58 protein-coding genes and 3 pseudogenes (2 of these 61 only partly in view) are annotated in these 55,771 nt (G+C 63.5%); 19 read left to right on the top strand and 42 right to left on the bottom strand.

Annotated features, from left to right (window positions below):
• The 5 genes and pseudogenes from EDF46_RS16875 to EDF46_RS16895 all read left to right on the top strand — a co-directional run.
• Positions 1 to 107 carry the 3' portion of a sulfite oxidase gene (locus tag EDF46_RS16875; protein ID WP_233580089.1) on the top strand. 946 nt of this gene lie to the left of the window's left edge, so 107 of the gene's 1,053 nt are visible here — the last part of the coding sequence; the start codon falls outside the window, past its left edge; its stop codon occupies positions 105 to 107.
• Between the two features lie 113 nt (positions 108 to 220).
• Positions 221 to 781 (top strand): uracil-DNA glycosylase family protein, encoded by a 561-nt coding sequence (locus EDF46_RS16880; protein WP_123507666.1) that lies wholly within the window; start codon positions 221 to 223, stop codon positions 779 to 781.
• A 251-nt stretch (positions 782 to 1,032) separates the two neighbouring features.
• Positions 1,033 to 1,305, top strand: a pseudogene (locus tag EDF46_RS18970) (transposase); the annotation flags it as partial.
• A gap of 99 nt (positions 1,306 to 1,404) precedes the next feature.
• Entirely contained in the window at positions 1,405 to 2,451 is a 1,047-nt protein-coding gene (locus EDF46_RS16890; protein ID WP_233580090.1) for a YeiH family protein, read from the top strand.
• Positions 2,452 to 2,523: 72 nt separating this feature from the next.
• The gene (locus EDF46_RS16895) at positions 2,524 to 3,426 is read left to right on the top strand and encodes a LysR family transcriptional regulator (RefSeq protein ID WP_158614294.1); all 903 of its coding nucleotides are present in this window, start codon (positions 2,524 to 2,526) and stop codon (positions 3,424 to 3,426) included.
• Between the two features lie 312 nt (positions 3,427 to 3,738).
• On the opposite strand, the gene EDF46_RS16900 is transcribed toward EDF46_RS16895, so the two are convergent.
• Positions 3,739 to 4,986, bottom strand: a complete 1,248-nt coding sequence (locus EDF46_RS16900; protein WP_123507674.1) for an IS256 family transposase — start codon at positions 4,984 to 4,986, stop codon at positions 3,739 to 3,741.
• A 190-nt stretch (positions 4,987 to 5,176) separates the two neighbouring features.
• On the opposite strand from EDF46_RS16900, the gene EDF46_RS16905 reads away from it, so the two are divergent.
• On the top strand, positions 5,177 to 6,784 hold the full coding sequence (locus EDF46_RS16905; RefSeq protein WP_233580091.1) for a phospholipase D-like domain-containing protein: 1,608 nt from the start codon (positions 5,177 to 5,179) through the stop codon (positions 6,782 to 6,784).
• A 48-nt stretch (positions 6,785 to 6,832) separates the two neighbouring features.
• Positions 6,833 to 8,107, top strand: coding sequence for a phosphatidylserine decarboxylase family protein (locus EDF46_RS16910; RefSeq protein WP_123507676.1), 1,275 nt, complete (start codon positions 6,833 to 6,835; stop codon positions 8,105 to 8,107).
• Between the two features lie 51 nt (positions 8,108 to 8,158).
• Here EDF46_RS16910 and EDF46_RS18975 read toward each other — a convergent pair whose 3' ends face one another.
• The 6 genes and pseudogenes from EDF46_RS18975 to EDF46_RS16925 form a co-directional block, all read right to left on the bottom strand.
• On the bottom strand, positions 8,159 to 8,551 hold the full coding sequence (locus tag EDF46_RS18975) for a catalase-related domain-containing protein (protein WP_370454137.1): 393 nt from the start codon (positions 8,549 to 8,551) through the stop codon (positions 8,159 to 8,161).
• Between the two features lie 3 nt (positions 8,552 to 8,554).
• A pseudogene (locus EDF46_RS16915) lies at positions 8,555 to 9,650 on the bottom strand (catalase); the annotation flags it as partial.
• 600 nt (positions 9,651 to 10,250) lie between these two features.
• Positions 10,251 to 10,772: a MarR family winged helix-turn-helix transcriptional regulator gene (locus EDF46_RS16920; protein ID WP_123507678.1), complete on the bottom strand. Its 522-nt coding sequence runs from the start codon at positions 10,770 to 10,772 to the stop codon at positions 10,251 to 10,253.
• Positions 10,773 to 10,920: 148 nt separating this feature from the next.
• Complete coding sequence (locus EDF46_RS18860; protein WP_255410984.1) at positions 10,921 to 11,049, bottom strand: hypothetical protein; 129 nt, start codon at positions 11,047 to 11,049, stop codon at positions 10,921 to 10,923.
• A 112-nt stretch (positions 11,050 to 11,161) separates the two neighbouring features.
• Complete coding sequence (locus EDF46_RS18430) at positions 11,162 to 11,359, bottom strand: hypothetical protein (RefSeq protein WP_158614295.1); 198 nt, start codon at positions 11,357 to 11,359, stop codon at positions 11,162 to 11,164.
• Positions 11,356 to 11,724 carry a hypothetical protein gene (locus EDF46_RS16925; protein ID WP_123507680.1) on the bottom strand — a complete coding sequence of 123 codons (369 nt, stop codon included), beginning with the start codon at positions 11,722 to 11,724 and terminating at the stop codon, positions 11,356 to 11,358. The genes EDF46_RS18430 and EDF46_RS16925 overlap by 4 nt, the downstream gene beginning before the upstream one ends.
• A gap of 376 nt (positions 11,725 to 12,100) precedes the next feature.
• Between EDF46_RS16925 and sigK the strand changes: the two genes are divergently transcribed.
• Positions 12,101 to 12,676: an ECF RNA polymerase sigma factor SigK gene (gene sigK / locus EDF46_RS16930; RefSeq protein WP_233580092.1), complete on the top strand. Its 576-nt coding sequence runs from the start codon at positions 12,101 to 12,103 to the stop codon at positions 12,674 to 12,676.
• A gap of 10 nt (positions 12,677 to 12,686) precedes the next feature.
• Here the strand turns inward: sigK and EDF46_RS16935 are convergent, their stop codons facing one another.
• Together EDF46_RS16935 and EDF46_RS16940 are read right to left on the bottom strand one after the other, a co-directional pair.
• Positions 12,687 to 13,643, bottom strand: a complete 957-nt coding sequence (locus EDF46_RS16935) for a helix-turn-helix transcriptional regulator (RefSeq protein ID WP_158614296.1) — start codon at positions 13,641 to 13,643, stop codon at positions 12,687 to 12,689.
• A gap of 88 nt (positions 13,644 to 13,731) precedes the next feature.
• Positions 13,732 to 14,334 (bottom strand): TetR/AcrR family transcriptional regulator, encoded by a 603-nt coding sequence (locus EDF46_RS16940; protein WP_148061264.1) that lies wholly within the window; start codon positions 14,332 to 14,334, stop codon positions 13,732 to 13,734.
• Between the two features lie 257 nt (positions 14,335 to 14,591).
• Here EDF46_RS16940 and EDF46_RS16945 point away from each other — a divergent pair, with 257 nt between their 5' ends.
• The 5 genes from EDF46_RS16945 to EDF46_RS16965 all read left to right on the top strand — a co-directional run bounded on the left by EDF46_RS16945 (position 14,592) and on the right by EDF46_RS16965 (position 19,734).
• Positions 14,592 to 15,506 (top strand): bacteriorhodopsin, encoded by a 915-nt coding sequence (locus EDF46_RS16945; protein ID WP_158614297.1) that lies wholly within the window; start codon positions 14,592 to 14,594, stop codon positions 15,504 to 15,506.
• A gap of 63 nt (positions 15,507 to 15,569) precedes the next feature.
• On the top strand, positions 15,570 to 16,226 hold the full coding sequence (locus EDF46_RS16950; RefSeq protein ID WP_233580093.1) for a haloacid dehalogenase type II: 657 nt from the start codon (positions 15,570 to 15,572) through the stop codon (positions 16,224 to 16,226).
• A gap of 48 nt (positions 16,227 to 16,274) precedes the next feature.
• On the top strand, positions 16,275 to 17,330 hold the full coding sequence (locus EDF46_RS16955; protein WP_123507692.1) for a sodium:calcium antiporter: 1,056 nt from the start codon (positions 16,275 to 16,277) through the stop codon (positions 17,328 to 17,330).
• A gap of 570 nt (positions 17,331 to 17,900) precedes the next feature.
• Positions 17,901 to 19,184, top strand: a complete 1,284-nt coding sequence (locus EDF46_RS16960) for a sensor histidine kinase (protein WP_148061265.1) — start codon at positions 17,901 to 17,903, stop codon at positions 19,182 to 19,184.
• Positions 19,185 to 19,266: 82 nt separating this feature from the next.
• A complete protein-coding gene (locus EDF46_RS16965; protein ID WP_123507696.1) occupies positions 19,267 to 19,734 on the top strand; it encodes a MarR family winged helix-turn-helix transcriptional regulator in 468 nt (155 codons plus the stop codon).
• 830 nt (positions 19,735 to 20,564) lie between these two features.
• On the opposite strand, the gene EDF46_RS16970 is transcribed toward EDF46_RS16965, so the two are convergent.
• The 4 genes from EDF46_RS16970 to EDF46_RS16985 all read right to left on the bottom strand — a co-directional run bounded on the left by EDF46_RS16970 (position 20,565) and on the right by EDF46_RS16985 (position 23,538).
• On the bottom strand, positions 20,565 to 21,245 hold the full coding sequence (locus EDF46_RS16970) for a TetR/AcrR family transcriptional regulator (protein ID WP_123507697.1): 681 nt from the start codon (positions 21,243 to 21,245) through the stop codon (positions 20,565 to 20,567).
• Positions 21,246 to 21,369: 124 nt separating this feature from the next.
• Positions 21,370 to 22,263 carry a helicase associated domain-containing protein gene (locus tag EDF46_RS16975; protein ID WP_123507699.1) on the bottom strand — a complete coding sequence of 298 codons (894 nt, stop codon included), beginning with the start codon at positions 22,261 to 22,263 and terminating at the stop codon, positions 21,370 to 21,372.
• 403 nt (positions 22,264 to 22,666) lie between these two features.
• Entirely contained in the window at positions 22,667 to 22,927 is a 261-nt protein-coding gene (locus EDF46_RS16980; protein ID WP_123507701.1) for a hypothetical protein, read from the bottom strand.
• A 119-nt stretch (positions 22,928 to 23,046) separates the two neighbouring features.
• Complete coding sequence (locus tag EDF46_RS16985) at positions 23,047 to 23,538, bottom strand: MarR family winged helix-turn-helix transcriptional regulator (protein WP_123507703.1); 492 nt, start codon at positions 23,536 to 23,538, stop codon at positions 23,047 to 23,049.
• A 244-nt stretch (positions 23,539 to 23,782) separates the two neighbouring features.
• On the opposite strand from EDF46_RS16985, the gene EDF46_RS16990 reads away from it, so the two are divergent.
• The 4 genes from EDF46_RS16990 (at position 23,783) to EDF46_RS17005 (ending at position 26,876) form a co-directional block, all read left to right on the top strand.
• Positions 23,783 to 24,430 carry a hypothetical protein gene (locus EDF46_RS16990; protein ID WP_123507705.1) on the top strand — a complete coding sequence of 216 codons (648 nt, stop codon included), beginning with the start codon at positions 23,783 to 23,785 and terminating at the stop codon, positions 24,428 to 24,430.
• 82 nt (positions 24,431 to 24,512) lie between these two features.
• Positions 24,513 to 25,463: a signal peptidase I gene (locus tag EDF46_RS16995; protein WP_158614298.1), complete on the top strand. Its 951-nt coding sequence runs from the start codon at positions 24,513 to 24,515 to the stop codon at positions 25,461 to 25,463.
• On the top strand, positions 25,460 to 26,353 hold the full coding sequence (locus EDF46_RS17000) for a LamG domain-containing protein (protein WP_233580094.1): 894 nt from the start codon (positions 25,460 to 25,462) through the stop codon (positions 26,351 to 26,353). Before EDF46_RS16995 ends, EDF46_RS17000 begins: the two co-directional genes overlap by 4 nt.
• 43 nt (positions 26,354 to 26,396) lie before the next feature.
• On the top strand, positions 26,397 to 26,876 hold the full coding sequence (locus EDF46_RS17005) for a MarR family winged helix-turn-helix transcriptional regulator (protein WP_199738317.1): 480 nt from the start codon (positions 26,397 to 26,399) through the stop codon (positions 26,874 to 26,876).
• Positions 26,877 to 27,175: 299 nt separating this feature from the next.
• Here EDF46_RS17005 and EDF46_RS17010 read toward each other — a convergent pair whose 3' ends face one another.
• From EDF46_RS17010 to EDF46_RS18100, 11 genes and pseudogenes are all read right to left on the bottom strand, one after another.
• The gene (locus EDF46_RS17010) at positions 27,176 to 28,390 is read right to left on the bottom strand and encodes a GAF domain-containing protein (RefSeq protein WP_123507711.1); all 1,215 of its coding nucleotides are present in this window, start codon (positions 28,388 to 28,390) and stop codon (positions 27,176 to 27,178) included.
• A 524-nt stretch (positions 28,391 to 28,914) separates the two neighbouring features.
• Positions 28,915 to 29,274 (bottom strand): hypothetical protein, encoded by a 360-nt coding sequence (locus tag EDF46_RS17015; RefSeq protein ID WP_123507713.1) that lies wholly within the window; start codon positions 29,272 to 29,274, stop codon positions 28,915 to 28,917.
• A gap of 92 nt (positions 29,275 to 29,366) precedes the next feature.
• Positions 29,367 to 30,563 carry a DUF2142 domain-containing protein gene (locus EDF46_RS17020; protein ID WP_158614299.1) on the bottom strand — a complete coding sequence of 399 codons (1,197 nt, stop codon included), beginning with the start codon at positions 30,561 to 30,563 and terminating at the stop codon, positions 29,367 to 29,369.
• Entirely contained in the window at positions 30,560 to 30,745 is a 186-nt protein-coding gene (locus EDF46_RS18435; protein ID WP_158614300.1) for a hypothetical protein, read from the bottom strand. The genes EDF46_RS17020 and EDF46_RS18435 overlap by 4 nt, the downstream gene beginning before the upstream one ends.
• Positions 30,746 to 31,219: 474 nt before the next feature.
• Positions 31,220 to 32,203 carry a prohibitin family protein gene (locus EDF46_RS17025; protein ID WP_123507717.1) on the bottom strand — a complete coding sequence of 328 codons (984 nt, stop codon included), beginning with the start codon at positions 32,201 to 32,203 and terminating at the stop codon, positions 31,220 to 31,222.
• A gap of 368 nt (positions 32,204 to 32,571) precedes the next feature.
• On the bottom strand, positions 32,572 to 32,994 hold the full coding sequence (locus tag EDF46_RS18800) for a hypothetical protein (RefSeq protein ID WP_233580095.1): 423 nt from the start codon (positions 32,992 to 32,994) through the stop codon (positions 32,572 to 32,574).
• 90 nt (positions 32,995 to 33,084) lie between these two features.
• Positions 33,085 to 33,204, bottom strand: a pseudogene (locus EDF46_RS18980) (DUF2510 domain-containing protein); the annotation flags it as partial.
• Positions 33,205 to 33,484: 280 nt separating this feature from the next.
• Positions 33,485 to 35,218, bottom strand: coding sequence for a glycosyltransferase (locus tag EDF46_RS17040; RefSeq protein ID WP_123507723.1), 1,734 nt, complete (start codon positions 35,216 to 35,218; stop codon positions 33,485 to 33,487).
• A gap of 1 nt (position 35,219) precedes the next feature.
• On the bottom strand, positions 35,220 to 36,401 hold the full coding sequence (locus tag EDF46_RS17045) for a hypothetical protein (protein WP_233580096.1): 1,182 nt from the start codon (positions 36,399 to 36,401) through the stop codon (positions 35,220 to 35,222).
• Positions 36,398 to 36,859: a MarR family winged helix-turn-helix transcriptional regulator gene (locus EDF46_RS18985; protein WP_370454138.1), complete on the bottom strand. Its 462-nt coding sequence runs from the start codon at positions 36,857 to 36,859 to the stop codon at positions 36,398 to 36,400. The genes EDF46_RS17045 and EDF46_RS18985 overlap by 4 nt, the downstream gene beginning before the upstream one ends.
• 1,380 nt (positions 36,860 to 38,239) lie before the next feature.
• Positions 38,240 to 38,431, bottom strand: a complete 192-nt coding sequence (locus tag EDF46_RS18100) for a hypothetical protein (RefSeq protein ID WP_148061267.1) — start codon at positions 38,429 to 38,431, stop codon at positions 38,240 to 38,242.
• Positions 38,432 to 38,457: 26 nt separating this feature from the next.
• On the opposite strand from EDF46_RS18100, the gene EDF46_RS18105 reads away from it, so the two are divergent.
• The gene (locus EDF46_RS18105) at positions 38,458 to 38,985 is read left to right on the top strand and encodes a hypothetical protein (RefSeq protein ID WP_148061268.1); all 528 of its coding nucleotides are present in this window, start codon (positions 38,458 to 38,460) and stop codon (positions 38,983 to 38,985) included.
• Here the strand turns inward: EDF46_RS18105 and EDF46_RS18110 are convergent.
• The 7 genes from EDF46_RS18110 to EDF46_RS17085 form a co-directional block, all read right to left on the bottom strand.
• Positions 38,973 to 39,614 (bottom strand): hypothetical protein, encoded by a 642-nt coding sequence (locus tag EDF46_RS18110; RefSeq protein ID WP_148061269.1) that lies wholly within the window; start codon positions 39,612 to 39,614, stop codon positions 38,973 to 38,975. The genes EDF46_RS18105 and EDF46_RS18110 overlap by 13 nt on opposite strands.
• 378 nt (positions 39,615 to 39,992) lie before the next feature.
• Complete coding sequence (locus tag EDF46_RS17065; protein ID WP_123507727.1) at positions 39,993 to 40,286, bottom strand: DUF4193 family protein; 294 nt, start codon at positions 40,284 to 40,286, stop codon at positions 39,993 to 39,995.
• Between the two features lie 269 nt (positions 40,287 to 40,555).
• Positions 40,556 to 42,874 carry a sensor histidine kinase gene (locus EDF46_RS17070; protein ID WP_158614302.1) on the bottom strand — a complete coding sequence of 773 codons (2,319 nt, stop codon included), beginning with the start codon at positions 42,872 to 42,874 and terminating at the stop codon, positions 40,556 to 40,558.
• Between the two features lie 819 nt (positions 42,875 to 43,693).
• Positions 43,694 to 43,855: a hypothetical protein gene (locus tag EDF46_RS18440; protein ID WP_158614303.1), complete on the bottom strand. Its 162-nt coding sequence runs from the start codon at positions 43,853 to 43,855 to the stop codon at positions 43,694 to 43,696.
• A gap of 301 nt (positions 43,856 to 44,156) precedes the next feature.
• A complete protein-coding gene (locus EDF46_RS17075; protein WP_123507730.1) occupies positions 44,157 to 44,699 on the bottom strand; it encodes a hypothetical protein in 543 nt (180 codons plus the stop codon).
• Positions 44,696 to 45,313, bottom strand: a complete 618-nt coding sequence (locus EDF46_RS17080; RefSeq protein ID WP_123507918.1) for a recombinase family protein — start codon at positions 45,311 to 45,313, stop codon at positions 44,696 to 44,698. The genes EDF46_RS17075 and EDF46_RS17080 overlap by 4 nt, the downstream gene beginning before the upstream one ends.
• Positions 45,314 to 45,671: 358 nt before the next feature.
• Positions 45,672 to 46,253 (bottom strand): hypothetical protein, encoded by a 582-nt coding sequence (locus EDF46_RS17085; RefSeq protein ID WP_123507731.1) that lies wholly within the window; start codon positions 46,251 to 46,253, stop codon positions 45,672 to 45,674.
• A gap of 516 nt (positions 46,254 to 46,769) precedes the next feature.
• Here EDF46_RS17085 and EDF46_RS17090 point away from each other — a divergent pair.
• Entirely contained in the window at positions 46,770 to 47,435 is a 666-nt protein-coding gene (locus tag EDF46_RS17090; RefSeq protein WP_148061270.1) for a TetR/AcrR family transcriptional regulator, read from the top strand.
• Between the two features lie 1,401 nt (positions 47,436 to 48,836).
• On the opposite strand, the gene EDF46_RS17095 is transcribed toward EDF46_RS17090, so the two are convergent.
• The 11 genes from EDF46_RS17095 to EDF46_RS17145 all read right to left on the bottom strand — a co-directional run.
• Positions 48,837 to 49,022: a hypothetical protein gene (locus EDF46_RS17095; RefSeq protein WP_123507735.1), complete on the bottom strand. Its 186-nt coding sequence runs from the start codon at positions 49,020 to 49,022 to the stop codon at positions 48,837 to 48,839.
• A gap of 38 nt (positions 49,023 to 49,060) precedes the next feature.
• Positions 49,061 to 49,603: a hypothetical protein gene (locus EDF46_RS17100; protein ID WP_123507737.1), complete on the bottom strand. Its 543-nt coding sequence runs from the start codon at positions 49,601 to 49,603 to the stop codon at positions 49,061 to 49,063.
• Positions 49,604 to 49,639: 36 nt separating this feature from the next.
• Entirely contained in the window at positions 49,640 to 49,942 is a 303-nt protein-coding gene (locus EDF46_RS17105) for a rhodanese-like domain-containing protein (RefSeq protein WP_123507739.1), read from the bottom strand.
• Between the two features lie 12 nt (positions 49,943 to 49,954).
• Positions 49,955 to 50,743 (bottom strand): aquaporin Z, encoded by a 789-nt coding sequence (gene aqpZ / locus EDF46_RS17110; RefSeq protein ID WP_370454134.1) that lies wholly within the window; start codon positions 50,741 to 50,743, stop codon positions 49,955 to 49,957.
• Between the two features lie 50 nt (positions 50,744 to 50,793).
• Positions 50,794 to 51,522, bottom strand: a complete 729-nt coding sequence (locus tag EDF46_RS17115) for a PRC and DUF2382 domain-containing protein (protein ID WP_123507741.1) — start codon at positions 51,520 to 51,522, stop codon at positions 50,794 to 50,796.
• Positions 51,523 to 51,647: 125 nt separating this feature from the next.
• A complete protein-coding gene (locus tag EDF46_RS17120; protein ID WP_123507743.1) occupies positions 51,648 to 51,956 on the bottom strand; it encodes a hypothetical protein in 309 nt (102 codons plus the stop codon).
• Positions 51,957 to 52,088: 132 nt separating this feature from the next.
• Positions 52,089 to 52,751, bottom strand: a complete 663-nt coding sequence (locus EDF46_RS17125; protein ID WP_123507745.1) for a hypothetical protein — start codon at positions 52,749 to 52,751, stop codon at positions 52,089 to 52,091.
• Between the two features lie 27 nt (positions 52,752 to 52,778).
• A complete protein-coding gene (locus tag EDF46_RS17130) occupies positions 52,779 to 53,633 on the bottom strand; it encodes a YsnF/AvaK domain-containing protein (protein ID WP_123507747.1) in 855 nt (284 codons plus the stop codon).
• 584 nt (positions 53,634 to 54,217) lie between these two features.
• The gene (locus EDF46_RS17135) at positions 54,218 to 54,823 is read right to left on the bottom strand and encodes a hypothetical protein (RefSeq protein ID WP_123507749.1); all 606 of its coding nucleotides are present in this window, start codon (positions 54,821 to 54,823) and stop codon (positions 54,218 to 54,220) included.
• Complete coding sequence (locus tag EDF46_RS17140) at positions 54,820 to 55,398, bottom strand: DUF6286 domain-containing protein (protein ID WP_123507751.1); 579 nt, start codon at positions 55,396 to 55,398, stop codon at positions 54,820 to 54,822. The genes EDF46_RS17135 and EDF46_RS17140 overlap by 4 nt, the downstream gene beginning before the upstream one ends.
• A protein-coding gene (locus tag EDF46_RS17145) for a hypothetical protein (protein ID WP_233580097.1) crosses the window boundary here: on the bottom strand, positions 55,395 to 55,771 show its 3' portion. Its footprint extends 22 nt past the window's final position; 377 of the gene's 399 nt are visible here — the last part of the coding sequence; the start codon falls outside the window, past its right edge; the stop codon is at positions 55,395 to 55,397. The genes EDF46_RS17140 and EDF46_RS17145 overlap by 4 nt, the downstream gene beginning before the upstream one ends.

Below are 55,771 nucleotides of genomic sequence, written 5' to 3' on the forward strand. Positions count from 1 at the left end.
CCTGGGACTCCACCGGGGCGCTCCAGCCCTCGGACCCGGAAGACGTCTGGAACCCTAAGGGGTACGTGAACAACTCCTGGAAAAGAATCATCATCACCGCCCGCTAACCCAGACCCTGGAAGCGGCCTTGCCGAGACGCGAAGGCATCCTTGCTGAGGGTTCGTGCTCGCCTAGACGCGGCGCGCTTCTGAGGTAAAAACCACACACTGAAGATGACGTCATGAAAATGCAGACACCTTCGCACTTGGTGAAGCTGAACCAGTTGGCAACGTCCTGGCGTCAGCCAGCAAATGCCCCGGATCGTTTTGTCCCCGGATTCGACCCGAACTCCGGGGGCGAAGCATCCACTGTGTTGGTGCTGATGGAATCGCCCGGACCGGCGACCATCGCACAGGGCGCCGCCGCGATCAGCAGCGAGGACAACCCTGGACCCACAGCACGGGCCTTTCGGACTGCACGGATCGAATCGGGTCTTGCTCGCCACCAGTATCTGCGCTGGAACGTGATCCCGTGGGCTGTACCGCGGTCCCCGACCGTGACTGATCTCGAGGACGCACGAGCGGCTCTGGAGCAATTGCTCGGCGTGCTCGTGGATGTGCGGGCGATCGTGACGTTCGGCACCCCGGCTCTGACCGGGGTGATGCGGCATTTCACTCTCTCCGCTGACGTCCGTGTCGTACCGGTTCTGGCCGCCCCGCACCCGTCGCCAGCAAACGCCACGAGGTTCGAGGAAAAGCACCGCCGCGCCGTGTCAGCGCTCCGCCTCGCCGCGGCGCTGTAAACCTGCGCGGTTTTCAGACGGTTACCGGGAAGTCCTCGACGGGGAGTCCGGCTTCTCGTTCCAGGTCGGCGTCGACCATGTCGGTGACCAGCAGCTGGAATCCGACGGTTGGTGTTCAACCGACGACTCGGCGGGCCTTGGCAGAATCGCCAATGAAGAATCTCGTCATCACCGACGCTCACACCGGGTTGAAGAAAGCCATAAGCACCGTGTTCCACGGCTCGAGCTAACAGTTTCACTGGGTCCATTTCCAGCGCAACATCCTGGGTGTGATCCCGAAGAACAACGGGGCGGTAGTCGCCTCGGTCATTCGCACGATATTCGCTCAGTCCGACCGAGAACACGTAATCAACCAGTTCGACGAGGTCGCCGGATGCTGCATCGCTCCCACCCGAAGGTCGCTGCGATGCTCGACGACGCCCGCTCTGACATCCTCGCGTTCGCGGATTTCCCGCAACGGCATTCGACGAAGATCGTGGTCCACGAACCCCTTAGCCCAGCGGGGTGACAACGTTTGGTTGTGACGTGACAGCAGGTTGCGTCTTCCTGAGGTGTCGGGTGTGGCCCAGCATGGGGGAGTGTCCACTTCTAGCGAGTCACTCGCAGCTACACCTTCCACCGCTTTGGCGGCAAAGATCCCTGGTCTTGTTCTCTCCGTCGGTATCGCCATCGTCGCGACGGTCGCAGCGCGGTTCATTCCGTTGATTGGTGCGCCGGTGACGGCGATCATCATCGGGGTGCTGATTTCGACGTTCCGTCGTCCGAGTGCCCGATTCATTCCGGGGGTGAAGACGGCGAGCAAGTTCGTGTTGCAGTTGTCGGTGGTGGTGTTGGGGTCGCAGCTGTCTTTGGCGGAGATTGCGCAGGTGGGGTTGGAGTCCCTCCCTGTCATGATCGGCACCCTCCTCGTCTGCCTGGTGGCGGCCTATCTGGTTGGTCGGGCGCTGGGGATCGTGGGGGATCTCCGAACGCTGATTGGTGTGGGGACCGGGATCTGTGGGGCGTCGGCGATCGCTGCGGTGACTCCGGTGATTGGGGCGGTGAGTATCGATGTGGCGTACGCGATCTCGACCATTTTCCTGTTCAACGTCGCTGCAGTGCTTCTCTTTCCGGTCCTGGGGCATGTGTTGGGTCTCAGTCAGCATGCGTTTGGCCTGTTCGCGGGGACGGCGGTCAATGACATGTCGTCGGTGGTGGCGACGGCGACAACGTACGGGCCGGCGGCGACACAGTTCGCGGTGGTGGTGAAGCTGGTGCGGACGTTGATGATCATTCCGATCAGCCTTGTCCTGTCCTGGTGGGCGGGCCGGACACTTATCGCTCGCGACGCGTCGGCAGGTGCAGCGCCTGACGGAATGCCTGGTCCGCAGTCCTCGGTCGTGGTGCCGAGGCGCCGGGTGAACGTGTTCAAGTTGGTGCCGTGGTTTTTGATCGGCTTCATCGTCGTTGCTGCCGCCAACTCTGTCGGCCTCATCCCCACGGTCACACACCCGACCCTCAGCGCAGTGTCGGTGTTCCTGATCACAGTCGCGTTAGCAGCGATCGGGTTGTCGACGGATGTGGCAGGTTTCCGGAAAGCAGGCCCACGCCCTCTGATCCTTGGCGGGGTGTTGTGGGTCATCGTGTCCGCGACCAGCCTCGGGCTCCAGTTCGCCTTCGGCCTCAACTAAACGCCTGGACCTACCTGCTGCCGTTCAGCCGTTACGCTCCGAAGCATCCACAAATGGATGGAGGAGCGGTTCATGAGCGAGGTGCTCCCTGATGTGACGACGTTGCGGATCGTCCGGGCCATCGGCACCACCGGGAGTTTCCGGCAGGCCGCGATCGCGGCCGGACTGTCGCAGCAGGCGGCGTCTGCTCGGGTCGCCGCTACCGAAACCCTCCTCGGATTCAGCCTGGTGGACCGCACCCGGCAGGGCTCAACACTGACCGCCGCAGGTCATCTTGTCGTCGAATGGTCCGCCGGATTCCTCGAGCAGGCCGACCAGCTGACCAAAGCCCTCCGTACTCTTCGCACGGGCCCCGCCACGCACCTCACAGTCGCCGCCAGTCAGACGATCGCCGAATCGTTCATCCCGCAATGGATGGGGGAGTTTCGTCGAAGGACCGGCGGGGAGCAGTCGTTCCGGTTGACGTCGGGAAACAGCACATTCGTCATCGACGAAGTCCGCCACGGCCGTGCCGTCGTCGGTCTCATCGAAACCCCCGACATTCCCGACGACCTCGACTCCGCCCTCATCCGGCACGACGAGCTGACCGTCGTCGTGGCGCCCGAGCACCCCTGGGCAAAGGGCCGCCCCGTGTCGGTAGGCGAGTTGGCGGTGACACCATTGATTACCCGAGAAGCCGGTTCAGGGACCAGACGCACCCTCGAACTCGCCCTCCAGGTTCACTACCCGCAGTTGGTTCTCGCGGAACCGGCCGCAGTGCTGTCGACGGCTGGCGCGATTCGTGCTGCTGTGGCCTCGGGGGTGGGGCCTGCCGTGTTGAGCATCGCGGCGGTCCACGACGACATCGAGCGCGGCACCCTGGTAGCAGTCCGAATCAACGACCTTGTCCTCTCCCGGCCGTTGACTGCCCTCTGGGCACGCGACGCCATGCTGCCAGCTACCACGGAAACCCTCTTCACGATCCTGCGCGAATAGGCAGCATTTGTGTCGGTGCTGCGGGTGCAGATCCAGTCGATTTCGTCAGGGAGTAGCTGGAAACCACGGGATGTTTCTGCGTGAAGAAGAGGACGGAGTCAAGGGCCCCGCCCACACAGTGATTGCGGGCCGCCAAGTCCGGACTGAGTTGCAAATTCGGACTTACAGCGATCACAACCCGGGGAGGTACGTCGAGGGGAAAGCATCACTCTTCGATCGGGACCTTGTCTCGGGTCAGCCGTCTCCGTTTGCCACGCGATAGTTGGCCGTGGGTAAAGTCCCATCGTGTGGTGTAACGGGTGATCCTCCGGTTTAGGCGCTGAGGGCCATGATCGTGTCGGTGCCCACCTCGCTTCCGGTGTCGGTGACGGGCCGCATTCGGGAGCGGGCGAGGATGTCGAGGCCGAGGTAGCGGCGCCCCTCAGCCCATTCGTCGGTCTGCTCGGCGAGGACCCCTCCGACGAGGCGGATGATCGCGTCGCGGTTGGGGAAGATCCCGACGGAGTCGGTGCGGCGGCGGATCTCCCGGTTGAGTCTCTCGTTGGGATTGTTGGACCAGATCTGCTGCCAGAGGTCCTTCGGGAACGTCGTGAAGGCGAGGATGTCGGCGCGGGCGGTGTCGAGGTGCTCGGCGACCTTGGGGAGCTTCTCGGTGACGTAGTCCAAAGTGCGGTCGAACTGGGCATTCACCGCAGCGGCTTCGGGCTGGTCGTAAACACTGTGGAGCATCGCTTTCACCGCCGGCCACATGCTCTTCGGCGTGACGCTCATCAGGTTCGCGGCGTAGTGGGTGCGGCAGCGCTGCCAGGCAGCGCCTGGCAGGTTCGCTGTGATCGCGTCTTTCAGGCCAGCGTGCGCGTCGGAGGTGACGAGCTGCACTCCGGTGAGGCCGCGGGCGACGAGGTCGGCGAAGAACGCGTTCCACGCGGGCCCAGTCTCGCTCGTGGCGACTTGCAGGCCGAGGACTTCTCGTCGGCCGTCGCCATTGACTCCGGTCGCGACGAGCACGACAGTGTTGATGACTCGGCCGCCCTCTCGGACCTTCATCGTCAACGCGTCGGCGGCGACAAAGGTGAACGGGCCCGCGTCCGCCAGGGAGCGGTGCCGGAACTCGTTCACGTGCGTATCAAGGTCGGCAGCCATCCGAGAAACCTGCGATTTCGACGGCGAATGGATACCGAGCTGTTTCACCAACTTGTTTATCCGACGGGTCGAAACCCCGGCGAGGTAGCAGTCCGCGATCACCGTAATCAGTGCCGCTTCGGACCGCTTCCGGCGCTCGAGCAGCCACTCCGGGAAGTAGGTTCCGGAGCGCAGTTTCGGGACGGCGACATCGATCGTTCCGGCTCTGGTGTCGAGGTCCCGGTGTCGATAACCGTTGCAGTGAGTCGTGCGGTCGGGGCTTCGTTCGCCCCATTCGGCGCCGACGACAGCGTCCGCGTCGGCGGAGAGGAGGGCATTGATCATCGTCTGCAGCAGGTGCCGCATCAGATCCGGGGACGCGTCGGTCAGGGCTTCGCCGAGCAGGCCAGCGGGGTCGACAATATGGGGAGCGGTCATCGTGTTGATGCCTTTCGAGAGGGTTGTAGGAGATTCCTCGAAGGATCACACGGTGGCCGCGTCCACGTCAGCAACGACGCTCACGACCACCGATCAGTTACACCACTATGCGGGACTCAACTACCCGTCGGGGGTCCTTGCCTGGGGTAGCGCTGCGGTACACGGGGCGGGATGTCGTAGTGTTCGGCGGGTGAGCGCTGATGCCGGTAGTTGGTTCCTTGACCGCGACGAATGGGGCCCGTCGGTGTCTGACGTCCATAACGGTGGCGCTGGTCCCTGGTCGGAGGGGAACCATGTTCGTCCGCTGGTGCATGGTGCTGTGTATTTCGCCAGGCTTCATGAGGAACTGACGGCGTTGGTGGCGGGGGACCGGGTCTGGTTCACGGATTGGCGGGGCGACGCCGACGAACGCCTCCTCCCGGAGGGGCCAACGGTGGGTGAGGTGTTGGCGGGCCTGGCGCGCCGGGGTGTTGAGGTGCGCGGGCTGGTCTGGCGCTCACACGGGGAACGGATCTCGGGGCCCATCAGCGGCCGATCGAACCAGCTCCTTGGCGAAGAAATCAACGAGGCGGGTGGGGAAGTTTTGCTGGATCAACGGGTCCGCCTGTTCGGGTCGCACCACCAGAAGTTTTTTGTCATCCGTCGGCGAGACGACCCGGCCAAAGATGTCGCGTTCGTCGGCGGCATCGATTTGTCGCACACCCGGAGAGACGACGCCGACCACCGAGGCGACCCGCAAGCGCTCACGATGGACTCCCGGTACGGGAAGACCCCGCCGTGGCACGATGCCGCCCTGGAGCTGCGCGGCCCGGTCATCGCGGATCTTCTGGCGATTTTTGCAGAGCGTTGGGATGACCCGCACCCGCTGGATAGACGGACCCCGTACCGGATGCTGATGCAGCGCCTGGCTCGGATGCCCCGGCACCCGGAACCTCTTCCCGAGGCCGCGCCCCCGCCACCGGTCGCGGGCCGCCACGCAGTGCAGCTGCTGCGCACCTACGGGCACAAAAGACCACCGTTCCCCTTTGCTCCTGGAGGCGAGAGGAGTATCGCCCGCGGGTACGCGAAAGCCTTCGCGAGAGCGCAGCGGCTCATCTACATCGAGGATCAGTACTTGTGGTCCTTTGAGGTTGCCGCCGGCATCGCCGACGCCCTGCGGAACAATACGCATCTGCAGGTCATCGTCGTTGTTCCCCGCTACCCCAACTCGGACACTGCCTTGTCGGGCCCACCGTCTCGGATCGGGCAGATCGATGCCATCCGGCTCCTCAAGCAGGCCGCGCCTGGTCGGGTGGGCGTCTTCGACCTAGAGAACGCTGCCGGGACCCCCATCTACATTCACGCCAAGGTCTGCATTGTCGACGACGTCTGGATGACGTGCGGGTCGGACAACTTCAACCGGCGTTCCTGGACCACCGACAGCGAATTGACGTGCGCCGTCCTCGACATCACCCCCGCCGAACCCGACGCGGATGAGAAAAGTCTTCAAGACGACAGCCCCCGGAAGCTGACCCGTGACCTCCGGATGCAGCTGTGGGCGGAACACCTCGGCCTCGACACCGCCGACCCGCGCCTGCTGGATCCTGCGAACGGCTTGACATTATGGAAAGACACAGCCGATGTGCTCGATCACTGGCATGACACCGGGCGGAATCAGCCACGCCCGCCCGGCCAGATCCGACACCACACCACCGAACCCGTCACGCGGTTCCAGCGGTTGTGGGCACGCCCCATCAATCGGCTCGCCGTTGACCCGGATGGGCGGCCGCGTCGACTTCGCGGCACAACCCAGTTTTAGGAAGGCCGAAACGTCGCTCTTCCAAGCGCACCTGAGTAGCTTTCGGTCATGAGCACACAGGATGCACCGTCGGATCACAAACGCCGCAACGGGTGGCTGCCCGCCAACCAGGATGACCTAGAGACCTGGTTGGAGGGCCATCAAACGCGAGTGGACGCGCGACCCGCTGACAAGGCGATGCAGCTGGTGGTGACTGAGTTTCGCGAGCTAATCGATACGGAGCCGGTGGTGCGGCTTTACCTAACCGAGATGATCGATCAGGTTCCCCGAAATAGTGCCTACCGGAAGCGACACCTGAAAAACGTTGACCAGCTGCTGCTGATGATCGATGAAGTGTTGACAACGGCACCGGAGTTCAGCGACGGCGGCATGGTGACGACTCCGCTGACAGCCATCTTGGACTGGACGATGGGAACCCCGGCCGGGTTCGCCGCATACCGTGACCCGCGCATCAACGGCATGTTCCAAAAGATCCTCCAGACGTGGGGGGAGTTCCTCAGCAGCCCCGACTCCCGCTACGTGCTCAACGATTCCCCTCAGGGGTGGAAGTCCGAAGCCGCAAAGCAGATCGTCGGGATCGATGATTACCGGCACGACCCGGCAAAGCAGTACTGGGGTTTCACGTCTTGGAATGACTTTTTCACCCGCCGCCTCACGGCCACTTCCCGTCCGGTCGCATCGCCGGAAGATGATTCGGTGATCCTCAGCTCGTGTGAGTCGACACCGTACAAAATCAGCACCGGGGTGCAACGCCGAGACCGGTTCTGGGTGAAAAGCCAGCCGTACTCCCTCGAGGACATGCTCGCGAACGACCCGTCGGTGGATAAGTTCGTCGGCGGAACCGTCTATCAAGCGTTCTTGAGCGCGCTGAACTACCACCGCTGGCACAGCCCCGTCTCCGGCACCGTGCTGCGCGCCTTCGTGCAGCCAGGCACCTACTTCTCCGAGGCAGACTCCGAAGGCACTGACGCGACCGAGCCCAAGAACTCCGAAGGGTACCTTCCCCATGTCTCCGCCCGCGCAATCCTGATCATCCGGGCCGACAACCCCAACATCGGACTCGTCGCCGTCATCGCCGTCGGAATGATCGAGGTGTCTTCCTGCATCATCGACCCCGAAGTCACGCCAGGCCATCACCTGAACAAGGGTGATGAGCTGGGATACTTCCAATTCGGCGGTTCCACGGAGTGCCTGGTCTTCCAACCCGGCGCAATCCATTCCTTCACCCTCTGCGCTCTCCCGCAGCCAGAGAATCCGGAGGCAAAAGCCGTGAAAGTTCGCTCCCATCTGGCCACCGCCCAAACCCCCGCACCCATTTCCTGATGAGGACCGACCTAGTAGGCAGACAGCTACGCGTCCTGTGCGCGGGTGGTGTCAGTCCTTGATGCTGACGGTGTCGATGTCCATCCCGGATCCGGGAGCTGAGGGTTCCAGACCTGCGTTGACCTTGCCGCCGGTGTCAGGGTCGATTCTCGTCCAGTACTCCACGATGCGTTCCATCAGTCCGGGGAGGGTGATCTTCCCGGCGTGCCCGATGATGTTCGCGACAAGGCGTTCACGTTCTGGTGCGGTCATGACGTCCCGAATGAGGGTGCCGGCCTGCCCGAAGTCGTCGTCTTCTGAGTGCAGGGCGGATGCGGCACGGATGAGGACCCCGTCGCTTTCCCATCCGGGCCCTTCTGCGGCAAGGACAGGGTCGGCCGCGGGTCCGCCCAGGGAGTTCGGGGCGTAGACGGGGACGGTGGGCGAGTTGAAACCGTGCCGCATGGGGCCGTCTTTGGAGTAGCTGTTCACCGGCACATTGGGCTGGTTCACGGGGATCTCGGCGTAGTTCGTCCCGATCCGGTACCGCTGCGCGTCTGCATAGGCAAAGATCCGCGCAAGAAGCATCTTGTCGGGGGAGGCGTCGATGCCGGGGACGAAGTTCGAAACGTCGAAAGCTGCTTGTTCGATTTGCGCGACGTAGTTCTCCGGGTTCCGGTCAAGCGTCATCGTGCCGACCTTGATCAGCGGGTAGTCCTCGTGCGGCCACACCTTGGTGACGTCGAACGGGTTGAACCGGTACGCGGCGGCGTCCTCATACGGCATCACCTGCACGAACAGCGTCCAAGTCGGAAGTTGCCGGCCTTGATTGATTCGGACAGGTCCCGGAGGTGGAAGTCCGGGTCAATGCCTGCGAGGGTTTCCCCGTCGGCTTGGGCGATGTTCGACACGCCCTGGTCGGTTTTGAAGTGGTACTTGACCCAGGAGCGGACCCCGTCTTTGTTGATCCACTGGAAGGTGTGGGATCCGAAGCCGTCCATCATCCGCCACGACGCCGGGATTCCCCGGTCGCTCATCAGGATGGTGACTTGGTGCGCGGATTCGGGGGAGAGGGTCCAGAAGTCCCATTGCATGTCGTGGTTTCGGAGGTGTTCCCCGGGGAGGCGTTTTTGGGAGCGGATGAAGTCGGGGAACTTGATTCCGTCGCGGATGAAGAACACGGGGGTGTTGTTGGCGACGAGGTCGTAGTTGCCCTCGTCGGTGTAGAACATCAGCGCGAACCCGCGCGGGTCACGGTTCGTGTCGGCGCTGCCTTGTTCGCCGGCGACGGTGGAGAACCGGGCGAGCATGTCGACCTTCGCCCCGGGCTGGAAGAGGCTGGCCCGGGTGTATTGGGAGACGTCTTCGGTGGTTTCGAAGGTCCCGAATGCCCCGCCGCCTTTGGCGTGGACGACTCGTTCGGGGAGCGTTCCCGGTTGAACTGGGCATTCTTCTCCACCAGGTACCGGTCGTGAAGGGGGATGACGCCGTCGTTGCCGACGGTCTGGGAATGCTCGTCACTGGCGACAGCGGCGCCGGAATTGAAAGTGGTCGGGTCAGCCATAGGCAGTACTCGAAATCAGTCACGGTTCACCGGCAGCAGCGCCGGTTGAACCCATTACGTGCACGGATGGTGTCGAGTGGGCCGGAACGTCCAGAAGAAGAGCAGTCCTTTTGGCCGTTCCGGTTCCGGGCCTTCCCGTCGTGAGGTCGGTCGGGGCTCGGGTCGGCCTCGCCGCCCGCAGGCCGTTCACCTGCCCGATCGCAGCGGAGTACTGGCCGCGATAGCGAGGCCGTTGTCACCAGTCCGGTCGGAGTGAACACATGCTGGCAGAGTTGCGCCGACTTTGTCCGATGGTCAGGTGGGTTAGGCGATGAGGCGGAGGGCTCGTTTGTCGTCTGGGCCTAACGCGAGGCCTACTACGTGAGCGTCGGCGGGGACGGCGCCTTCTAGTGCACGGATGAGACCTCTGCGGGTGGGATTTTCTGTGGTGTGTTCTTCTAAGGGCATGCCGGGTTTTTGGAAAAGGATTTAGCCGTGCATGAGGGCCTATCCGTTGGCGGATATATATCCGCCCGCGGATGGAATCTGACCTGGCGCACAGTACGCCCACCCGCCGCGGCCACGCGCCGCCGTCCCCACCGCATGGGCACGCAGATCTATCTATGCGGGCGCGCCATGGTTAACGGCGGCGGTGATGTCGGTGAGGAGGGTGTTAGCGCGTATGGTTTCGCGGCGGCTGAGTGCACCGAGAATGGCGCCGAGTTCGTCCCTGGTGGGTTCGGTCGCGGTGTCGAGGATGGCTTTGGTCTCGGCGCTGAGGTGCAGGGTGTGTGCACGCTTGTCGGTCGGATCTGGTTCCCGAGAGAGGTGTCCGGCCTTCAGGAGCCGGCTGACAAGGAAGGTGGTGGCGGCGGAGGTGATGCCAAGCAGGGCGGACACGTCGGCGGCACGGATGGGAGCGTTCTCGTCGTTGCGGGTGTTGATGTGTTGCAGGGCGGCGAGGTCGGTTGGGCCAAGCTTCAGGAGGTCTTCGAGGCGCCGGGTGAGTCTTGTGTCGGCGTCTCGAAGTACCCGGATTCTGTGCAGCAGCTCTTCTATGCCAAAGGAAACGGGGGCTGCGATGGTTCGCAGTTCGGTGGGCTGTGTCTGATCCGGGTTGTTGTTGAGGGTAGGGCCGGTCATGATGGTGCCTTTCGGCCGGCCGTGGGTTGGCCGGCCGGGAGTGGTGCAGTGTCACCGTATCGGCAGCAGGTGTGGTGTTAGTCGTCGTCTTCCGTGGTGTCGACGTCGAGGTTGTAGTAACTCCGGTACTCGGTCAGGGAGTCGTCGTTCATGCGAGGAAAGGTTCGGTCCAGCCGGTTGCGAGGTCGCGGTTGATGATGAGGGGATCGATGCCGAACCGGTGGTTGACGTGGGAGTCGAGGTCAGGGTGCACCATCACCGCAAAGCTGGTCTTCACGCCATCTCGCCTTTCTGGGTGGGTTCGGCTGTGAACAGGGCCGACATGTCGAGTGCCTCTGTGACGGGCAGAGCCGAGTCGGACCACGTTGATCCGGGCAGTACTGAGGCGCTTACGCGGTTTTCTGCATGGGCTCGGAGGTGAAGAAGTCCGCGTAGCAGGCGTCCGGGTTAGGGGTGATCCGATTGGTGGCGGGAGCTGTTTCGGTTGACTTCCAAAAAAGGGGCAGTTCGGGCTGCTTCCTTCTTCTTCTCGGGTAGACGCCAACACGCATCGGGGGAATATCGGGGTGGGAGATGTAGAGGCTCATGAATGCAGCGCTCCGGTCATCAGGGACATCGCCGCCGCGGTCGTTGCGGCAATACCGGCGGCGAGGGCGGTGAACCGCCCTGCAGGGGTGATGTGAAGGCGCGGAAAGAGGGTGCCGACACGCTGGTTCAGGTAGGCGCGGCCTGTGGGGTGCAGCACTTGCGTTTGGGCGTCGTCGAGGGTGTCAAAGGTGCCGATAACGGAGCCGACCTGGTCACAGGCGGTGAACCGGTAGTCAGCGTATTCAACAGTTCCATGGAACTCAGTGCCCTGCACCGCGGACCAGAGGGTGGGGGCGACCTGGGTCCACGTAGGGGCGGCGGAGAGGGTGGTGAAGGTGAACGGGCTGGGTGCGGTGAGAGTCATCGGGGCCACTTTTCTCAAGCCGGTGAGGGCTTGGTGTTGTTCGGGTTCCTGCTTCGCTGCCCGGGTGTTCCCCAGGGTCTGGGGGTGCTCCCTACGGGGGTGAAGCTGTGCGGAAAAGAACCGTTGACCAGAATGTATTGGGGCCCGGTTTGGCTAAGCAACTGAGGTAGACGCAAAGCGCGGGTAGGGCTATGTGGGCCGCGTTTTTTGATTGGATTCTGTAGCGAGGTCAGGAAATACCGGGCTTGCGGGGCTGTCTACCCCCGGAGTGGGGGTTCCTGGTTTGATGCGTGCTCATAGAGTTCAGATGCCGCGTTGGGATCAAGCCCCGTGGCGCGTCCCGGCTGCGACAACGAGCCAAAAAGGAAATCTCCCTGTGTCTCTTGCCCCTGCCCCCGATGCCGATATCGACCGCACCAACGAAGACCTCCTCGTCCTCACCGCCGAAGGAAACCAGGACGCGTTCGCGGTCTTCTATGACCGGATCGGCGGCCGTGTCCTCGGTCTCGTGCAGCGGGTTCTCATTGATTCGGCGCAGTCCGAGGAAGTGACTCAGGACGTGTTTGTGGAAATTTGGCAGAACGCCACCAAGTTTGATCCGTCGCGCGGGAAGGCGGCGTCGTGGGCGTTGACGATCGCGCACCGCAGGGCGATTGACCGGGTGCGGTCTTCGCAATCCAGCCGGGATCGAGACTACATGGTCGGTATTCGTGATCTTGAGGCGCCCCGGGATGACGTTGCTGAATCTGTGGAAGTGCGCCTGGAACATGAACGCGTCAGCCGCGCCATGGCCCGACTCACGGACATCCAACGCGCCGCGCTGGAGCTGACCTATTTCCAAGGCCTGACGAACACGGAAGCTGCCCTACGCGCAGGCATTCCAGCCAACACGATGAAGACTCGGCTTCGCGACAGCCTGGCCGCCCTACGGAGGCTGGTGAACGCCGCCTAACGACGTGATGTTAGGGGCGGGTGTTGTGGGGGTGTTCCGCGAATCGTTTTGCGTAGGCGGCGGTGAACCGTCCTGGGTGTCCGAATCCCCATGCTCGGGCGGTGTCGGCCACGTTGTTGCTCGAGCCTGATTGCAGTTCTTGTCGTACCCGGTCAAGACGCACGTCACGTAGATACCCGTTCGGGGTGACGTCAAGAAGCCGTTGGAAGCCCTCCTGAAGAGCACGCAGGCTGAGGTCGGCGGCTGCCGCGATCATGGTGGTGCTGATCGGGAGGTGGCAGTTCGCGTGGATGTACTCCACGGCTGCCCTGATGCGGGCGTTCCCGGGTTGCAGGAGACCTGCCGGGAGGTCGAGGGTTTGTGGGGGGAACATGCCGAGGGTAGCGAGAGCTGCGATGCGGCCCATTTCGGCTTGGAGGATGGGGCTTGCGTCTGGGTCGGCCACCATTCGGGACACGAGTGCGAGGGTGTTCCGCCACGACCTGATCGCCGCGTCGGCGGGTGTCCGGGTGGTGTCGAGGTGCAAGGTGCCAGGGGCGGCGCCGTGGTGCTCGGCGGCGATGCGTTCGAGGAACGGTTTGTGGAAGTGGACGAGTTTCTGTTCCACGTCAGCCATGTCGAACGACACCGGCCGGTCGGTGGGGAACATGAACGGCTGTCCGAGAACCAGCGTGGTGCTGCTTCGGGCGGTGTCGAAACCTCCGTGGCCTCCGGTGATCCACGACAAGACGTAGTCGTCTTCCGGGTTCATTTCCCCGGCGATCTGGCCAAGGAACCGGGTGTTCCGCAGGGTCATGTCGCCGTCGCCCAGGGCGGTGTGCCGAAAGGAGAAGTCTTGGTCGGTGGTGGACACCTCCCAGGGGGCGCCCCCGTTGTAGGTGGCCCGGAAAAGATGCACAGCTTGATCGATGCTGGTGCCTTCGGCCTCCACCCGGACCCGGGGGTTTGTGAGGTCGGAAGCGGGCACGACGAAATTGTGGCACAGCAACCGGAGGCGGCGGGATTACGTACCGGGGGAGTGCATTTCGGGCTCTCATTTGCGAGGCATGTACCGGCTAGAAGTGGATGACGTCGAGGTCGGTTTGATAGACGGCGATCAGCATTGCGGCTGCGGTCCGTGCTTCCCGGGCAGGGGAGGGGTCGGTGGTCAGGGCGGCGGTGACTTGGGCGCCTTCGGCGAGGATCGCGATGCTGGTCCCCAGTGACCGGGGGAGTCCCCCTGACACGGCCAGATCTTCCACCATGGTGGTGAACGCTTTCACGTGTCGGGCGGCCATCTGCAACACCCAGGGGTTGTCGATCCCGAGAGAGGTGTAGACGGTGGAGAACACCGTAGTTTTGTAGGCCTCTTCGGCAAACCATCTTTCCAGGAACCCGAAGATGGATAGGACTTTGTCGTGTGATGCGTCGAATTTGTCGCAGCAGTCCTGCACCCGCCCCATCCAGACAAGGTGGCGCCTATCGACGACGGCTTCGGTGAGCAGATCCAGAGAGGCAAACACGGAAAAGATTTCTTCCTCGCTGGCCCCGCAGTCGGCAGTCGCCTGGGACATCGTTGTAGGACGGAACCCATGGAGGGTGAAGTAGGCGTCGGCACCGTCGAGGATCTGCTGTCGCCGACCCTCCATCAGAAGGGGAACGGTGGACGGGTTATTCACGGGGATCACAATCGGTTACGAGGCCAAGCTTCGACAGTAGGCGACCTCGCACCTGTTGGCGGCTTTCAATGGAGTGATCCGCGTATCCCGACACAGCAATGCCAGGTGCCGCGTAAACCGACCCCGAGCTTTCGCCTTGGTATGGCCGGCTGAGGTCCGCAACCCCTCGAATGTCGGTGGTCGTTTCTGGTGCCTGAGGGCTACTACTGAAACGGCTCGATGCCACTGCTGGCTCGACCCCTACCGGAAGGCTTGTCGTGGTTGCTGTGATCGCCCCGTGGAAAGACACCCTCACCTCAGGGGAGCATTCCCTGATCTTCTACAGCCTCGTCATCGCCGGGCTTGCCCTGTTGGGCTACCTGCTAAAAACGGCACTGTCGTTGTCCGAGGTGGGGACGAAGTACCGTCCGGCGGTCCTTGCCAGCATTGGCATCACCGGGATCGCATTCGTGTCCTACGTGGTCCTCGTCATCAAGTTCGACATCGGCTACGACCCGAAAGGGTCCAACTGGGTGCCGAACTCTGACGCGCTATTGTCGTGGTCGCCCCGGTATATGGACTGGTCCGTGACCGTGCCGCTGCTCATGATTGAGCTGATCGCGGTCAGTGCCCTCACCGGCGCTCTTGCCCGCCGGGTCCGGTTCCTTGGTGTGGGGGGCGCGTTCGCAATGATCTTCACCGGGTACCTGGGCGGCGTCGTCATCGACAACGGCGAAAACCTCGGGGCGTTGTGGCTGTGGGGTGTCATCAGCGGCCTGTTCATGGTCGGCCTGTACGTCCTGATCCTCTTCACCGTCCTGAAAACCCTTCCCGGTTTGGAAGCGGAGGCGCGCGGCAGCTACCGGAACGCGATGATCCTTTTGATGGTCATTTGGTTCGCGTACCCGATCGCGTTCGGGCTGCAGGGCTTCGCCAGTGGCGGCGGCCGGACCACGGCGATGCAGGTGGTGTTAAGTTTCGCGGATATCGTCGCCAAGGTCGGGTTCGCGGTCCTGATCCACAAGGTTGCGAAACTCCGCACCGCTCAGGACGTCAACAACGGAACGGACACGCACCCTGAAGCAGTGTGGATGTCCGGGGTGAAACACTCCAACAGCATCCAACCCTCCGTCCAGGCGCCGGCTGTTGCGGCTCCGGCCGCACAGCCCCGGTTCCGCCGGAACCAAAAATGACCGAGGCGGAGCGAAGGCACGAAATGCCCGGCACGGCCCCTCTAGGGAGAGGCGGGTGTGGTTGTGGCGACGGTCATCTTTGACGTCAACGAGACCCTGTCGGACCTGTCGGCCTTATCGGCGGCGTTTGACCGGGTGGGAGCTCATCCCGACTTGATCGAGACCTGGTTCGCGGGCACCCTCCGAGACGCGTTCACGTTGAACTTCACCACCGGGCCTCAACCGTTCCAGGATGTTGCTCGCAGCGCGCTGCTCGGTCTGCTCTCTCAAGAAGACCACCTCACCGTGAGCACGGAGGAAGCCGCGGACACGGTGATGGCCGCGTTCGCTGAGCTTCCGGTGCACCCGGACGTCCCAGAGGGGGTGCGGGCACTGGCCCGTGCGGGGCATCGGTTGGTGGCGTTATCCAACGGGTCCGTGGAGAACACGGAACAGCTTCTGGAACGGGCAGGGCTGCGGGAGGAGTTCGCGCTGCTGCTCAGCGTGGACGACGCCGGAGCGTGGAAACCAGACCGGCGCGCCTACGAATACGCCCTCCACACCAGCGGCGTCCAGCCCAGGGACGCAGTCCTGATCGCCGTGCACCCGTGGGATCTTCACGGCGCCCACCAGGCGGGCCTTCGAACCGTGTTCCTTGACCGAACACGGGCGCTGTGGCCGGGCGTGTTCACCGCACCCGACCAGCACGTCCACTCGCTGCTCGACGTCGTCTTGCCGTGACCGTGCCCGCATTCACCGGAATTAGCTGAGGACTGGTTCACTCACTTCATGGACTCATTGCCCCTTTGGCTTCTGGGACTGATCTTCGTCGCGGGCGCAGCTGTCATCTGGGTCGCCGGTATTCAGTTGTCGAAGACGACGGATGTCCTTGATGCGAAACTGCACCTGGGAAGCGCCCTTGGCGGGTTGATCGTTCTGGCGGTGGCAACTAACCTGCCGGAGATCGCGATCACGGTCAGTGCCGCCGTGTCGGGGAACATCGAAGTCGCTGCCGGAAACATCCTCGGCGGCATTGCCCTGCAAACCGTCGTCTTGGTGATCCTTGACGTGTTCGGGAAACGCGGGTCCGGGGTGAAACCGTTGACCTACCGGGCGGCTTCATTGACGTTGCTGCTGGAAGCCGCCATTGTCGTGGCGGTCCTCGCTGTCGTGATTGCTGGCAGCCAACTTCCCTCGGGTCTCGTGGTCGCACGTCTCACCCCTGACGTTGCCCTGATCGCCGCCCTCTGGGTGGTCGGGTTGCTGCTGGTGCAGCGCGCCGGGAAAGGTCTGCCGTGGCACGAAAATGGGCACGCACCCGATAGCAGGCCCCACCAGCACGGGCACCGCAGGAAAAAGCCCGATAAGACGACAGGCACGACCAAAGCGGCCGTCATCTTCGCCGCATCAGCCGCAGCGACCCTCGTTGGAGGCGTCGTCCTCGAGCAAGCCGGTGACGCCGCATCCACCAAAATCGGCCTCTCCGGTGTGCTGTTCGGGGCCACCGTCCTTGCCCTGGCCACATCTCTCCCGGAGATATCGACAGGCCTTCAGGCGGTGAAGCAAGGCGACGACAACCTCGCCATGAGCGACATTTTCGGCGGCAACGCGTTCCTGCCCGTGCTGTTTCTAGTCGCGACCGTCATTTCCGGCAAAGCGATCCTCCCGCAAGCCAACGCCAGCGACATCTACCTCACCGCCATCGCCGCCCTCCTCACCCTGGTCTACGTCGTCGGACTGCTGTTCCGACCGCAGAAACGCATCGCCGGGATGGGCGTGGACTCCCTCCTCGTCATCGTTCTCTACCTCGCCGGAATCGCGGGTCTTTTCGCCATCACCGCCTAACAAACAAGCTCGATGAGCGGGTGCTCGTCACGGTGTCAATGACTGCTACGGCAAGCGGGTGAGTGTCCTGCGGCGCACGGTCGGGGAGCGGCGCCGCAGGACTCCGCGGGCTTCCTCGACGTCGAGGCGCGACACTGCCGGATCGTGGTGGGGCTATCGATTGGTTCGGGCCATCAAGCCACTGCGAAGCCACGCGGATATGCGAGCAGTGTCCCGAGCGTAGGAGTTCATGGCGGCGTGCGTGAACCCCTCCTTTGGGGGGTTTACGGCCCGCAGAAATGTGACCCTTTTTCGGGTGTCAGCTAATGTGCCGACTTTCCCCGCTGTCCCGGCTCACATAGTGTTGCGACCATTCAGGGCATTCGGGTTGCCGCTGATTTGGTTAGTGCGGGGCCGGTGTCTTCGGGTGACACCGGCCCCCTCCCGTTTGTCGTCAGGGCGACTCGCGTAAGCATGCGAGGTCCGCCGTGTTGTTGTAGACGTTGGGGCAGCGCGCCGGTTAAAAAGAAAGGCCCCGTGAAGATGATTCGATATCTGAGGCGTGTGTCCCGGGACACTCCTGGGGTGGGGATGTCGAAGGCGATCACGTCCACCTTGGTGGAACAGGCCATTGCCCGCGTCTATGCGGGGATTGCTTTGGTGTTCGGGGCGACGGCGGTGGGGCCTGCGTTTTCGGGGCAGCGGGTCATGGATCAACGGTGGGCGTGGGTGTTTGGGTTGTTGCTGTTCTCCGGGCTTACCGCTAGTGCGATGGCAGGTGTTCTGGTGAGGTGGGTGCGACCAGCTTCCGGCGTTGTGGCGGTGGCGTACTTCCTCATGGTGGTGTCGTGGCCGTTCGCTGTGTCCGACATCACACACGTCCAACCGCAACCACCGTGGCTGTGGGGGCTGTGCAATGTGGCGATGGCTGCCGCTGTTGTCGGGTTCTCGGAACTTCTTGCCGGCGCATACGTGTTCGCGGTATCGGTGGCATGGTGCCTGATCCGGCTGACCCCCTCTGGCGGAGCTGTCGGCATCGAACGGGCCCTTCAGGATGCTGGGTATGTGTTCATCCTCGGCATGGCGGTGCTTTTGGTGGCCCTGATGCTGCGCCGGACCGCGCTCGAGGTGGACCAGCGTCACATCGTTGCTACGACCAGGTATGCGACGGCGACGAAAGAGCACGAGTTCGAAAAGCAGCGAATGACCGTCGACGCACTCCTCCACGACAGTGTCCTCACCACACTCCTGCAGGTCTCCCGCGCGGACACGCCCGCTCAGCAGCGGTTGGCGGCGCGGATGGCGATCACATCGTTGAACGTGATCGCGGATACCGAAGAAAGCTTCGACCAGCAGCACGCTCCTGTCACCGCGGGAGAGGTCACAACCAGGTTCCAGCAGATAAGGGCCGAGCTTGGTGTTCCTGTCACTCTTCGCATTACTGGGCCCGACGCGCACGACATCCCGCACGCGGTCGCGGAGACGTTGTTCGCTGCCGCCTTGCAAGCCCTCGTCAACAGTGTCCAACATGCGGGGCCTGCCGTGACAGTGCGGTCTGTGACAGTCGACTGGACAGGCACTTGTGTCACCGTGACCATCCGGGACGACGGGCAAGGGTTTGACACGGCGGCACCGTCGCCGCGCTTGGGTGTGAGAGTGTCGATTATTGAGCGGATGGACGCTATCGGCGGGACCACCGTCATCGATTCCGCACCCGGGCAGGGGACACGAGTAGCCCTTACTTGGGTACACCCCGTGGCGGCTCTGCACGTTGCGGACGGTGGTGGCGTGAGCCCAGCTACGACGATGTCGCCGAAAGCGAAGTCGCGGACCCCCGCGCACGTTGGTCAACCCTCTCGAGGATATTTTCACTGAGCACGCCTTCGGGCCGGTGAATTGACTCGGATGCGGCACACTGGTGCTCCGCTGTTTCGTACCTTCCTTTAGGAGATCAGCCATGACTGATGCGCCAATTGATCCGTTTACGGCCGTGGCTCCCTTGTCGACGACGTTGCACCGGTTGGATGAGGCTCACCGTCGGTTCCGGAACTATGTCGCTGTGAGCCTGGCCTTGTCGCCGACGGAGTTGACGGCGCTGCTGGTCATCGCGATCACCCCTGGCATCAGCCCGAGTGCGCTTGCGGCGGACCTCACCGTGACGCACGGAGCGGTCACGGTGCTGATCGACCGGCTCGAAGATGCAGGCCTGACCGAAAAAGTCCCTAACCCGGTGCGTCCTCAGGTGAGGGAACTTGCGTTGACCGTCGCCGGCCAGCAGACACTGACGAAAATGCGGACGGCATACCGGGTGGTCCTCGGGGAAGCGGATACGGACGGGGACCTCACCCGCATCCTGCCGCAGCTGGACAACATCACCGCCGCGTTGAACCTGGCGGCGGCTCGATGCTACCCGGGCATGACGTAGCAGTCAGGGGCTCTCAGCGGAGATCCCGGTAGCCATCAGGAAGAGGGGTGCTGCTGTGGGGTCGTGGTGTCAGGGGTGTTGCTCGGACGCAGGGAATTTTTCGATTTGACGGTGTCTTCCGGAAAGGATTGTCTCGGCGGCGCAGGAGCCGGTTCCCGATGATGGTGCCGAGATAGGTGCGGGTGGCCTGATCCCAGACGTCGCCGTCGCCGAATGGGCGCCATCCGATCCACCCACCTTATGGATCGAACACATGCGCACTGGACTCGCTCTCGAGATACGCGATCCACGTTCCATGCGAGTCGAAAAGGTACATCGTCATATGCCCTCCACGATGATGTTGTCGCATGCAACTCAAGTTGTGCTGTTTCCTAGGCTGCGGCCTTATCAAACTTTCGACGCGGTGACCGGTGAGGGCATCCGCGTCCTCGCCGGGGTTCCACTGATTTGAGCTGCAACGGCGGGTGGGATGAGTGGGGTGCTGGCGTCACCCGAAGTCGCCAGCACCGCACCAACCTGATCAACGGCACGCCCACCCAAGGCGATGCCGGACACTTGACGGTAAAACCGGATCCGGAGCCTGCCTAGTCGGCGTCTTGGCGGACACCCGATCCAGGGGCAGAACGATTCCGCTCGGTGAGGACGCTTGTCCCCGAACGGGTGCACGTGGACACGCGGAGCCGACACGTTTTCGGGTACAGTTCGGGTCTTCGCCGGTGGCGGTTCGACACCCCGGGTCGGAGGTGTCGAGGTCACGGTAGACCGCACCGTGCACCCCGCACAAGGCCCGCCCTTCAACACCGCCGACGCGAGAGCAGTCTCTCAGTTGGTCAGTGGCTGTCGAGGTCCCAGACGGGGGCGATGTATTCGCGGGTCCACCCGGCGCGCATCCGGGTCACGGCTCGGTCGTATGCTTCGAGGAGGTTCATGGCGGGGCGGACCATGGATTGCAGTTGCAGGCCTTCGTAGAGGGCGATGAGCTGCTCGGCGCCGCGGGCGGGTTCCATCGTCGCGGGCTCTCGTCCGGCGCGGATATCGGCGGTGAGTTGCTGGGCGACCATGAGGTGGAACCGGTGCCATTCCTGGTGCAGGAACGACGCCATCGGGTGCTCCGGTGTCGCGGCGATGTTGACGGTGGCCGACAGGAGCCGCATCAGTGACGGGTCTTCGATATTGGCTTGGACAATGCCGCGGAGGAACATTACGGCGCCGTGTTGCTGGGCGAGGGGGAGGATGGGCCGCATCCTCTGACCGTTCCAGTAGTCGATGGTGGCCACCAGGAGCCCTTCCCAGGTGGGGAAATGGTCGGTGACCTCGCCGACGGTGACCTTTGCGGATGCGGCGACGAGGTCGAAGGAGGCGTCGTGGAACGCGAACCGGTGGAACATGCTGATGGCGCCCTGAATGATGCGCAACCGCATCTGGGTGTCCCCGGACAGGTGAACGAAGGCGGGCCCTGCTGAGGTCGCTGGTGCCGGGGGCGAGAAGGGGGAGGCTGCCAGATCAGTCATAGGTGAACGCTAAACCGACCAGTGTCAGGTGTCGAACGCCCAGTTCGGGGTGCACAGGGCACCGGTCATAGTTGTAAAAGCCTTCACAGTGCAGGTGAGGGCCTGGGTGGGCGTGCCGTGGAGCTCAGTGGGAATGCGGGGTGTTGTTCCAGTCGGGGTCGATCGTATCGAGGGTGCGGAGCCGTTCGGTGCTGAGGCGGCCTTCCCGAAGCTGTGTGCGTTGGCGGTGCAACCAACGTCCGAGGTGTGTTCCGTCGGGTGTGGTGTACCGGATGGGCATTCGCGTGTGCCCGTGCGAGTTTTGGTACTGGCGCAGCAGGGAGGCGAGGAGAAGGAAATGCGCCCACTCGCGGGCTTCGCGACCGACCGTGTCAGTCACGGTCTTCAGCCGCCAGAGCACATCCAATTGTTCGAGCGCGTCGACACGGTCAGGGTCCAGCCGGCCGGCACGATATTCGGTGCGGCGCGTGTCGAGCCACCGGCCCAGCGGAAACCCGTCGCTCACCCACCATGCCGGGACCAGGCTGTCTCCGTGATCGTTGCGGTAGGCCGCAAGGGCGGAAAGACCCTGAGCCCATACGACGTCGGGTCCCGGTTTCGCGGTCCAGGAGAATCCGATCCCGTCGAGCTCGGGCCACAGCTGCACCGTGTGGTGGGAGTCGCGGGCGTACTGCGCTCGTCGGCTTTGCACCCACGTTCCCAATGCAAATCCGGCGGAGGTGACGAAGTCGGCCGGCACATTCACGTGGCCGTGATGCTGGGAAAAAACATCGATTTCTGCCAGAGCATCACGTCGGCGAGAGGCGATGCGCCATGTCACCCCCAGGGCTGTCAGGGCTTCTTCCCGCTCCGTGGCGAGAACGCCCTGCCTGTGCAGAGTCCTCTGCCGGTGCAGCCACGCACCTACAGCCTCACCAGAGGGCATTCGGCAGCTCCGGGGCGCGTCAGCGTGAACCCGCTCCCGGACGAACGTGTCGAGATGGCGATACATCGACCACCATTTCGCATCCAGATCCATGCCCGCATTCAACACCACCGTCGAACACCGTCTCCACGTGATGGCATCGCCGAAGACGGGCCCGCGTCGCCTCACGGCGGAATACTATGACACGGGACGGCCCCTGTTCTGGGTGGGCTGGCCCTCTTGCCCATCGCGGCGCTGCCATAAAGACTGGACCCGCACCGGGTGGGGATCCGGTGCGCAGCATCAACGGTCCCGGGTGTGGCCTCCACGTGGGAGGGCACCGCGCGGGACGTCAACAGTACCCGTTCGGGCCGCCCGCTTCATCCTCGGAGCGGCACGGCCTGAATGGGTGTGTCCCGCCTGCGTTTCTCATCGAACGCTTCACCAGTGGGACACCGCTTGAGCGGCTCCCGGCATCACTGCCGGGAGCCGCTTGGCGTTTCACCCATGGGTCCGGTTACCGGATGTGCAGGTGTTGGCGGAGGGCTTTTTCCCACTTCACGGCGGAGGACTGTGCCCCGCCGGGAACCTCGACGGTGTAGTGACGGCCGTGAAACACCAGGCGGCCGTGGTTCACCCGGATTCCCCCGAGGCGTTCCACGACGTCCCAGCACCGGTCCGTGATGCACACGATCTCCAAGGCGCACGGCCCGAGCTGCACCTGTTTTGCGGTGCCGGGCGTCCCGGGCAATGCCATGTCCGAAATAGCGATCGTCATTGTTCCCTCAAAGCGTGCCGCGCGTGGACGCCACTGATGAAGAAGCTTCGGAGACGCGCAGGTAGGAGTTTGCCCGGTCAGGCTCGGGCGGAACTCAGGGAGGGGAATCTTGTGGCTCGTCAGGCCGCGGTGGCGGCGGTGTCGATTGCGGTGGCGGCGTGACGCAGGCAATCGATCAAGCCGGCATCGAACACGCAGGGAGAGTTCTTGACCACGTCCTCGATGGCCGAGTTATACAGGCCGAGGATGGCATCGTTCGTCTCCCGCCCAGCAGTGGTGACGGCAAGAAGCTGACTGCGCCGATCGGTGGGGTGGACGCGCCGTTCCAGGTGACCGGACTTCTCGAGCCGATCCACCATCGCCGTGATGGCGCCTGTCGAGAGATCGAGCTCTCCCGAGAGATGCTTCGGGGTGCAGTTTTCGGTGGTTCCGACGAGATAGATCGCGGTGAGCTCACCGGTAGAGAACCCAAGGTCGTGGGCGAGGCGGTGCCGGATCCGGCGGTGCGAGGCATCGATCTCCACGAGTGCGGTGGTCAGTGCCGTCACAGCAGCGGTGATGCCTGCCGGATCGGTAGGGGCGGGTTTCTGAGTTGTTGTGGGGGAGGTCATCCATGGGCTCTCTGGGTCGGGTGGGCCATCCGTGGCCGCGACCTCAGGGTAAAGACGCGGTTCCGGTTCGGGGTAGACCCCCTAAGAGGGGACTTGGCTCTCCCATCAAACTAATTCACAATTGAGCTAACGCACCACAGAACCACCTGGGAAACGACTAACAAGACGCAAAAGTCAACCGATAGTCGAACAGGTCACCTTCTACCACTACTTCGCGTTCCACCCACTTTCAGGAGTCCACCCCGTGTCGAACCTCACCCCTCTCAAGGTCAAGCGGATCCGTTTCGCCCCGATCGCCCTGGCAACCGGCGTCCTCGCCGCTGTGCTGCTGTCGGTCACGATGACGGGCACCCTGTCGGGTTTCGCCGCGCAGATCACCAACTCCACCAACACGGCCGCCACCGGCGCCCTGACCATGCAGGAGCAGAACTCCGGCGCCACGGTCACCTGCACCTCCACCGATGGCGGCTCGGTGTCGAACAACACCGCCACCTGCGCCACGATCAATAAGTTCGGCGGATCGACCACGATGATCCCCGGCCAGACGGTCACCACCGCGATCACCATCAAGAACACCGGCACCGTCGCCGCGAGCACCTTCACCCTGACCCCCGGCGCCACCTGCGCCCAGTCGAACTCGGGTAGCGCCAACGGCACCGCCACCGACCTCTGTGCGAAGCTCTCCGTCGTGATCACCAACACCACCGCCAACACGGTCGTCTACACGGGCACGCTCGCCGCTCTCGCCGGCTCGTCTACCTACACCCTCCCCGCTGTCGCCGCCGGAGGCACCACCGGCTTCAGCTTCGCCGTGACCCTCGCTTCCTCCGCAGGGAACACCTACCAGGGCCTGCAGGCGTCGCTGCCCCTCGTCTGGAACTACGCCAGCTAAACCTCAAGCACCCCCACCTCACGGGCAGGGGCTCCGCCGAATCGGAGCTCCTGCCCCACCTTCATGAAACGGGCTGATCACTGTGACGGACATTCGAGACACCACCCCGAAAGACGCGACACCCGCGTCGACGGTGGTTCGTCCCGACGCGACGTCGGTCACGCTTCCGCCGCAGCCAATCAGCCTCGAGCAGATCACCCCGCGGCCTCGACGAAGCGTCTTAGTCACGGTTGTTTCTGCGTTGGTGGCCGTAGTCGCAACGACGTTGGTAGCTGCCGCGTTGCTGTTTCACTTCCACGGTGGGTCCTGGTTCATCGTCAAGACCCCGTCGATGGGAACGGCAGCCCCGGTCGGCAGCCTCGTTCTCACCACCCCCACCACCGTGGCGGACCTGCATGTCGGGGACGTGGTCGCCTTCCACCCGCCCACCGACACCGCGGAAACCTACACGCACCGGATCATCAAGATCAGCAAGGCCGGTCTCCTCACCACCCGAGGTGATATCAACGGGGCCACCGACCCGTGGCAGCTGAACGACCAGAACCTCGTCGGGAAAGCAACCACGATCCTTCCCGGGCTGGGCTGGCTGATTCGCGGCCTGCCGATCGTCCTCCTTGGCATCGTCATCGTGTTCCTCACCACCTCCCGAGTGACAAACGCCACCCGGAGAAGCGCCTACCGAATTTCCGGGATGTCTCTTGCGGTTTCCGTCGCCGCGTTCGTGTTAAAGCCATTCACCGGGGTTGTTGTGGAGCAAGTCACCACGACCGGCGGCCACCCCGGCGCCACCGTCGTCTCCACCGGCCTTCTCCCCATCCGGGTCCAGGCGGTCCACGGCACCCACGCGGATCTCCTCACCGGGCAGGTCGGACACGTCACCGTTCCCGCGTCTGCGCATCAGGCGTTCTACAGCCTTTCCACCGGCCTGCACCTCGGGTTCTGGGGCTGGGTCATCCTCATCGGGGTGTGCTCCCTGCCATTGCTGTGGACGATGATCATCGGACTCCCCGCACAAGAAGAGACCGCCGCGTGACCGGCAGGCCCAGCCAGACCAACGGTCGTCGGGAACGCCCGTCCCGGGTCCGACTCGGGTTCTTGGTGGCCGGCGTCGCTGCGCTCACAGTGGCTGCAGTATGGGCCGTCTCGGGTGCGACTCCATTTGCGATCGCTGGGTTCACCGCGAAAATCAATAACGGCACGAACACCGCCGCCACGGCCCCGTACTTTAAATGCTCGTCGGCGGAAGCTGCAGACACATCGGGTTCCCTGTTCCAGTACTACCTCAACGAAGCATCCGGATCGACGACCGCGGTCGACAGCGACGGCAACTCGGCCAACGGCACCTACCAGGGCACCATGACCACCAGCACGACCACCCCGATTGCGTGCTCGAGAGATGTCGGCGGCGCCTACGTGCTCAACGGCAGCAGCAGCTTCGTCTCCACCCCGACCTCGTATGCGAACCCGACCACCTTCAGCGAAGAAGTGTGGTTCAAAACCACCGTTGCAGGTGGCCTGCTGATCGGTTTCGGCAGCAACCAGGTGAGCTCTTCCGGTCAACACGACCGGCAGATCTACCTGAACACATCAGGGAAGCTCGTTTTCGGCACCTACAACTCAGCCGTTCAGGTCGTCACGTCACCGAAGGCGTATAACGACGGCTCCTGGCACCACGTCGCCTCGACCATGTCCGCCTCTACCGGTATGCGCCTCTACGTCGATGGGGCCCTCGTGGCCTCCAACGCGAACTACACCGCCCCGGAGAACGCGACAGGGTATTTCCGGGTCGGCTACGACACCATCTCCGGTTGGCCGGGCACTTCCAGCAACTACTACTTCACCGGACAGATGCGGTACGCCGCCGTCTACTCCACCGTCCTCACCGCACAGCAGATCAGCAACCACTACGCCGCCGGCCAATAACCACAACCCCACCCCCGGCGGCACACCGGATCAGGACCCCACCATGGACACAACTTCTGCCCGCACCCCGGTCGACGTCGACGAAGCAGACCTTCTCGACCTCCTCGGCGCCTATCAACACCTCCAGGCACAAAATTTGCGCATGAGCACACACCTATCTACTGAGCTGGAGCTCGGGCCCACGGATTTGCGGGTGCTGCTGTATCTGTTCCGCACCGACAACGTCTCCCCACGGGACCTCGCGACTCTTCTCGAGCACACCACCGGATCGATTACCGCGATGGTTGATCGGCTCGAAAAGTCCGGGCACCTCGAACGCCGACCCCACCCCACGGACCGACGCAGCCAACTACTGCACCTCACCGACGCCGGAACGGATGCTGTGCACCACGTCAGGGACGTGTACCAGACCGCATTCGACGGGGTGTTCACCGGACCGGCCCTCCGCACCGCCTCGAAAACCCTCCGCACCCTCGGGGACGCCCTCATTCCGCACCTCCCTGAAGTAGAGCCGCGCAACTAACCCAGAGGGCGCAGCCGGCATTGACAAGGTCCCCGATTATTGCGAAAGGGTGCCCTCGGGCCGACCCTCGGGGTCGGGGCCTGCCCACGAGAAGTCAAAATATTGCAGGATGCAACAGTGCTCCGAGCGCCCGCGGCGTCGCACGGAACTGGTGGTCCGGGGAGTGCGGGGTCTCCTGCCCGGGCGGGAGACCCCGCGGCTGTTCCGCGGAAGAGACCGGATCAGTGGAGTCTCCGGGTCGAGCCGTGTGTCGGAGGTACCACCCCTGACACGACATCAAGCCTACGGCTGATTAGGCTCTACTGATCCGACGGTTGCGGGGTCGTTTCGTAACGACGGAGCTCAGTTTCGGCTTGCACAGCAATCATTTTCAGGGCCTCCATCGACACTGCGGTGTCCGGTCGGGGCGTGGAGTTGAAGAGGCAGAACGTGCCGATGGTTTCTCCGGTAGTGGAGGTGAGGGGGTGGCCGGCGTAAAAGTCCATCCCGGTGATGTCGATGAATGCGTTCCCTCTGAAGCGGGGATCTTTTTGTGCGTCGGGAACGACAAGGGGTGCTCGTTGTTGAACGACGGTGTTGCAGTACACCAGCTCCGCCGGAGCCGACTTCGGGAGCACGGCGGTGTTCACGGCGAACCACACCCGATCTCCGTCGATCAACGAGACACCGGCAAGGTCCACGGAGAAGGTGTTCTGGGCGAGGGCGGCGAGGCGTTGCAGTTCATCAGACCCGCCCCGGGCGGCCTGGTCGATGAGAGTCTTCGCACCGGACCAGGCGTGTGTCGTTTCCGGCAGGGGTGTGCGTGGTGCCGGGTCGGTGCCGCGGCCAAGGTCCAGTGCCGGGGCAAGGTGCGTGGCAATGCTGTTGGCCCATGCCTTGTACACGCACGAGGAGCCGAGGGGCATCTCCGGGTCCATGGTCGGTTCCGGGAGGCGGAAGAAGGTGACTGCGGAGAAGTCGTCGGTGATGTCTTCGAGGATTTTGTTCATCCGGCCCGCATGGAACTCGGCCACGTTCCCCAGCGCTTTGTTGAACGGTGTAACGGAGCGTACGGGTTGCGTTCCGGCGACAATCATTCGGGCGCCGGGTTTGATTCCGGAAGACAGGAACTCTAACAACGCCCGGTACTGCTGCGCCCAGGCCTTGAGCGGTGTCAGTCGCACGGCGTCGTTCATCCCGAGAACAAGCACGACCGCGTCGTACTGGGTTAGGTCATGGGTGCCAATCCACGCCCGGGTAGAAGCCACCGTCATGGTTTCGTCGCCGATGTAATGCACCGAACACGGGCGCCCGGTTTCGGCATGGGTTTCATGGGCGAGGTGACCCGTGATCGAGATCTGGTGGGTGAGGACACCCCACCCGTGCAGCGGCCCGTTACCGACCAAGAGAACATTGTCAGCGTCGGGCTGGGTGGCACGGACCGTTGGGTCATCCAACGGTTTCGGCGACGAACCACCAGCCCTCATTTCCGTGGCATACCAGGCTTTCATCACTGGTCGCAGCAACTCATACATGAACAAATCCCCTCGTGCGGCTCCGGCCTGGGCGGTGCTCACACGGCGGCGCCGACCGACAGGCCATCTACCCAGTCTCACGAGGATCCTCCACCGCGGGCACCCCCAAAACGCGCGCGCAAGCCCGGACTCCGCGACCGCCAAGCTGACGGCGTATGCCGGTCAGAAGGTGCTGGCGAAGACGTCGGTGCAAGCCCCATCAAGGCCGATGGCCTCTGCTTCCTTGAATCCGCACATGCGAGGGTCACCCCACCTTGGTCCAACCTCGCGAACTGCGAAACAGGATTCGGTCCACTCGGCTGCCACGTCCCCAGGCGGGAGGGAAAAGAGAATGACGCCGATTTCAACAGCAGAGGTCCTCGCAGTCACTCGGGGCCCTTTACTTTGTCATCTGACGAAGACGGTATCGACGCTTGTCCTCGGAAGTGACGGCGTCCCCGATGGCCGGTCCGGTTCTGCGAAACGGCGCAGGTAACGAGGCGCTTGATGCAAGCTTCCCTGGGGGAAGCGGTTCGTCCACGTGCTTATATGCCGCTGCGGCAGAACCGTGACGCTGGGCGGGCAAGGGCGGCGACGGCTAACAGGAGGGCTGCCGCGAAGAGTGCGACGATCGCGGTGGTTCCTGCGGCGGGGATGGGTGCCCATGCGGTGATGTGGGGGAGTGCGCGTAGGGGGTTTGACCAGCGCCCTTCGCCGAATGCGTAGCTGATCCCGCGGCCGAGGCTTGCAAGCGTGTAAAGAATGCCGAACGCTGCGACGAGCACGAGGACGACTAGGTCTCCCCGGTCGGTTCCGGCTTCGCGGGAGGTGAGCGCCGAGATGCGGCGCCCGATGAGCCTCGCGAGGGCAGCGACTCCAAGAACGGAGATGACGAGCAGCGGCACGATCCAGGAGTACAGGTAGCGGCCTTGGATGCCGGCTGCTTGCCCGGTGTGCGACGTCAGTTTCTAGACCTCGTCGAGGAGGATGACGAAGGTCAGCCGGCCGGGAGGAGCAGCAGGGCGACGTCGGAGCGCCGGACGCCGACGGCCGGCGAGAGAAGGAGCGTCAGCGCAAAAGTCCCAAGGAGTGTGACCGAGAGCACGGCGGGCACCCAGAGGGGGAAGGCGTTGAGGCCGTATTTGATGGACAGCATCGACCAGAACCGGGTGGGGAAGACCTCAAGGAATTGTTCTTTCACCAAAGCGACCGTCGCGTTCGAGCTGAGGGGTGTGTCGAGCGAGCTGTGGTGACCGGCTGGTTGGACTGCGCCGTAGATGAGGTAGTTTCTGACCCACCACCATCCCCCTAGCGCGGACGCGCAGACGAACAGCGCGAGCGCCGTCGCACCCCGTCTGATCGATCGGGTCCGGACAGTGCTCACGACGTAGATCAGGCAGACGACCGCGAACAGCGGCAGCGACCAGGCCTTCGTCAGGAGAGCAACAGCAGAGACCAGTCCCATCCACAGCGCGGTGCGTTTGCGGAGGTCGCCGGTGAGGACGAGTGCGGTTCCGAGGGCGAGCCATGCGCCGGCCGCGTTGAGGAGGTTGTCGTTGTTGACGGCGCCCCCGCCGACCGCTAACTGGGGCACGGCCAGCAGGGAAAACGCCGCGGCGGAGGTGAGCTTTGGGCCGGCGCCGAGCCGGCGGGCGAGCGCGGCCGCGAGGAGGGGTAAGGGTGCCATCAGGATCACGGACACGATTCGGAAGACCCAGACCTCGAGATCCCACGACATCCAGCCCGGCAGGATCGAGGCGATGGAGCCGAGCAGGATGTAGTAGAGCGGTGGGTGCTGGCCGGCCTTGTCGATCTTGGGCACGGTGCCGGACCCGAGTTCGTCGAAAGTGGGTCGCTCGGGTCGTGCCGTGGCATTGTCGACGCTCAGCGACGGCCGGATCACGATGGGTGGCGTGGAGGTGCGGAGGCCGCTGATCTCGAGCGACTCGACGACCGAGTCTTGAAGGCGGAGTTCCTTGAACCCTGGCCATTCGTGGTCTTCTTCCCACGACAGCACGGCCGACACGTGGTCGTACTCGTCAGCCGGGCGGTAGGTGGGCATGGCCACGGTCCAGAGCGTCATCGTCATGACGAACAGGCCGACGGCTGCCCAGACGGCGAAGGGCATACGACGAAGAAGCGGTGCCGGAACGCCGGTGTGCTCGGGGCGGGAACGGCGGGTCGGATCGGTCACTGCGCGGTGCATTTCGCGTGCTTAGTCCGGGCGTTTGCCTCTCCCCGGAGTGCGTCGAGCGAGGTGGTCAGTGTCGCCGCGAACGCGCACGAGAAATGGCGCGTGACGTCGGGCAGGGTCGTGACGTCGGGCCGGAGGTATTTCCTCGCGCGGAAGCGCCTGCCTGAGAGCTCGGATTCCACGATCAGTCCCCGTCTGGTCATTGGGCTTGCATGACTCGTGCCCCCAGAAAAGTATCATTCCGTGTGGTCGGCGCTAGCCAGGCCAGCCGGGTCCAAACTTCTCCATACAGGGCGACTTCGCCATGCTGGTTGCACCTTTGGCGCAAAGGGTATGGACTGGGTGCTCAGGTCTGGGTTGGCAGTGCGGGCTCCGCCAGGTGCGGCACTGTTCGGGGTCGTCGGGGAGCTGGGCGGTCGCGAGGATTTGCGTGCCACAGCGTAGGCAGGGGGTGGCCTGCGGGTCCCACGATGTGGTGCCGTTCGCCGAGGCGCTAGTTGCCGGTCGTTGTCGGGAGCATTTTCGGGATGATGGCGTATGTGGTGAGACCCTTCGCGGTGCGGTCGACCAACCGTCTGGTGTCGACGTCGTCGACGATGTCCACGGAAGCTGGCTTGCCGCGAGGGCTCATCCGGGCGACGTATCGTTGTGGACGACTACTTGCTTGCGTCGGGAATGTTGATTAGCGGCGAGGACCCGTTCGGGACCACGATCAGCCCGCCCTTGTCAGCGGAGGCTTGGAGGGCGTCGATGTAATGCTGGGTGAGGACCTGGCTTGACAGAGATTTGGTCAGCAAATCATTCGCTTTCGCATTAGCCTGGGCGGTGACGACGGCCTGCTGCGCGCTGACTTTCGTGGCGTCCAGTTTCGCTTGCTGTTTGGTGACATCGATTTGCGCCTGCTGGGCTTCGGCGTAGCTTTCCGTGACCGCCGCCGGTGCTTGGATTTCCTGCAGGCTGATCGAGTTCACCTCGACACCGGTATCGGCCCACCGCTTCGTCAGCGCCTTTTCGATACTCGTTTCGATCTCGGCCCGTTTCGTCAGGACATCGAGGGTGGAGTAGTTGTTCGGGACTTCCCGCACGACCGCACGGACATCCTGGGTGATGAAGGAGGTCTTGAAGTTCTCTTCGTCGCGGAACGACGTGTAGATGGTCGTGACCGACGCCGGCCGGATGGAGTACCGGACGGTTATCGACACGTTCTCGGAAACCCCGTCCTTGTCCTGGACGGTGATGTAAGGCCCCGTGCGGACACCGCCGTTGTTGTCGCTGTTGCTGCCCTCGGTGGGGTTGATGTAGGTGACGGTCTGGTTGCGGATGTTGAAGTTCACCGTCGAATCCCACGGGGCCTTAACGTGCAACCCGGTCGACGTCGTCTGACCGACGATCTGCCCGGTGAAACTGCGGATCACGCGCGCCTCGCCAGCGTCTTGCGCGTACACGGACGAGGTCACCCCCAGCACCAGGCCGAGGATCACGAGGAGCGCGCCCGCGCCAAGAGCGATGCGGTTTCCTGCCTTATCGGGAGCCGGTGCGTCGCTGCCCGCGGCAGTGGCAAGCTGGCTTGCTCGGTAGCGGCGGGCGAGAACGAGGGCGATGACGCCCGCGACGAGGCAGATCAGGGCAAAAACGAACATGAGGGTGCTTTCTTCGGAAAGGAATGTGGGGTGAGGCTGGTGGGAACGCTAGTCGGCGGGGGAGGCGATCCCAGCAAATCGCCGCTGCCCTTCGAGGATGAGCTCTCGCATGACGGGAACTCGCCGTATTCGGACGTGGACGGCCCATCCCAGTGCCACCGCGAAGACAGTGCAGACCGCTACCCGTACGCCGATGCCGAGCAGGGTCGGCTGATCGGGCAGGAGTGCAAGCTGGGAGAGGCTCAGAAGTAGGAAGCCGCCGTTTGGCCAGACAGCCGTTCGGACCTGGTCGATACGCGTCGCAAACCGAGACAAAGCGCCAAGCGCTGCCGTTACGAGCCGCACTCGAGGATCCTAAACAAACCGTCTCACGATTCGGGCCTGATGAGGTTGGTCAACTGCTGGGCGTAGCTGACGGCAGTGACGGCACTGAGCACCAGCCCGACGACCTCAATAGCGATGAACACCCACACGGGCCACAACCCCCGCCCTGGAGCGACGCGGCGCACGATCACCGAGCGTCCAATTACGTACACCGGCGACGAGAGAAGCCCCCATGCCCAGTGGAAGAGGCGTATGACGCCAACCTGGGCGAGGCGCCGGTAATCGCCCCACGCCAGCACCACGCTGATCCCGAAGAGAACGAAACCCGCCGCAAGCAGGGCAATGTACTGGGGTGTGTAGATCGATGCCGGGTCGACGGACGGCACGCTGGTCGGGCCCACCTCGATCACCCGGAATGTCGGCCGGTACGACAAGCTCAGCGGCCAGACCACCACGGGCAGCAGCACAATCAGCCAGATCAGGGGGCCGTAGACCGGCGTTCTCGCGTCAAGCCTTGGCCTCTGGGAGTCAAGCGCTGCGACAGCGTGAGGGCCACCAGGGGGAGCGACGAGCTCCGTCCACCTCACGCCGTCCCACCAGCGGGTGCCCGCAACGCCACAAGGATCCGGATACCAACCAGCACCAGCACCAGCACCCGGACGCGACCCACCCGACATACCAATCCCCTCGAGAAGACAGTTGAGGAAGATTCGGGCTTCCTCGCCACCGCTCAACCTAAAGCACAACGAGGCCAGCAACAACTGCCCGTAGCGTGATTCGTTGCCAGTGAGTGGTCAGCGTGTTTTGAGGCCCCGTGTCGAAGCTGACGGCCCCCGTGCCTCATCTCCCTGAACGTGTCTGCCACCGCGCCCCTCCGCGGAAGAGTGCTGCAACGAATCTGTTTTGGGACAGGTTGGTTATGAGATTCCTTTGACGATTTTCAGGAGTTTTCGACCGTCAATTTGATTGCTGGGTAAGTCCGTGTTCGGTCTTTTCCCAGTAGTGCGGGCGGGTGAGCAGCTGCCAGAGCCCTTTGTACGCGGCGAGGGAGTGCAGGATCCAGTACACCGGGTTCAGTAGTGACCACAGGATCAGGTTGAACGTTCCGCGTTTGAAGGGCCCCATCATCGAGAGGTAGACCATGATGCCGTTGCCGATGAGGAAGTTGAAGAGGCAGATCCAGAGCACCCAGGCGGGGAACACCGATGAGATGACCGTGCTTGGGATCGCCAGCGACGCCGCGGTGACCAGATAAAACGGGATTACTCCGAGGAACGTGGCCGGTGTGCCTCCGATGAGGAGGGCGAAGGCAAGGAACCGGACGATCCCGACCTCGCGGATCAGGGCGACGGGTCGTCTGGCGTGGACGAGCGTGGTTTGCATGTAGCCCTTGATCCACCTCGAGCGCTGGCGGATGAAGTTCGGGATGGAGGTGTTGGCTTCCTCCATCGTCGTGGAGTTGATCACGCCGACGCGGTAGCCGATGGCGGAGGCGCGGATGCCGAGGTCGGCGTCTTCGGTCACGTTGTAGGGGTCCCAGCCGCCGAGCTCGATGAGCGCCTCGGTGCGGAAGTGGTTCGACGTGCCGCCGAGGGGGATCGGGAGGTTCGAGCGGTCAAGGCCCGCGAGCATGTAGTCGAACCAGTACGAGTACTCGAGGGTGAACATGCGGGTGAGGGCGTTCTCGGTGGCGTTGAAGTAGTTCAGGGCGGCTTGAACGCAGACGGTTTCGTCGCCGCCGCGGTCGAAGGCGATGAGGGCCTTCTTGAGCTGGTCGGGGTCGGGGGTGTCTTCGGCGTCATAGATCACGAGGTAGCTGCCCGAGGCGAGGTAGAGGCCCACGTTGCACGCGCGGGGCTTCGTCTGCGGGTGCCCCTTCGGCACGGTCACGATGTGGAAGTGCGCCGGCGGTTCGGCGTTCTCGATGGCCTGGCGCGTCTCGAGGTCCTCCTCTTCGATGAGGATCAGCACCTCCAGCTTGTGCACCGGGTAGTCGAGGCCGCCGAGGTTATCGATCAGCTGCGCGACGATGTTCGCCTCGTGGAACACGGGCACCAGAACCGTGTAGACCGGCAGGTCGTCGTCCGAGAGCTCGGCGACCTCGGTGTCGGTGATGCGCTCCACGACGTCGAAACGGGCACCCTGCAGCGAGACGAAGAACTTAAACGCGGTGCCGGCCAGGAACACGAGGCTGACCGTCGCGAGCACGCCGATCGCGGTCTGTCGCGGCCAGATGATCGCGAGAGCCACCAGGACGATCGCGACGACCAGGGCGGAGATCTTCTGGCCTCTGGAGAACACAATTCGACCGGAGAGCTCGGGGTTGCGGTAGAACAGGGCGTTCGCGGCGTCATCGGCGACCTTGTCGCCGAACAGGCGCAGCACGGTGCTCTTCAATTGCCAGGGCGGCACGCGGGTGAAAACGACGGTGGTCTCGAACTCGTCTGAAAGGGCGTCTTTCAGGGCGGCGTCCTGGTGACGTTCGGCGGTCGCGACGAGCAGGGTGTTGTCGGGGAGGTGGCGGATGGGGAGCCAGTCTTCAGAGATGTACCGAGGTCCGGATCCGGCCCGCACCAGGGTGACGTCGATTCCGATCGTCCAGGCGGGCTCGGTGGTTTTCGGGTGATCCGGGTGATGTCGCCCCTGGGTGTGCGTCGTGTGTGTGTCGGATGTGGCGTTGTCGGTGCTCATGTCAGCTCCAGCCAAGGGCTTTGGTGAGGGACCCCATCCAGTCGAGAACGACGGGCCGGTTGTAGGCGGCGGCCCACGCGATGACGATCTGCGCGCCGGCGACGAGGGTGATCAGGACGCTGGCTCGGGTAGTGGTGGCGGCGGGAAGAATGGCTATTCCCATCATGGTCATGATGAGGAACGTGTTGCCAGCGGCGTTCAGGGGGATGAGATCGAAGACGTAGCCCATGAGGAGGCCGAGAAAGAGAAACGTGGAGATGAGGATGGCGCCGGGGCGACGGACGAGGAGCGCAAGAGCCCAGCCGGAAATCATGGGTGCCAGAAGTAAGAACCCGTTCAGTGTGGTCACGAATGCGGGCACGATGGCCCACCGTGACGGGTCGTAGTGGAACTGGGCGCTGAGAACAGCGAAGGGACGGTGCAGGAACACCAGCTGAAGGAAGAACACCGTGAAAAACGTCGCGAGCGTGGGAAAGAGGATCACGAGAATGTTGGACGCGCGCGCTCCGCGCTGGCCCCGTCGGGCGAGAGTGATCAGAGGTGCTGTCAGACCGATGACGGCAATGTAGACAATTCCGCTGGCGCTGGACAGGGCCGAAATCATGAACAGCAGTCCGGCCCGGAACCCGGCCTGAGTATTCCGATTCGCGACAAAGCGGACCATGTTCGCAGCGCCGATACCGAAGAACGCGATCCCAAGGAACGCTTCGAAGTTCGTCGTGGCGGTAAAGGCGAAGAGCGGGTTGGCCGCGAGGGCGATCATGAACGTGGCCGACTTCCACGCGTGGAATCGTCGCTGGTGCATCACTTCGAGCATTTGCTTCAAGAAAGGACCTGCCACAACGGCACCAGCGATCCCCAACCCCAGGGTGCCTCCGGGAATGAGCGCTGTCAGGACCGTTCCAATAGGCGGGTAAAGACTCCCCACCCAACTCACATCCGCCCTGCCCCAGTCGATTCGAGCAACCCGGGCAACCAGGTCCTGGTTCACGGTCGTACCCGACGTCAAACCGGGGGATATGTTCTCGATGATCGCCAGCACGGCAAACGGCAACGCGAACAGCAGCCGCAGCAGCCACCGGTTGACGGGACGTGCAGGGAATGCGTCCAGGCGCACCCGGGATACCGCCAGGTTCGGGGCGGCGGCCGCCCTGGTGTGCGTTTGGGTGAGGATCGTCATCATGAGACAGACCTCTCTGACATGGACCGGGTCAAGTCGATGAACGTCCGAGCGAGCATGCTCCGATCATTAGGACTAACGGCATCCTCGAACACGGTGCGGTAACGATCCCAAATATCGCCCACTACGACCTCGCCCTCAGAGGTGAGCTGGGCAAGAACACTTCTCCGGTCTAAGGGATTCGCCCGCCGCATGAGTAGGCGTCTTTTCTCAAGCCGGTCAGCGATGAACGTAGTCGTGCTCGGCACCTGGCCAAGAAGCTGCCCGAGACGCTTCAAGGGAACACTTCCATGAACCCTCAAGACCAGGAGGGCCCGCAGTTCCGTTGCTCCCACACCGTGGGTATCAATCAATGCGGATGTCAAACGCTCGTTCTGGCTTTGAAAGCCTTGGAACGCCAACAGCAAATGGTGGACACTCGTTTCCGCAAGCTCAGCACCCGTCACAACCACCAGCAGCACCCGATTCCTAGACGCCGCCCAATCGACAATGGGCGAATAATTCAAGGATAGAAATACTTTGTGACGAACCTAAGACCCACTTTGGGGGATAGAGCCCAAGTTGACCTCATGCAGCGGCCTCGGATAGGCCTACGATCAGGGACGCGTTTTCTCGACGCAGCTCATCTCTGGTACCCGCGGCCACCTGTCGGATTCGCTCCGATTAGGCGCCGGTGCGTGGGAACGGCGCTGCCGTGCGTCGCCGCCGGAAGCAGTTGGCGCGAGATGATGGTTGCCAAGCGGGTGGCGGTGAGTGTTGCCCTCTCTGCCGTGTTGGCCGTCGCAGCCCTCACGGTGTTGTCCGTAGCTTGCGGAGATTCGTCGTTTCTCCCCGTCATTGCCGTGCTGGTCGTCCTGGTGTCAGTACCGGCATCGCTTATGACGGCCGCGATTACGGAAATTGTGCGGAAAGTAAATGCAGGGTTACCTGCGCCCGTGGGACCGGCTCTTGGTGCCGCAGCTGCTTCAGCCCTCGCAATCCCGCTTGCTCAACACCTCTCGCTGACCCCGCCTGTCATCGTCGGCGCAGCCGTCGCTTTGATAGCAGGCTGCTCCAGTTGGTGGACCCGGAGACGCGGCGACCGCGGCGATCGGCCCGCCAAGTCATCCTGAATCTGCGGATCTACCTTGCCGTAACCCGTCCGTTACCCAATGACCAACTGTTTCGGATGAGGTGAATGAGCCCGCGGTGCGTTCGCATGACGAACGGCTAGCGTGCACTTGCAGCCATGACGCCTAGAGTCCCAGCCGTTGATCGCCTCTGTCGCAGCGTCTGCGTGAATCTTCTTGGTCGAGCTGAGCGATTCGCGCGGTCTTTCACCCCTTCGTCTTTGAGAGCCTCTAGCGTTGGGGGACGTCTTCGTTTCGAGAAGTTAGGTGAGGCGTTCTGTGGCTGTCATTCTCAGCGTTGCGTTCGTACTTGGTGGGATTGGCTGCATCCTGTTCTGAGGACCTCTCGCTCGGAGCCAGGCTCGATCGCAGAAGAAGCTCGGCCTCTTGTCGCCTGAGGCCTTTACTCCGACGTTGGTCGTCGTTTTTGGGCTTGTGGCCATTTTCGTCGGCCTAGCGTTGGCGTACGCGATCCTTCGCGGGACCGTGGCCTTCTAAAAGCCGCCGCAACCTAGCGACGGAGTGCTGGTTCGGGCAGGCGCCAAAGCCGGACGCCGTCCGTGCCCGGACTAAGGTATTTCCGACTTGCCCTAGCCGGCAACCCGTCCACAGGGACCGGCCGTGTTTGGGAGAGGGAGGCTGCCCGTTCGAGCCGGGCCAAGAGTGGGCTCAACCAAGCTTTGCCCCGAGCGTCCATCCCGTGTGGAGAGGAACCCCATCCGTGCGGGGCAGCTAGATGCGAGGTGCGCGTCGGTAAACAAGGCTCGCGCCGATCAGCCACATCAAGCCGAGTGCAACGTGGAGAGCGCCGAGGAAGAAGCTATGGCGGAATGCCAGCTCGACAACTCCGAGGGCCAAGAAAATCAGCCCGAAAAGAGAAAACACAACAATCAGAACTTTTCGAGTCGCCTTATCCACCGTCACGCACCTTCCTGCGGAACAGCGGTTAGGTGTTCCTTGAGGACACGGATGCGTCGAAGCTGCAGACGGCCTTGCCACGCGGAGAAAACGGTCATGGCGGCAAAGAAAACGACCTCTGCCCAGATTCTCCATCCGCCACGACCGGAGGCGACAACGACGATCCCGAGGACAAGAAGCGCCGGGTAAAGGATCAGACCGGCGGTCGTCATGATTCTCCAGAATTTGCGCGACTGTTCGAGCTTGGATCGCCACTCGGCAGGGTGAGCACCTTCTGGTACGCGGCCCTTCTGGAGCGCCTTATTGACGCGTTGCCCGAGAGTGATCTGCTGGGTAGCGTTTCGCCGTTTGGCCCACATGGCCAACACCGTGAACGCAATACCGATGAGCACACCGAAAACGACTCCGATGACAGTGCCTTGCCGGAAAGACGTGCCAGCGAAGAGGGACAGGCCAAGAATGAGTGCACCCATGACCAGGCCGGCACCGGCGCCGAAGAGGCCCGAGGGAACGTGAGCGAGTGGTGCCCGGAGTTCGTCCTCGTCGGTCATGCGGACTGACGGCCGTGCCGATCGATGAACCGGCCAGCTTTCCTGTAGAAGACGACGAGCTGGACGGCGACCACGACGAAGAGAACAGACACGCCGAGCTCGAGGAGCTTGATGAGCAGCTCATTGGAACCGACCGCGGTGGCAATCGCCAGAAGGACTGCGGCTGCGTAGATCGGCGCTATTCCGAGCGTCGCGTGACGGTTTTGGTTCGCGATTGCGACGACCACGGGAAGGTGCTCGGTGTCGGGTTTGACTTTTCCGTTGATCTGTTTCCTGACGCTTTTCTTTTCTCGCCGATTCAATGGGCTTCCGGTGGCACGCCACCGGGTGATGTAGTGCCCGGTGCGTTTGGCCCAGATGAAACCTACGACGCCAACGAGCAGACCAAGACTGAGGAAGACGATCTGGACGATCAACTGCCCGGAGCCTCCATCAGAGCTGGTGCCCGTGCTTGACGAGGATTCCGGAAGGAATAGAAGGGCCACCACGAATCCTGTGGCCCAGGACGCGGCGATGAGGACGCCGATCTGGACAAGGATGCGGGCTCTGCGTTTGTGGAAGCCGTCGTCGGTGACGCCTTCTGCAAGTTGCGCAGCAGCAGCCCATCGGGCGGCGCTGTCGTTTTTGAGGTCGGTCAAGAGAACTCCGTCGTTCGGGCAACAGGATATTTCGGAGCATACCGGCGGTCGGGCAGCGAGACTCCTTCGAGCGCAACAACGACGCATCGACAGGGCGCGAAAGACGGACCGTGTGCGTCCGGCAAGGCCGGCTCTACCTCAAGCGGCCCAGGAACTCGGCCAACGAGCGTTTGCCCCGGGCGATGACTTTCTCATTGAGTGGGCGACAAACGTGCGGCCTCTTTCGGACCCAAGTGAGGCTTGTGTCGCTTTGGGGTACAGCCCAAGACGACACGAATCAGGGGCTCCAGGCGCGTCGCTCTAGGGTCCTGTTCGAAGTCTTGCAACGGTTGTGCGCGGGGCTCTAGATAAGAGGCGACACCGGCAGAAACCCACGGGCTAAAGCGCGGCGCACTCTACGCACACCGGTCCGAGCTTGGTCTCATGGTCGAGCTGGATTCGCGGCCGCACGAGGAAGCACTTAATGCAGGTGAACTCGTTTTCCTGCATCGGTAGCACGACGACGTCGAGGGCTTCATCGACCACGGAGGCCTCGAGCTCGAAGCCGTCAGCCGAGTCTCCATCGTCGAGGTCAGCCGCGAGCCCCGTTGGCGTCGTGGCGCGAGCATCGATGGAGACGACATTGTCGTCGGCCTCGGGTGCATTGCGTGGGGCGTCGCAGTCGGCAGCCATCGGGGTCTCCTGGGGTCTGGGGGAGTGGGCGAGTGATCAGCCCGCCGTAACTATAGGCGGCGCCGGCGGCGCGTCCAGCCCGGTTCGCCCTGAGCTGGCGACGTCTTCCGGTCCGTGGCCGGCAGGACCTGCACTGCCTCCCGGGAGACGGGAATTCCCCCCTTAGAAGGGCAACCGATTCTCGTATCGCATGTGTTTCGGGACACTTTTGTTATGGGACACGTAGCGGCTGTAGGGGCCGGTGGTGGTGTTCTTGTGGCTGGTGGTGGTTAGGCGGCTAGTTGCATGGTGTGTGGGTGGGGGATTGCGAGCCAGAGGTCGACTTCGTCGTCTGCGTCGAGGCCGAGGGCGGCGGCTGTTTCGTCGGGGGTGGAGGCAACGATGGTGATGGCGGTGACCGATTCAGGTTGCCCGGTTCGGATGACGATGCGGCTAGACCGGACGGGTTCCAGCTGGCGTGCCACGTCCTCAAGGAGCGTGTTGAGGGTGCTGGGTGGCATGCCTTCGAGGCCGCCGTCGTCGAGGACTTGGACGAGGGCGCCGCGGCGGCGGTGTGCGGAGACGACCTGCCGGACGGCATCGTTGAGGAGGGTGCGGCCGCGGATCTCGTCGCGGAGGGCTTGCTCGAGAATTCGGCACTCGGTGCGGGCGATGTCGTCAAGGTCTCCATGGGTGGCGATGATGTGGTGGAGCATGGGTGCGGCAGAGTTGCCAGCGTGCAGGAGCCGTCGTTGGCGCTCGTTATTGAACGCTTCCTGCTCTGTGCGTTGGATGGTGAGATCGCGGTGTTTCATGGCGGCGATCTCGGCGGCTTCGGTGACGTGTCGGATGGCGCGGTGGACGAGGAGTCCGGCGACCACGATTGTGATTTCTCCGGCGAGGCCCAGACGGATCACTCCGGAAGGTCCTGCCCAGATGGTCATTTGGGTTACTAGAGCGGTGACGGCGATCAGGGGTGGGAGTCTGCGGCCGGCCATCCACGACATGGTTGCTCCGGCGAGGACCCCGCAGGTGTAGCGAGCGATGGATGCGGCGTCGAATTGGGCGGGGTTGAGTCCAATTGGGGCGATGCTGCACAAGATCACGGCAACAACAGTGGTTATCCACGCTGCCCGGTTGGACATGGTTCCTCGTTTTGCTCCCCGGATGAGCGTGGGAAGGATGACGAGGCCAAGGAGCGAGGACAGGATGGACGCGTAGCCGTGGGTCTTGAAAAGAGCATCCGCTGTGGCGAGCAATACCGCGGCGATGATCGTTATTCCGAGGAGTCGGTAGAGGCGTCGCCGCGGAAAGAAGCTCAGCAGAGATTCACCTGGTCGGCGGCTCAATGGCACGTGGGTCTGGTCCGGGTGCCATTCCAGGGTGACTCTGGTTCCCTTGCCGGGAGAGGAGCGGATGTGGGCCGTGCCGCCGACATGGCGGACCTGTTCGAGGATCGACACCCGGACCCCCAGTCGTTCCTCCGGGATGCCGTCAAGGTCGAAGCCTTGGCCGTCGTCGGAGATGATGATGCGAACGCCGCCGCCATCGGTGGCGGAGCCGATCACGGACCGGGTAGTTGACATACCGGCATGTTTGACGCTGTTGACCAGGGCCTGCAGAGCGGCGGAGACCAAGGCGTCGCCAACCGCCGAAGGCACCTCGACGGCGTCAAGACCGGTGACGGCGAAGCGGACTGTGTCATGGGCAAGCCCGAGGTCGGCCGCTGCCAAGGACCATCGGACTGCGAATTTAGTGACCGTTGGCTGGCTGAGCGGGGGGCCTTCGCTGGTCGAAACGATCGCGAGGGCTTCTCGGGCCATGCTGGTAGCGCGTTCGGGTGCCTGATTGCTAGCGGCGGCCAAAAGGGCGGCGAGCACAGTGTCATGAAGTAGCGCATCCGTGCGCACCCGTTCGGCCTCAGTTGCCCCCTGTTGCTGTTGGTCTTCGAAAAGCAGCCGGGCTTGCCGTTCTACCGTGTCGGCGTGATCGGCCCGGGCCCGCAGCGCCCGCACACCCGTGATCAGACTGGCAATAAGCAGTTCCAGACCGAACAGGGTGATGACAGTGTGACTGGCCGAAAGCTGCTCGGCGTAGACACAGGCCAAAGCGATGTTCATGCCGGTGCAGATGACGCTTGCTCGTAGAGGGTTTAATTCGGCCAGCACCGTGCAGCTGAACGCGATCAGGGACAAGCCAAGAAGCCACGGTGCTGCCCCTTCCGGGAGTGGGTCCCGCACGATGAATGGCTCCTCGAGGAGAAGACCGACGTACGCCGCGACCGGAATCCAGAGCCCCTTACGGGTAGACCACGAGCGTCTAAGAATTGCCAGCAGAAGAGCAAAGACCATCAAGCCGGCCAACGACGATGACACGACGACGAGCGGTAGCTTTTCTAGCCGGTGGTCCGCAGAAAATTCCGGAAGGGCGAGCAGCACAAAGAGGGGCGCAACAAAAGCGGCAGTTCCAGCCAGTCCCCGCTCCACCCCATGCCGAAGCAAAGCCGGAGCGTTCGCAGAAGCAGGGTGCGGCATGAAAAGAGGAACTGCCCGTGCTTTTTTAAATCGCCCCAAGGGATCGACCTTCAGGTCAATCGGTCTCTCGGGCATGTTTAGACGGTAGGGCAGGCCGGGAAAAGAAACACTCCCCACTACGGGTCGCGTCATCCCCCGTGCGGTCTCGCAACCCTAAGCATTTGGGATGCCCCGCCGGGGTCCTCGATCCGGATGAGTGAAGGCCCAAATTTCGGGAGTGGCTAAGTTCCCGTATCTATGGGCCGTTAGCGGTTGGGTGATCTCGAGGGCCTATCTACTGTTTCGGGACACCCCGGAGACCTAGCGGGCATTCTGATCCGCTACGCGAGTGCCGCGATCAAGCAACAGCGGACGGCCATGGGAGTGGACCTTCGTACTTGCGGTGTTCGCGGTAGTGGCGCCGAGATAGGCGGGACATAGTGCGTGATGGCTGCGGGTGGCGGGGTGGCTTCGACCCGAATCAATGCCGCCCCGCCCGGAGTTGGACCGTGGGGTACAACTCCCGCCAAGAGGATTCCTCAACCAGCGTGGCTGAGAGAGTAACCGGTCTAGGACCCTCATGCCCGGCGTATGTGTCGTCGACGAGATAGTGCCGCGTTACGCCGGTGAGGTCGGGCGGGGCCGGTGTCCCTCGTAGTGGGGGTCCCCGTTCGTGTGTCGGCGCTTATGGGGACACGTACAGTTGACCTACCTCCGGCGAAGAGTTCAGTTCCTGGTCTGGTGGGGTGACCCGAACACCCTGCCGTCACTCGATGCTGCCGGAGTGCCGCTGTTCGCGGCGACGAAGAGTTGGGTATCGCCGCACTGGCCCGAACCAGTGCGGCGATCCTCTTCACTACTCCACGGCACCGGTCGCCATCGACGGCTGGTTGTGGTTGCGTTCCCTAGCCGATCTCAGCCTGCGTGGGTGAGGGCCGCTGTTGCTCCCGCCGAGAACGCAGTGCTGAGAGCTTCTCGTAGGTCAAGGTTCGGGTGGTCTTTCAGCCAGCGTGCGACAAAGGCGTCACGGTCCTGGTGGATGTGGGCGAGTTGCTGCTGCGTGGGGCTGATGGGCACGGTGTCATTCTTCCTGGCCGGGGAGTGGCCGTCGGGCGGGACGTTGTGTGTCGGTGGGTGCGTGTTGATTAAGCGGGTCGGGGAGATCCTGTCTTCTGCGTGTTGCTTAGGCTTGTCCGACCGTCCTGCAAATGGGTGGCCGATGAACACCCATCCAGCTCCGATCGCTGTCCCGCACCCGGCCGTGCGGGACAGCGCACCCCCAATGGTTCGCCTCGAACGGCGTGGTGGTCTCGCGTAATGCGGACAGTCGCCATGGACGGTCTCGCTGGGTCTACGGAGTGCAGGAGAAGGTGCTTCGTCAGGGGCCGGGGCTTGGTCGCGCCGCATCGTCAAGCATGACGAGCCGGTGGGTGGCTTCCGCGCTCGTGTGGTGTCGTAGCTCGGGGGAGGTGTACTCCGCGGAGCGGGTTTCTTTCCATGACGAGATCGCTGATTCTCGGAACACCAGAACCCCCTGCCCGGCCATGGCAACAACCAGACCCGCCAGGTAGGTGCCCCAGACGACGGGTTCCTTCCACGATGACGGACCTGCGGCGATCGAGGCGAACACGACCCAGCCCACCGCGACGACACCGCCCACCACCAGAACGGTCCAGCCAAAGATCCACCGGAGCCGGTACGGCGGCGCTTCCGATGCCAGGGCGACACGGACCGCGAGACGGTTTCGGATATCTCCGAACATGACGGCCGCCTGCGACCCGGCCGGCAGCTGCTCGGTCAGTGCCGTGAACCGCTCGAGTTTCCGCAGCTCGCCACGGTCTCGGAGGATGTTCCACCCGACTGTCACGATGCCTGCTGCACCCGTCAAAAGGGGTGCCCACACCGTGACGGACGCGGTCACTCGTCCACCACAGCATCCGCGTCGACAGCCGCAGGTGCCGCCATCACGGTGCTGTGGTGCCGGTAGAGAGTCGCCCGGCTCCACCCGACCAGGGCTGCCGCCTTGGTCGCGGTACGTCCCTCGGCACGGGCCTGGGCGACGATCGCAAGCTTCTGGCCGACCACGGCCGGGTCGCTTCTGGGCCGGCCAAACCGGGTGCCAGCTTCCTGGGCGACCGCAACGCCCGCGCGGACGCGTTCCACGATGAGCTCCCGCTCGTATTCCGCAAGAGTGGCCAGCATGTTCAGCATCAGCCGGCCCGTCGCCGTCGCCGGATCGATGCCATCAGAGCTCGACCGCACCTGAATCCCTCTGTCACGAAGACCGGTCACCGTGTTCAACACGTCAAGCAACGACCGGCCTAACCGGTCGATGCGCCAGACCACGATCGTGTCGCCCGAAACGGCATGCTCGAGCAGCTTCTGCATCCCGGGCCGATCGGCAGCGGTTTTCCGTCCCGACATGACGTCGGAGAAGATGTCCTGTTTCTGCACCCCTACAGAGAGGAGTGAGTCGATCTGCAGCTGGGGGTCTTGGTTGCTGGTGCTGACCCTGGTGTACCCGAGAAGCCTCATGACCTCATCGTGTCTCACAAAACCCTCCACGCGCCCTTCGACACGGAAGTAGCGCGAGACAACTTTCCGAGACAAAGAACGAGGCGTTGCGGGACTTCACTTCGTGCCTAATGCTCGACCAAGATGCTCGCCCCAAGTCGCCGCTGGAGAAGCTCCTCCCGTTTCTTGGTCCGGAGCACGGGTCTGGAGAGCAGTGCTGAAGCGTGGTGCGAGTGAGTGCGAGCATTTGAGGTGCATGCGAGTACTTGCCGGGAGTGCGTCATCTGGCGCACAATGGAGGTAGCTCTTCTCCCGCTGGGAGTGAGGGAAGTAGAAGCCGGGACCCCCGCCCTTTGACGGGACCCGGCTTTCGCGTTTTCTATACGTCGATTCGGATCACGTTGACGCTGGCGGCTAGCTGTTCGAACCAGGCGTTGTCGCCAGCGAGCGATTCGCCGAGGGCGCCGAGGGCTTGGTCGGCGATCCACAGCATCGGTTCCTCGCTAGGGAGTCCATGGTCGACCCGCAGTGTCGCGGGGAGAGCGCCTCGGCCGCGGAGCGCGTCGATGTGCTGTCGGTCCTTTTTCATGAGGGACTCGGGGCGCGCCTCGAGGACGAGCTGTGTTACGCCCAGCTCGCTTAGTTCCCAGGTGAGTCGTTCCAGACAGAGCGCTCTGGCTCGTTCTTGTTTTCGCGGGTCCAAGGGTGTTCCCACGACGATGACGTGATGCACATCGAAGGCGGTGATGGTGTTGATGACCGTGTTTCGGTGGCGGCGGTCGAGGTTTCGCCAGTGCAGCTTCCGCTCCGACCGTGGGAGGGCTTGTAGCTGGTCCCGGTATTCCTCGCAGGCAGTGGGATCTGCGACGACGGCGCCGAGGAGGTAGACGGGCTCGACGACATTGACAGTGCGCATGCTCTCATCGCCCCATGCGTGCAAGGAGAACTCGATCGGGGCCATTCGATAAGCCTGACACGGTTTCCCGTCTGACTGTCAGGCCGCCAAGCTGACCGCGCATTGGCCGCGCGGGACCATCTCCGGGCCGGTCAATCCGTCTCATGAGTTGCACCGAGTCCGGATTCTGAAGGGGACGTAGTTTCGGACACGCCACAGGCTCGAGATCGGGGGTGTGTCGGGTCGGTCGGGAGGCGATCTTGAACGAGTTCTCCTTATCTGGTTTGTCTTTGGTGTCGTCGATGTTCTTCCGGGCTTCCCCCATGTTCTGGGTGTCTAGATCAGTAGTGCCTACCGTTCCTCGTCGCCGGGCTGACCGGTTCCGGTTGTGTGGGTAAGGGGCATGTGGGGATCGTCGTCGGGATGCGGTGGGAGGCGTATTGATGGGCCATCCCGCCGGGGAGGGGACGAGCCACACCCGACGCGCCTTCGACCGTGCGTCGCCAACGCGTCGGGGTGGAGGGTTCGTGTGGCCCTGATTGGGGAGTCCCGCATCGGGTGCTGAAGCCGTATTTTTTGGTCATGACCGATCTGGCTACCTCCACTTCCCGGACTGTTCCCGTGGTCCCTGATGCGCGCCTGGGCGACTCACAACGGGCACGCCTACAGGTTCTCGAAGCCGCCATCACCATGCTTCGTCGCTACGCGTTCCATGAAGCTTCCTACGACCTTGTCGCCAGCACTGCGGGTGTCCCTGTGGCCGAGGTGAAAGCGCTCTTCCCGACGTGGGAGTCGCTACTGATCGGAACCCTCGATTTGTGGCACGGACGCCGGACCGCCCCCATTCTGCCCGTCGCAGAACGCCATGGCGCGGCCGCGTTCCTCCGGGCCCTCGTTCAGTCAAATATTGAAGACCCGGGCCTTATGCGGGTGCTGTCGGCAACGGTGAATATCGCCGCGACACCAGGACACCCGATGGCCCCGCACCTGCACGAGGCATGGCGGCACTTCCATGTCACCGTGATGCGGCAGCTCGCAAAGGACATTGAGGCCGGGCGGGAGCCGGACACCATGCAGCCCGCCCGCGGAGCGGAACAGTTAATTGCACTTTACGAGGGGTTGCAGTTGCAGTCGATGGTGCGACCAGGAATGAACATGCTCGACGCATTCGACCGGGCAGTGACTCGGATGCGAGACGGGTGGTCGAAGACGTACACGCCTCCGGTGTGGGACCTCGACATCACGTAATCCATAACGGGAGGGCAGTGGAGTGCGGGGTCACCTGCCCGGGCGGGAGACCCCGCGGCCATTCCGCGGCAGAGACCGGATCAGTGGAGTCCCCGGGGGCAGGCCGTGTGTCTGGGGTACCACCCCGACACGACACCAGGCCTATGGGTGAGGCAGGTTCGATGGTCCTAGGGCGGCGGGGGTGATTGGTCAGCCGTTGTGGCTGGTGTGGTCGGCGAGGTGTTATTCCAAACACGTGACTCGATCCAAGCCGGGGGCTGCACGCATGCCGCCCGTTAGCCGATCCCTCATCGAGATACGTATCGGACTGATCTATCGAGACGGTCGGTCGCCCTCCCTGCAAGGGGCAGGCCTGGCAGCCACGGCTCTTCGGTCATCGATCGGCTAAGGCTGCTTCCCGCCATGAGAACTGCGGAAATCGGAAGGAGAGCCGTTAGTCATGCCGTGACTTGCAGGATTCGTTCTGGCTCGTACGTGAAGAAGTCCTGGTAACGCGGCTCGATTGCAGATGTCAGCTTCGGGGCGTATCGGGTTGGGCGCCTTGGGTATCCAGGGACTCGGTATGCGGGGACGTCGGGGTGGCTCTCGTAGAGGCTCACGAGATGACTGCCTGGGCGAGAATCACGAGAAGGATTGCGATGCCGGCTCCGGGGAGCGACCCAATGAGGCCAACTCGGTAATGCGATGTCCGCTAAACGTCCCTGATACCAATGACCGCTGCGTAGGTACGTCGGAGACGTCCGCGTGGCATTTTGTGCATCGATAAGTGTGGTGTGGCTGCTGAGGACGTCGCCTCGTGCGTTGGTGAGGATGGAGGAGTGGACGTGCTCGACGGAGGCAACGATGTCGCCGGCAACACGGCCAACCCACATCCCCGGGTTGACTTCGTGCCAGACCGGTTCAGCGGTCTCAGCGGACGAAGTGGTGTCAGATCTTCGCGACCAGTTAAGAGGTGTTTCTGGTCCGACTGCCAGGATGCTCACGAGGCAGCCCCACCGACGACGGTGCTGCGCAGGTGGGTCTTGGCGGTGTCGGGCGTGATGTGGGTTCCCTGGTGCTGGCCGAAACGATCGCAGACGATGAAGTGGTGGCCGTCGTGTTCGATGGTGCCGAGGAAGGTGGCGGCGGTACTGGCGACCTAAAAACCGGGTTTGGGTTCGGCGGAGGACACAGTAGGGGTGGTGGGCAGCAGCAGGGTCACGCGTGGTCTTTCTTGGTAGGAGTGGGCCCTCCTCGTAGGGGCGAGGAGGGCGGTGCGGTTCGGGCCGCACTTGTTAAACGCTTCCCAGCACCCATTCGTCACACTCCTGCACCACAAGATGTGGCACTGATCTGCTCGGAGGCAAACAGGAGGGCCTTCCCGCCTCAGTCAGTGGGAAGGCCCTTACAGGTTGGTGTGGGCTAGTTGCCAAACATGCCGCCGAGTCTGCCGAGGAGGTCCTGCGGGTTGACGCCGAACTTGTCGAGCAGGCCTGCGTGCTGGTCGGTGTCGACCTTGTCGGGCAGTTCCCCTTCGGCCTGCTTGGCCTCGTCGTGCTTGCCGAGACTTTTCAGCTGCTCGATGATCTGGTTCTTGTCGATCTCCATGACCGGCTCCTTCTCTTGTGGGTGGTGGGTGAGTGGGGTTAGCGGCGCTTTGACTTCAGCAGCCCGGCAACGGGACGCTGCTGCTCGCCCTGCTGGGCGGCGAGGACGATCAGGACACCGGTGAGGACCGGGGTGGCCCACTGGAGGATCTTCAGCTGCTTCTGAGCGGTCGCGAGAGCCTTGGAGGCGAACTCGTCCGGTTCGGTGGTGCCGTCGGTGCCCTCGCCAGCGTGATCGGCGAGACGCTTCCCAAGAAGCCCAGACCACAGGGTGGTCCCTGCGGCGAGAAGGGTCAGGGTCAGCTTGATGCCCGTGTTGGTGCGGCCTTCCTTCTGAGTCGCGAGGCGGCCCTTGTTCGCCCCGATGAGCCCGATCCCGCCGATTGCATGCACGGTGAGAGCACCGATCTGCAGGGGGGCCCATTTCTTCCAGCCGAGAGCTGAAAGGGTGAGGCGCTCGACGGGGTCTTTGGCGCCGGCGGCGGCGCCGTTGAGGCCGGTGGCGCCCATGAGGTTGCCGCCGAACCAGGCGGCAAGGCCCAGGTCGTGCATGCTGCGGATGACGGTGTTGCGTCCAGCCATGGTGATGCTCCTTATGTGAGGTGGTGCATGGTGTGACTATTCGGTCTCGAGGGGGAGGCCCTGTTCGATCCACGCCTGGGTGCCGCCGTCGACGCTGACGGCCTGGTAGCCGAGGTCGATGACGATGTCGGCACCGCGGCTGCTGCGGTTCCCGGCCTGGCAGATGACGAATATGGGTTCCGCGTCGGGGACTTCATCGACTCGGGCGGGCAGGGTGTCGAGGGGGATGTTGATGGCGCCTTTGACGTGCCCGGTGGCGTGTTCGTTGGGTTCTCGAACGTCGACCAGGACGGGGTCGGTGGCGTTGTTCAGTTCGGTGACGGTGACGGTGTCGCTCATGAAGGGTCCGTTTCAGTGGTCGGGGGTGTGGGGCATGGTGCGGGTGAACAGGGTCCGGTGTGTGTATCCGGCGAGGGCGGCACCAGCGAGAGGGGCAAGGATGAACACCCACACCTGCCCCAGAGCGGCCGGGCCGCCATACAAGGCGGTGGCGATAGAGCGGGCCGGGTTCACGGAGGTGCCATCGACCGGGATCGCGATGAGGTGAAGCATGGTCAAGGTCAGGCCGATGGCGAGGGGTCCGAACCCGTCGACCGCGTTTTTGTCGGTGACGCCGAGGATGACGTACACGAACACGGCGGTGAGGATGACCTCAATCAGGGATACGGGGAGGAGGTTGTAGCCGCCGGGGGAGTGGTCGCCGAACCCGTTCGAGGCGAACCCAGATACGTGGGCCCGGTGGAAGTTCCTGTTGGGTCCGCCACCGACGATGACAGCCAGCGCCGAAGATGCGATGGCGCCGCCGAAGATCTGCGCGGCGATGTAGGGGCCGACGTCGATCTTGGGGAACTTACCGGCGATGAACAGGCCCACACTGACGGCTGGATTGAAGTGGCCGCCGGAGATGTGGCCGACGGCGTACCCGGCACCCACCACGGTCAGCCCGAACGCGAGAGCAACCCCCAGGTACCCGATCCCGAGGGTGTTCTGGCTCGTCGGGAACTGAGACGCGAGAAGGGCGGCGCCGGCGCCACCGAAGACGAGGACAAACGTCCCAAACGCTTCTGCCGCGAGGCGGCTGATCCGGGCGGGGCTGCGGGAGCCGTCGGGGTCCATCGGGGCGGCAGCGGTGTCGGGCACGGTTTCGCTTTCGGGTAGCGGTGGGGAATGTGGGAGATCTGAGGTGTGCGTCAGGATGCGGTGGTGCTGAGGTCGACGCGTTCTTTGCGGACCGTGTCCGTCACTGGTAGGTCTTCTGTGACCTGGGTGACGCGAACGCGAACCCGCTCGACCGGGACGACCTCGGTGGTGGTGATGATGCGTTCTTCGTGCAGCAAAATGTCCAGATCCGCCGCCGACAGCTGACCGTCGGGCACAGCCATGTCGGTGCCCGCTTCGATGGGTTCCCGGATGATGCGGAGTTCTTCCCGACGGAGAGTGACGGTCATGGTTTTTTCTTCGGTCACGATGACTTTCTCGAACCGGATCCGCTCTTTCGGGACTGGGACGGTACTGACCCGCAACTGCTCCTCAGATCGCACGACACCAGCAGTGTTGAGGTCTGGGACGGCTTGAGGCGGTGCAGTTGTCGTCACGGCCGGTGCGTTGCTGTAGTAAGCGCGGAGGGCGTGGACGTCGTCCGTGGTGAGGGTGTCGACGGAGGTGATCATGGGGGCGTCCTCGACAGCGGCTCGGGGGAGGCCGACGTGGAGGGCGGACCCGGGCTGGTCATCGAACCGGGCCCCGTCAAGAGGTGCGAAAGCGTTGGGGGCGCCATCAAAGCCCCTGTGGATGGAGACCCATAAGGGCGCGCCGGTGTTCTCGTGAACATAGACGCGTTCGACGGAGCCGATGATGTCGCCGTCGACATCCAGGACCGGGACACCGGGCAGGTCGGGGACGGATTCTGGGTTGATCATGGGGTGCTCGTTTCGGGTCGAGACCGCACGTTCACCGGTCCGGGAGATGAAGACGGGGCGGGCATCATCGTTGATGCCCGCCCCGGGTGTGTTGCCGCAGCCGTGGGTGAGGCGCAGCTGGTGGGTTACTTGCGGGCGGTGCGGATGCGGCGGAACACGGTCAAAGCGACCAGGAGTGCGCCGGCGATTTGGAAGGCGCGCGGGTTCTTGTTGTAGATGTTCTTGGCCCGGTCCAGCAGAGGTCCGGCCTTGGTGGCGGCGGCGTCGGTGATCTTCTGGGCGCTGTCGGCGGCGTGCTTGGCCGCGTCCTGTCCCTGCTCGACGGCGTTGTGGGCCTGGTCTTTCTTATCTGCGGGGGCGAGGTCGTCGATTTTGTCGTGTGCGGTGTCGGCGGCGTCGTCGATGTTGTCGTTGGGGGTGTTGTCGTTCGACATGAAAGCTCCTGGTGTGGGTTGCAGGCGAAGATGAAAGAGGGGTGGTGCGGGCGGGGGCTAGGGGTCACCGCCCGCACCAGTGGTGCGTCCTCGCCGGGATCCGGGGGCGAGGAGCTAACCCATTGGTTCGGGTTAGAGGCCGAGGCCGACTTTGTCGACCTTGCGGTGGTACCGCATCCCGGCAAGCCCACCGAGGATCGCTCCGACCAGCGCGAGGACCACGACGAGGATGAGGCTGATGATGCCGCCGGCGGTCATGTTCCCGTTGATGCTGTCGGTCGGGATCGTGCCGAGGCGGTTGAGGACGTCGAACTGGCTGCCGGCAATGACACCGATAATTGCGAGGATCACGGTGACGATGACCGCCCACAGCCACACGGCAACACCCTGACGAATCCCGTTGAAGCGGGCCATCCGCCCGGCCACGTAGCCGCCAGCGAAGTACGCGATGAACACGACCACGAGAAGCACGATCGCGCTGACGATGGTAGTCGTCGTGGCGTTATCCGCCGCGGCGTTTTTGGCGTCGTTGTTGCTGGCGGCAACCCCGACTCCGATACCGGACAGGATGCCGAGCAGCAGCACAGCAAGCCCTGTGGCCGTCAACCAGCCGAAGAACGCGGAACCGAACTTCATTCCGCCGAACTCGGCTTTTTCCCGCGCCACGACCGACTGCCGGTCGGTGGCGAGAGCGTCCCGGTTGGCACCGTAGACGCCGTGTTCGGATTCGTTTTGTCCGTCGTTGCCGCGGGTGCGGTTGTCTTCGGCCCCGGGGCCGCCAATGCTGCTACTCATGTGATCGTCTCTGTTGGGTGTTCGCGATTAGACGCGGTCGGTGTCGACGTCACCGGTCGTGCGACCGGTGGTGTTGGTGTCGTCTTCGAACTCGATCTGCTCCTTGCGGACGTCCTCGGTGACCGTCTGGTTCTCGGTCACGGTCTCGGTGCCGAGCTTGATGCGCTCAACAGCGACGGCCTCCTTGTCCACGACGACCTTGTCCTCGTGCAGGACCACCTCGTGCTCCTCCTCGCTGAGGTCGGCGCCCGAAAGCGCATCGCCACGGTTGGCGTCGGTGATCGGCTCGCGGGTGATGGTGACTTCCTCGTGGGAGACGGGGACGGTGCGGGTTTCCTGCTCGGTGACGATATACTTCCGCAGGCGAGCCTTGCCGGCTTCGGTCTGGCGGGTGCCGACGTGGAGCTGCTCCTCGGAGCGGGTCATGGCGTCGTCCGTGTTGGCGTCGGACGTGTCGTGACCCTCGGTGGGACGGCCGGTCTCGGTCTCGGCGTAGTCACCCGTGGTGGCGTTCTGGTCGTAGACCGGCTCCGTGTACGTGTCGGCCTGACCCGTGGTGGTGTCCTCGAGGCCGTAGTGGGCGTAGAGGGCGGACTCCTGCTCCACAGTCAGGTAGCCGTCCTTGTCGTCGGAGTGCGGGGCGTCCTTGACCTGGTCCTTCGTGTAAGGAACCTGCACGTCGTTGCCGGTCACGGTCGCCGCCGACAGAGGGACGAACGACTCGCCGCCGCCGAAAAGTCCGGTGTGCGCGGTGACCCACTCGGGCTCGCCCGTGCGGTCGTCGGTGAAGATCTGGCCGATTGAGCCGATCTTCTTGCCGTGCTGGTCGACGACATCGCCGCGGCCAGAGAGAAGGGTGTTGATTTCGTCGGTGCTGATCACGATGTTTTCCTTTACCGGTTGAGGGCGACAACAATGTCGGTCCGCCCTAGAGAGGTGATGGTGCTTTCGGGTTGGTGCTCTACAGGTGGTGCGGTGATACCGGTGATGCGTCTTCCTCCCCTTGGATTAGGGGAGGGAAGTCAGGGCTGTGTTGGCGTGGGCGCCAGGTCAGGGCTGGTGCCAAAGTGCACGGCCGCGATGCCGCCCGCGAGAAGCCCCAGCAGGGCGAGGGCGACGAGAAATCCGTGGAAGACGCTGGCTGGGATCCGGCTGGCCAGCGTTCTCCGTGCGGGGCGGGTGGCGGTTGCGGGCATGGCGTGGGGGTCTTTTCTAGCGGTGGACCGGTTCGGGCGGTGAAGGGCTAGAAAAGACCCCTGTGGCGTGCTGATCAGGCAGGTGCTATTTGGCAAATGCTCCTCCACGTGGAGGCGATGCGGTGGTGCTATTTGCGGAACGTGCTGCGACGTTTCCGTGTCAAATTGGCGTTCTTCACGGCCGCGTCTTTCCGAGACTTTCGAATGACGCCCACGATTGACAGGACCACGGGCAGGTATTTCAGCAGACGGATCATGGTGCTGTCGTTTCTATTCGAGGCGGGTTTTCTTCGCCACGCGGGCGCGGAACCCGCCGGAGATTTGGATCATCGCCGGGACCTCGAATCCGAGCAGCTGGTCCAGGGCCTTCAGGTGCGTCTGGATCGTGTCGGAGACATCCTTGGGGGACACCCCGCGACGGGCCGTGGCACTGATTTTGAGGACGTTGGTGCCTTGGACGTCATACGTGGTGACGGACGAGGACACCAGGTCGTCGCGGTCCTTTAGCGCTTCCTGGAGTGCTTCTTTGGCGACGCCGGCTTTGACGATGGTGGACCCGTGTTCGGTGGTGTCGTCGTGGAACAGCTCGGACGTGTGCCCGTTGCCCTGTTTCACGATGAACCGCACCAGCAGGATTACGATGATCACCAGGACGGCGATCAAGGCGATGTACAGCCAGCTGGACCCGGTCGCAAACAATGGCGCCGCGCTGAAGGTCGAAGCGACGTTCGTGGACACTGTCGGGGCGGTCGACTTCCAGCCGGAGCTGAACGCCGGGAGGACACCGAGGAGGATCGAGGCAGCGCCGAGGATCAGTACGACGAGGCCGACGATGAAGATGAGGAGCCGGTTGGCGCCACGATTGGTGGTGTTCATGCGCCGACCTTCCCAGCCTTTTTGATGTCGATTTTTGAGCGGAGTTTCGGGGAGACGTCGTAAGCGGCGAGCTGCTCGTCAACAGCGTCCTGAACCCTGCCCTTGTCCACATCCCGACCGGTGGCCGGCGTCATCTCCACCACGGCACGGTTGTGCGTCACCGAGACGCGGGTATTGTCCGGGTCAGTGTTCGCCGCGTACGACGCGTGGCGTGCCAGGGCCGAGGCGATGACCTCGTTATCGATCACCGTGACAGCCCGATCCGTGTGGATCAGGTGCCGGGCCCGACGGCCGGAGGTGAAGGAGGCGATGATGAGCCAAAGTCCGATCAGGGCGAGGATGATGCCCGCAACGATCAAGATCCATACGGGCAGAGTGTTGACCCCGACGAGGCCCTTTGCCGCATTTCCAGGCGTGACCAAAAGCGGTTTCTGTCCGGCGATGGCGAGGATGATCTCGATCACGGCGTACGCGGCGGCGAGGATCAGGATCACGGCCAGGACGATCGCGAGGACCGACCTGGGGGAGTGCGTTTCGCGGCGCGCGATGCGCGAATACGTGGACTTCGTACTCATTTGACGCGCCCTTCTTCCTGAATGTCGACACCGGTAATCTTGACGATCACCCGAGCGACCTGGTTGCCGGTGAGCTGCTGGACGCGGGTGCGGATCTGCTCCTGCGCGGTCTTGGCCCGCGCTAGCAATGGGCCACCTTGCCGGTCAACAACCCCGGGTTCGTTCTCGATCCGCAGAAGCGACGGAACCCGGATTGGCGCCGACACGGTCAGTGACAGGTTGCCTCCATCGTCGTTGAGGTCGACGGAGACTGTCTTGGAGTTGACGCCGAGGGCGTCGGCGGTGACGGCCGAAACGACCCGGTCCAACGCACGCGGTGCGATCTTCGTCCGCCCCGGCAGCTTCTCCCACTCGTTTTGCCGCGTGGGGGTGG

It is taken from the genome of Frondihabitans sp. PhB188 (genome assembly GCF_003752365.1).
Lineage (GTDB): Bacteria > Actinomycetota > Actinomycetes > Actinomycetales > Microbacteriaceae > Frondihabitans.

Bases quoted from the DNA above. Each gene is read 5' to 3' on its own strand.
- EDF46_RS16880 (WP_123507666.1), top strand. From the start codon at position 221: ATGAAAATGCAGACACCTTCGCACTTGGTGAAGCTGAACCAGTTGGCA.
- EDF46_RS16895 (WP_158614294.1), top strand. From the start codon at position 2,524: ATGAGCGAGGTGCTCCCTGATGTGACGACGTTGCGGATCGTCCGGGCC.
- EDF46_RS16900 (WP_123507674.1), bottom strand. From the start codon at position 4,986: ATGACCGCTCCCCATATTGTCGACCCCGCTGGCCTGCTCGGCGAAGCC.
- EDF46_RS16910 (WP_123507676.1), top strand. From the start codon at position 6,833: ATGAGCACACAGGATGCACCGTCGGATCACAAACGCCGCAACGGGTGG.
- EDF46_RS18975 (WP_370454137.1), bottom strand. From the start codon at position 8,551: ATGCGGCACGGTTTCAACTCGCCCACCGTCCCCGTCTACGCCCCGAAC.
- EDF46_RS16920 (WP_123507678.1), bottom strand. From the start codon at position 10,772: ATGACCGGCCCTACCCTCAACAACAACCCGGATCAGACACAGCCCACC.
- EDF46_RS18430 (WP_158614295.1), bottom strand. From the start codon at position 11,359: ATGAGCCTCTACATCTCCCACCCCGATATTCCCCCGATGCGTGTTGGC.
- EDF46_RS16925 (WP_123507680.1), bottom strand. From the start codon at position 11,724: ATGACTCTCACCGCACCCAGCCCGTTCACCTTCACCACCCTCTCCGCC.
- EDF46_RS16955 (WP_123507692.1), top strand. From the start codon at position 16,275: ATGGACTCATTGCCCCTTTGGCTTCTGGGACTGATCTTCGTCGCGGGC.
- EDF46_RS16960 (WP_148061265.1), top strand. From the start codon at position 17,901: ATGTCGAAGGCGATCACGTCCACCTTGGTGGAACAGGCCATTGCCCGC.
- EDF46_RS16965 (WP_123507696.1), top strand. From the start codon at position 19,267: ATGACTGATGCGCCAATTGATCCGTTTACGGCCGTGGCTCCCTTGTCG.
- EDF46_RS16970 (WP_123507697.1), bottom strand. From the start codon at position 21,245: ATGACTGATCTGGCAGCCTCCCCCTTCTCGCCCCCGGCACCAGCGACC.
- EDF46_RS16975 (WP_123507699.1), bottom strand. From the start codon at position 22,263: ATGGATCTGGATGCGAAATGGTGGTCGATGTATCGCCATCTCGACACG.
- EDF46_RS16980 (WP_123507701.1), bottom strand. From the start codon at position 22,927: ATGACGATCGCTATTTCGGACATGGCATTGCCCGGGACGCCCGGCACC.
- EDF46_RS16985 (WP_123507703.1), bottom strand. From the start codon at position 23,538: ATGACCTCCCCCACAACAACTCAGAAACCCGCCCCTACCGATCCGGCA.
- EDF46_RS17005 (WP_199738317.1), top strand. From the start codon at position 26,397: ATGGACACAACTTCTGCCCGCACCCCGGTCGACGTCGACGAAGCAGAC.
- EDF46_RS17010 (WP_123507711.1), bottom strand. From the start codon at position 28,390: ATGTATGAGTTGCTGCGACCAGTGATGAAAGCCTGGTATGCCACGGAA.
- EDF46_RS17025 (WP_123507717.1), bottom strand. From the start codon at position 32,203: ATGTTCGTTTTTGCCCTGATCTGCCTCGTCGCGGGCGTCATCGCCCTC.
- EDF46_RS17040 (WP_123507723.1), bottom strand. From the start codon at position 35,218: ATGAGCACCGACAACGCCACATCCGACACACACACGACGCACACCCAG.
- EDF46_RS17045 (WP_233580096.1), bottom strand. From the start codon at position 36,401: ATGATGACGATCCTCACCCAAACGCACACCAGGGCGGCCGCCGCCCCG.
- EDF46_RS17065 (WP_123507727.1), bottom strand. From the start codon at position 40,286: ATGGCTGCCGACTGCGACGCCCCACGCAATGCACCCGAGGCCGACGAC.
- EDF46_RS17070 (WP_158614302.1), bottom strand. From the start codon at position 42,874: ATGCCCGAGAGACCGATTGACCTGAAGGTCGATCCCTTGGGGCGATTT.
- EDF46_RS17080 (WP_123507918.1), bottom strand. From the start codon at position 45,313: ATGAGGCTTCTCGGGTACACCAGGGTCAGCACCAGCAACCAAGACCCC.
- EDF46_RS17085 (WP_123507731.1), bottom strand. From the start codon at position 46,253: ATGGCCCCGATCGAGTTCTCCTTGCACGCATGGGGCGATGAGAGCATG.
- EDF46_RS17090 (WP_148061270.1), top strand. From the start codon at position 46,770: ATGACCGATCTGGCTACCTCCACTTCCCGGACTGTTCCCGTGGTCCCT.
- EDF46_RS17095 (WP_123507735.1), bottom strand. From the start codon at position 49,022: ATGGAGATCGACAAGAACCAGATCATCGAGCAGCTGAAAAGTCTCGGC.
- EDF46_RS17100 (WP_123507737.1), bottom strand. From the start codon at position 49,603: ATGGCTGGACGCAACACCGTCATCCGCAGCATGCACGACCTGGGCCTT.
- EDF46_RS17105 (WP_123507739.1), bottom strand. From the start codon at position 49,942: ATGAGCGACACCGTCACCGTCACCGAACTGAACAACGCCACCGACCCC.
- EDF46_RS17115 (WP_123507741.1), bottom strand. From the start codon at position 51,522: ATGATCAACCCAGAATCCGTCCCCGACCTGCCCGGTGTCCCGGTCCTG.
- EDF46_RS17120 (WP_123507743.1), bottom strand. From the start codon at position 51,956: ATGTCGAACGACAACACCCCCAACGACAACATCGACGACGCCGCCGAC.
- EDF46_RS17125 (WP_123507745.1), bottom strand. From the start codon at position 52,751: ATGAGTAGCAGCATTGGCGGCCCCGGGGCCGAAGACAACCGCACCCGC.
- EDF46_RS17135 (WP_123507749.1), bottom strand. From the start codon at position 54,823: ATGAACACCACCAATCGTGGCGCCAACCGGCTCCTCATCTTCATCGTC.
- EDF46_RS17140 (WP_123507751.1), bottom strand. From the start codon at position 55,398: ATGAGTACGAAGTCCACGTATTCGCGCATCGCGCGCCGCGAAACGCAC.